A 54410-nucleotide genomic window follows, 5' to 3' on the forward strand; every position below is an offset into this window, starting at 1 on the left:
ATCGTCCAGATCGAAGCCGATGTGAATGCGCAGATCCGGGCGAACGAACCCGTTTCGACGCGGCTCATGACCCCCGAGGATGCGATCGCGGCGGGAGCGATGGCGCTGTTCGGCGAGAAATATGGCGACGAGGTGCGCGTGCTCAGCATGGGCAAGGGCGGCGAGCATAGCTATTCGGTCGAACTGTGCGGCGGTACGCACGTCCGGGCGCTGGGTGACATCGCCTTGTTCAAGATCATCAGCGAAAGCGCGGTTTCGTCGGGTGTCCGTCGGATCGAGGCGCTGACCGGCGAGGCGGCGCGCCAGTGGCTGCTGGGCCGCGACGAGGCGCTGAAGTCGGCGGCGGCGGCGCTCAAGACCTCGCCCGACGAGGTGCCGGCGCGCGTTGCCGCGATGGCCGAGGCGCTGAAGAAGGCCGAACGCGAGCTGGCCGACGCGAAGAAGGCGCTGGCGCTTGGCGGCGGCGGCGGTGCGGGCGGCGGAGCGGCGGCGGGTCCGGCGATCGAACAGGTTGGCGATGTCGCCTTTCTGGCGCAGGTCGTCGAGGGGCTCGATCCCAAGGAACTGCGCGGCACGGTCGACGGCCTCAAGAAACAGGTCGGCAGCGGCGTCGCGATGCTCGTCGCGGTCAATGATGGCCGCGCGTCGGTCGCGGTTGGCGTGACCGACGACAAGACGGGCAGCCATAGCGCGGTCGATCTGGTCAAGGCCGCGGTCGCGGCGCTCGGCGGGCAGGGTGGCGGCGGCCGTCCCGACATGGCGCAGGGCGGCGGCCCGAACGGCGGCGCGGCGGACGACGCCGTCACGGCGGTCAAGGCCGCGCTCGCCTGAAACGGTAGGACGTGAAACCGACAAAGAAGACGCGGCGCACCGATCATGCCGAGAGGCTGATCGCGGCGCCGCTGGTCGATGTGTTCGCGGCCTTTACCAGCGCCGAAAAACTGGCGCGCTGGCTACCGCCCGAGGGCGCGACGGGCGAATTCGAGCACAGCGATCTGCGCGAAGGCGGCGGGTTCCGCCTGCGCCTGACCTTCGACGACCCCGATGTCGAGACCAAGAGCGACGATGACAGCGATCTGGTCGCGGTGCACATCCCGGTGCTCGATGACGGGCGGCTGATCGTGTGGGAGGTCGAATTCGTGTCGGATGATCCCCGCTTTTCGGGCACGATGGCGATGCACTGGTATCTGTCGCGCAAGGGCGGCGGGACGCTGGTCACGGTCGATGCGCATCATGTGCCGCCGGGGATTTCGGCGAAGGATCATGAAGCGGGGCTGACGTCGTCGCTGGCGAAGCTGGCGGCGGTGGTGGAAGAAAGAGCGGCCAGTTGATAGCGACCTGTATCTCCGCGAAGGCGGGGCTCCATCATCCGGCAGTGCAATTACGAGCCGGCGGGAGATGGGTCCCCGCCTTCGCGGAGATACGCAATTAAGAGTAGGGCCTGGAAAGGTTCAGCCCTCCACCCCTTTCGCTTTCCCCCACGCGCGGGCGGCGGTGTAGCCGAGGTAGCCGGTACCGAAGAGCGCGTAGAGCGGTTCGGGGATGCCGGCGAGATAGGCGTTCATGCCCTCTGCGATGCCCTTTGCCATGTCGGGGCGCGTCGCGGCGATCAGGCCCATCGGGATCGCCCATAGAAGCAGCGTATACATGACGTAGAGGAAGCTGGGCCGCGCGCGGCTGGTCCAGGGGTCGGTGCTGTTCGCCTCGGCGACGATCGCGGTCATCCGCGTCTTGATCGCCTCCATTTCCTGGCTGCCCTCGAGCTTCAGCAGTTCGAGCTTGGCGCGGTCGCGTGCTTCGGGGTCGGGGATGATCTTGTCGATCAGCTTGGCGACGGGGCCGATCAGGCCTTCGATGATGCTCATATTGGCGTTCCTTTCGTCCTTAACTTGTCAAACTTGTCACCAGGTCGTGTTTGGAATCAGGAGTTTGCGTCGCCGATTCGATTGGCGAGCCAGCCATAGAGAAAGGCCTCCTGGCTGGGCCGCCGTTCGGCGAGCGCAATGTAGCGTTCGCCCTGCAGCGCCTCCATCGCGCGCAGCAGCACGGTTTCGCCGCCCTTGCCGCGCGCTTTCAGAAAGCCGTCGAGCGCCGACAGCGTGCGCGGGCCGATGGCGCGGTCGACGGCGATATCGGGATAGTCGCGCGCCGTGCGGTTGAGCGCGTTGAGTGCGCGCTGGAGAAAGCCAGTGGCGATCGCGGTGCCCATGTTGACGCCGGTATCGAACAGTTCGGCCGCAATGCGCGGCGCGCGCGCGGCGACACGATCGAAGGCGGGGCGCAACCAATAGATGCGGCGATAGATGTTGGCCGCCTCGGCACGGGGCAGATCGCGCATCGGCCCCGCATAGCCCTGCGCCCGCGCCACCGCCTCGGTGACCCCCCAGCGCGTCGGACCGCCGCGATCGGCGGGGTGGTTTACATATCCGCCTTCGCGGTCGATGACGGCATCGATCAACGCGTCGATGGCAAGGCGGGGCAGGTCGGCAAGGGACATGATTCGCTCCTGTGGTTCATTGAGATATCAAAACGAACCATATTGGAATATTGTAGGAAAGGATTTTCATGCGCGCGCTGCAAGTGAGCCGATTGGCCCCCGATCACGCGGGTTGCGCGATCGCAGACCTGCCGGTGCCCGAACCCGGGCCGAGCGAGGTGCGGGTACGGGTGCGCGCGGCGGCGGTGAATTTTCCCGACCTGCTGATGACGCGCGGCGCCTATCAGCTCAAACCCGACCTGCCTTTCGTGCCGGGACTGGAGTTTTCGGGCGAGGTCGACGCGGTGGGTGCGGACGTCGAAGGCTGGGCGCCCGGCGATGCGGTGATCGGCGGCAATCGTTTCGGCGCAATGGCCGAATATTGCATCGTCCCGGCGGCGACGCTGCGGCGCAAGCCCGCCGCGCTCGACTGGGCGGCGGCGGCGGCCTGTCCGGTCGCCTATCTGACCGCTTATGTCGCGCTCGTCCGCTGCGCGCGGGTCGCGCCCGGCGACTGGGTGCTGGTCCACGGCGCGGCGGGCGGCGTGGGCCTGGCGACGGTCGATCTGGCGCGCGGGCTGGGCGCGCGGGTGATTGCGGTGGCGAGCAGCGCCGCAAAGCGCGACGCCATCGCCGCGCTTTACGCGCCCGAGGCGGTGATCGAGGCGGCGCCTGGTTTTCGCGAGACGGTAAAGGCGTTGACGGGAGGGAAGGGCGCCGATGTCATCTTCGATCCGGTCGGCGGCGATGTGTTCGACGAATCGACGCGCTGCATCGCTTTTGGCGGCCGCTTGCTGGTTGTCGGCTTTGCGTCGGGGCGGATTCCCGAGATTTCGGTCAATATCCCGCTGATCAAGGGCTTTTCGGTCGTCGGGGTGCGCGCGGGCGAATATGGCCGCCGCTTTCCCGAGCGCGGGGCCGAGAATATCGCCGCGATCGACGCATTGGCGGAGAGTGGGGCGATCCGCCCCCATGTCTACGCCGTGCTCGATCTTGCCGATTGGCGCGCGGGGTTTGCCATGCTCGAACGGCGCGAGGTGGTCGGGAAGGTCGTGCTGACGCCCTGACGAGCGGGCGCGGCGGCGCTTTGGCCCGCGACTGCGGCACTACGACGCAACTGATATAGTTTTGCGACAATCGATGGGTCATTGAGCCGCGGGGTGCCCGGCGCTTTGCCGCCCATAGTGAAGGACACAATGTGAGGAAATTTCTGACGATTGCTGCGCCGCTGATGCTCGCGATTCCGGCCGCGCACGCGCAGCCGCCGGCGCATAATGGCGAACGCATGTTCGCGATGATGGACGCCAATGGCGACGGCAAGCTCGACAAGGACGAGATCGCCAAGATGATGCAGATGCGCGCCGAGCGCATGGGCGATCCGTCGATGGCGACGCCCGAGCGGGTCGATGCGCTGATGAAGCGGCTCGACACCAATGGCGACGGCTTCGTCGACAAGGCCGAGATGGAAGCGATGCGCAAGGCGCGCGCCGCCGCCCCGCCGCCCGAAGCGCCCGCCGACGGCGCCGATCAGAGCGAATCCAATTGAACGGACAGAATTGAACGGGCCGGCGGCGGCTTCGGCCGCCGCCAGTCAATTACCGCCGGTCAACGCGCGCGCGATCAGGAGCAGCGTTTCCAGCCCGATCCGCGTACCGCCTTGCCCGGGGTCGCGCCGGTCGGGTCGCCGCCGCGCAGCACCGCGGTACCGTTGACGAACACATCACGCACGCCGGTCGCATATTGGTGCGGCTTTTCGAAGGTCGCGCGATCGGCGACGGTCGCCGGATCGAAGATCACGACATCGCCGAAATAGCCGGGGCGCAGCGCGCCGCGATCCTGAAGGTTGAGGTTACCCGCGGGGAGCGAGGTCAGCCGCCGCACCGCCTCTTCGAGCGGGATCAGCTTTTCGTCGCGAACATAGCGGCCGAGCAGGCGGGCGAAATTGCCGTAGGTGCGCGGGTGGGCGCCCGATTTCAGGAACACGCCTTCGGCCGCCTGCGACGCGGCATCCGAGCCGAAGCTCATCCAGGGAAGCTGGACCTGGCGCCGGACATTGTCTTCGGACATCAGGAAATAGACGGTTCCGACGCGCGAGCCATCCTCGACGACGAGGTCCATTGCGGTTTCCTCGGGCGATTTTCCGCGCATCGCCGCCACTTCGGCCAGCGTCTTGCCGGTGAGCGGCTTGAGCGCGTCATTCTTGAAGGCGGTCAGGATCATCTTGTCGGCACCCGCGCCGATGTAGAGATTCTCCCAGTCGCTGCCGGGCTTTTTCATTTCGGCCGCGACGCGGGCGCGGATCGCCGGATCCTTCAGCCGTTCGATCCACGCTTCCAGTCCGCCCGCCTGAACCCAGGTCGGCATGGCGGCGTCGAGCCCGGTGGCGCCCGCGGTATAGGTGTACATGTCGGCGGTGATCCGCGTTCCCGCGGCGCGCGCCGCCTCGATCTTGGCGACGACGGGCGCGAATTTGTCCGAGTTCGCGCGGCCGGCCATCTTGAGGTGATAGATTTCGGCCGGCGCACCCGACCGGCGCGCGATGGCGATCAGTTCGTCGACCGCTTCCTCCAGCCGGTCGCCCTCCGAGCGCATATGGCTGATATACATGCCGCCGCAGCGCGCCGCCTCGCTGGTCAGCGCGACGAGTTCGTCGGTCTCGGCATAGGAGCCGGGGGCGTAGATCAGCGAACTGCCTACCCCGAGTGCGCCTTCGTCCATCGCCTGACGGACGAGCGCGCGCATCCGCGCGAGCTGTTCGGGGGTCGGATCGACATCGCCTTCGCCCAGTTCGTGCACGCGCACCGTCGCCGCGCCGACGAAGCTCGCGACATTGGGCGCAATGCCGCGCTTTTCGAGATAGGCGAAATAATCGCCCAGCGTCGTCCAGCTGATGTCATATTTGATATCGCCCTGACGCTCGGTCTCCTGCGCCTTCATCGTCGCGTTGAACGGACCCATCGACCAGCCTTCGCCCATCACTTCGAGCGTCACGCCCTGGCGGATGTCGCTGAGGCTGCGTGGGTCGGCGATCAGCGATTCGGTCGCCCAGCTCAGCATGTTGATGAAGCCCGGCGCGACGGCCATGCCCTTTGCGTCGATTTCGGTCCGGCCGCTGCCCGCGACGGTGCCGACCGCGACGATACGGTCGCCCTTCAGCGCGATATCGCCAACGACGGGGGCGGCGCCCGAACCGTCGTAGAGAGTGCCGCCGCGGATGACGACGTCATAGGCAGGGGCCGCGCCGCGCGCGCCGGCCGAGGCCGAAAGGAGCAGCGAGCTGGCGAGCAGCGCCGCGACGATAGGCGAGCGCCTATGCATGGAGGCTCATCAGCGAATCCATCAGCCCTTCGTCGGCGCTCGAGCAGACGCCGAGGACCAGCGCCTCGTCACAGCCGTCGGCAACGACATAGGCATGGCCCATCGACGAATCGATATAGATGCCCTGACCCGCGTCGAGGACCACGGGATCGTAAAATTCGCTGTGCACTTCGATCCTCCCTTCGATCACATAGATGAACTCTTCGCCCTGGTGGTGGACGAGCTCGCCGAATTCGCTCGCACTGCGCGCGCGGATGCGGGTGATGATCGGAATCATGCGCTTTTGCCGCAGGTCGGTGCAGAGGTAGTGATAGTCGTAATTGTCGGTGGTGACGCGAACCGCGGTGTCGATCGTGCCGACGCTGCGTCGGCCGGTAACGCGCGGCGCGCTGTCCCCCGCATCTTCGGCGAACAGGTCGGACATGCGGATCTTGAGCCGCTGGCTGAGCTGTTGCAGCTTGTCGTAGCTGAGCGTCAGCCGGTCATGTTCGACCTTCGACAGCGTCGATACCGGGATGCCCGAGCGCGCGCTCATTTCCTTGAGCGTCCAGCCGTTTCGGGTGCGAATTCCCCGCATGACCTCGCCGAGCGTCGGGGGATTCGATCGGGATGTCATCGGGTCGGTCCATTCCTCATTTGACAATTTTCCAATCAGGATCATTATGTCCGCATTGGGTCACTTATTGCTGACCCTTGGTAAGGCGTCTCGCGGCTCGCTGCAAGCATGTCGCGCGGCGCGCCGGATAAGGGGGATAAAGCGATGCGTTTCCTTCGCAAGCTGATGATAGGATTGGGAGTGCTGGCGGCCGTCCCGCTGGCCGCGCAGGGGCCGGTGCAGCAGATCGCCGCCAAGCCGGCGGAGCAGGCGCCGGCCGTGCCGCCGCCTGCGGGCGCAGCCAAGCTCGACGCCGCCGATGTCGAGGCGTGGCTCGACGGTTTCATGCCCTATGCGCTCGCGCGCGGCGAGGTTGCCGGTGCGGTTGTCGTCGTGGTGCGCGGCGGCGGCACGGTGCTGCAGAAGGGCTATGGCTTTGCAGATGTCGCGTCGCGCAAGCCGGTTGATCCCGCGACGACGCTGTTCCGCCCCGGTTCGGTGTCCAAGCTGTTTACCTGGACCGCGGTGATGCAGCTTGTCGAAGCCGGCAAGCTCGACCTCGACAAGGATGTGAACACCTATCTCGATTTCAAGATTCCGCCCTTCGAGGGCAAGCCGGTGACGCTGCGCAATATCATGACGCACACCGCGGGCTTTGAAGAATCGATCCGCTATCTGATCAGCAGTGATCCCAAGGCGGTGATGCCGCTGAAGGATTATGCGCGCGAAGCGCTGCCCGCGCGGGTGTTTGCGCCGGGAAGCACGCCCGCCTATTCCAACTATGCGACCGCGCTGGCCGGATACATCGTTCAGCGCACCAGCGGCGAATCGTTCGACGATTATATCGACCGCCACATCTTTGCGCCGCTGGGCATGAAATATGCGAGCTTCCGCCAGCCGCTGCCGGCCGCGCTCGCGCCCTTCATGTCGAGCGGCTACCGCGTGATGACCGACAAGGCCAAGCCCTTCGAAATCGTCGTGCCGGCCCCCGCCGGCAGCCTGTCGGCGTCGGGCGGCGACATGGGCAAGTTCATGATGGCGCATCTGAACTACGGCGGCGTGCTGCTGAAGCCCGAGACGGCGAAGCTGATGCACGATTACAAGGCGCCCGGCGTCGGCCCGCTCAACAGCATGGCGCTCGGCTTCTACGAACAATGGGTCAACGGGCATCGGGCGATCGCGCACGGCGGCGACACCGAATGGTTCCACAGCTATCTGTGGCTGTTCCCCGATTCGGACATCGGCCTGTTCGTGTCGATGAACAGCCCCGGCAAGGAAGGCGCAGCGGGCGCGATCCGCAGCGCGCTGTTCCACCAGTTCGCCGACCGCTATCTGCCCGGCACGCCCAAGCCCGGACAGGTCGACGAAAAGACCGCGCGCGACCATGCCGCGATGCTGGCCGGCCATTATGTGTCGAGCCGCGGCTCCTTCACCAATTTCATGAGCCTGTTCGGCCTGCTCGGCCAGGCGCAGATCGTGGTCGGGACCGACGGCAAGATCGCGATGCCCGCGCTCGACGGGTTGAGCGCCGGACCGCGCGACTGGGTCGAGGTTGAACCCTTTGTGTGGCGCGACACGGGCACCGGCGAACGGCTCGCTGCCGAGGTCAAGGACGGACGCGTCGTGCGTCTGAGCCTTGATGCCGCATCGCCGTTCATGGTCTTCTGGCCCGCCCCGGCGGGCGAGAATGTCGCTTGGCTGAACCCGGCGCTGATCGCGGCGCTGCTGCTCGTGCTGCTCGCGGCGCTGGCATGGCCGGTGCGCGCGCTGGTCCGACGCAATTATGGCGCGGCCTTTGCGCTCGAAGGTCCGGCGCGGCGCGCCTGGCGGCTGTCACGGCTGTTCGCGTGGCTCGTCATCGCGGCGGTCGCCGGATGGGCGATGTTCATCGCCACCTTCTCGGGCGACATCGGCAGCGTCGGCGGTCCGCTCGACTGGCTGATCATCCTGCTGCGCGTGCTGACGCCGATCGCCAGCCTTGGGCTTCTGGCAACGAGCGCCTGGCACCTGTGGCTGTGCATCAAGGACAAGCGCCGCTGGACGATGAAGTTGGGGGCGGTGCTGTTGCTGCTGTCGGCGCTGGTGCTCGTCTGGGTGACGCTGCACTTCCACCTCTATGGCTTCGGCATGGTCTACTGATGACGGCCGATGTCATGACCGGACTGACGCTCGACCTTCGGGTCGAGCGTTTTCCCTATCACCAGCCGTTCCGCATCGCGGGCCATGAGTTCACCGAGACCGCGCTGCTCGTCGCCACCCTGTCCGACGGCCGCCATGAGGGCCGCGGCGAGGGGGCGGGGGTTTATTACCTCGGCGACGATATCGACCATATGCTCGCCGAAGCGACGCGGGTGCGGCCCGCGATCGAAGGGGGCGCGACGCGCGCGGATTTGCAGCATCTGCTGCCCCCCGGCGGCGCGCGCAACGCGATCGACTGCGCCTTCTGGGATATCGAGGCCCGGCGCGCGGGCAAGCCCGTCTGGGAACTGGCCGGGCTCGACCCGCCGCGCGCGCTGCGCTCGACGCTGACGCTCGGCGCCGACAGCCCCGAAGCGATGGCGGCCGCTGCGCTGGCGATCGACCCGCACGCGCCGGTGAAGGTGAAGCTGACGGGCGAGGTCGACCTTGATGCGGCGCGCATCGCCGCGATCCGCGCGGCGCGGCCGCATGCGTGGATCGGCGTCGATGCCAATCAGGGTTATGACCGCGCCACGCTGGGCGATCTGTTGCCGCTGCTCGTCGCGCACCGCATTGCGCAGCTCGAACAGCCGCTGCGGCGCGGGCGCGAGGCCGACCTCGACGGTGTCAAGCGGCCCTTGCCCTTCGTCGCCGACGAAAGCGCGCTGTCGCTTGCCGACACCGCATCGCTCGTCGGGCGCTTCGACGTCGTCAATATCAAGCTCGACAAGTGCGGCGGGCTGACCGAGGGGCTGGCGATCGCGCGGCAGGCGCGGCGGTTGGGGCTCGACGTGATGGTGGGCAATATGATGGGCACCAGCCTGTCGATGGCGCCATCCTACCTCGTGGGGCAGCTCTGCGATATCGTCGACCTCGACGGGCCGACCTTCCTCGCGCGCGACCGCGAACCCGGCGTCACCTACCGCGACGGCATGATCCATTGTCCGCCGAGCCTGTGGGGTGGCGGCTAATACGAATTTTCTTGTCCTAAACGGGTTGACAATTTTCTGATTAGGACAATAGTCTTGAAAATGAAATTTTCTTGAGGTGGAGGGTGGAATGACCGCGTCATTCCCGGCGACGCGCCGCGCCTTTGTGGCGGGCGCGGTCGGGACAGCCTTGTCTGCGACGATCGCAGCGCCGATGATCGGGCGCGGTGCCTATGCCTTCGCGGCGGCGCCGGCGCGCAGCTATTCGAAGCGCGCGGTCGATCTGGTTGCCGCCTCGCTGGTGATCGACATGCTCGCGCCGCTCAAGATCACGATGGCCCCCGATTATATCGCGCACCGCCTCAGCGATGCCGAGGCGGCGGAGTTTCGGGCGAGCGGCATCACCGGCTTTCACAACAGCTTCGGCCTTGGCGGTCCCGATGCGCGGGCGCAGGCGATGGAATATATGGCGGGGTGGCAGGGCTTCGTCGGGCGCAACGGCCATGTCTTTTCGCTCGTGGACACCGTCGATGACCTCGACAGCGCAAAGGCGATGCGCAAATGCGCGGTCATCATGGGCATCCAGAATGCCGACCAGTTCGACAGCGTCGAGGATGTCGCGGTATTTCGCCGGCTGGGCCTGCGCTGCGCGCAACTGACCTACAACAGCCAGAACCGCATCGGGTCGGGCAGCACCGACCGGGTCGACGGCGGGGTCAGCGACTATGGCGCCGCGATCATCGACGCGATGGAACAGGCGAAGATGCTGATCGACGTATCGCATTGCGGCGACCGCACCACGCTCGACGCGATCGCGATCGCCAAGGGGCCGATCGCGATCACCCACAGCAATGCGCGCGCGCTGGTCGATCATCCGCGGGTCAAGACCGACGAGGCGATCAAGGCGCTCGCCGCCAAGGGCGGGGTCATGGGGATCACGGGGGTACGAATGTTCGTCCGCGCGAGCGACCCCACCAACGTCGGCCATATGGCCGATCATATCGACCATGTCGCCAAGCTGGTCGGGATCGAGCATGTCGGCATCGGGTCCGACGCCGACCTCAACGGCTATGACGACATGGCGCCGGAGGAATATGCGGCGCTGAAGGCAAGCTACAAGGACAGCTATGCCTTTCGCGACAAGATCGACATCGACGGTTTCGACCACCCGCTCAAGGTCTTCGACCTGACCGAGGAACTGATCCGTCGCGGCTATTCGGACGATAACATCCGCGCGGTGCTGGGGGGCAATTTCCGCCGCCTGCTCGCGCAAGTGTGGGGGTAAGGCGATGAAACAGGGTCTTTGGATTACGGGAAGCATCATGGCGCTCGCGGTGGCGATGCCGGTGCAGGCGCAGGAAGCGGGTGGCGCGGAATATAGCGGCGAGATCGTCGTCACCGCCCAGAAGCGCGTGCAGAATGTGCAGGACGTTCCGATTTCGATCAGCGTCGTCGGCGGTGAGGATATCCAGCAGCAGGGTTCGGCCTCGCTCGTCGATTATGCCGGCTATGTTCCCGGCATGAATGTGAGCAACGGCGGCACGCCGGGGCAGACGACGATCACGCTGCGCGGCGTCGCACCGCTCAGTTCGGCGCAGACGGTCGGCATCTACCTCGACGATGCGCCGGTCGGATCGAGCGCGATCTACAATCGCTCGGGCGCCTTCACCATCGACCTGATGCCCTATGACCTCGACCGCGTCGAAGTGCTGAAGGGGCCGCAGGGTACCCTGTATGGCGCGAGTTCGATCGGCGGCCTTGTCAAATATGTCACGGTGCAGCCCGACACGCATGAATTCCGCGTTCGCGCCGGACTCGAGGGCTTTTCGATCAAGGATGCAGGCGGTCTCGGCTGGGGCGCGCAAACCTATGTCAATGTCCCGATCGCGCAGGACACGCTGGCGATCAGCGGCAGTTTCGCTTGGCGCAAGAGCCCGGGCTGGGTCGACAGCGTCAACAATGCCGGGCTGACCGATCAGAATGATTTCGAACAGCGCGGCGGCCGCGCGGCGCTGCTGTGGCAACCGACGCCGCAATTGAGCGTCAAGCTGGCGGGCATTTGGCAGTCGCTCAATTCGGACGGCAATGGCCTCTATGCCGCAGACCTTGCGGGCAACCGGCTCGGCAACGGCCATTCGTTCAACAATTATGTCCCCGAATCCTATGATATCTCGCTCGATTATTATTCGGCGACGATCGATTATGATTTCGGCGCGGCAACGCTGACCTCTGCGACCACCTACAGCAAGACGAAGAGCCGTCAGGTGCAGGATGCGAGCTATGCCTTCGGCGTGCTCTTTCCGCTGTTGACCGATGGCGCGGTCGATCCCGGCATCACGCCCTTTTACCTCGACCTCGGGCTCAAGAAATGGACACAGGAAGTCCGGCTGACCTCGCCAAGCGGCGGGCGGTTCGAATGGATGATCGGCGGCTTTTTCACCGACGAGAAGACGAGCAACGCGCAGCTTGTGCGGTCCTATGACATGAGCGGCGATCCGATCGCCGGGCTCGATCCGCTGGCGATCGTCGGGCTGCCCGCGACCTACAAGGAATATGCGATCTTCGGCAATGCGACGCTGAAACTCGCGGAACAGTTCGACGTGACCGGCGGGCTGCGCTGGGCGCGCAACAAGCAGACGTTCCGCCAGATCAGTTCGGGCGCGATCGTGCCCCAGGCCGACGATCCGGGAAGCTCGGCAGAAAGCGTCTGGACCTTTTCGGTCAGCCCGCAATTTCATATCAACAAGGATGCGATGCTCTATGGCCGCGTCGCCACCGGCTATCGTCCGGGCGGCCCGAACGTCATCGTTCCCAATGTGCCGCCGACGGTTTCCGCCGACCGCATGACCAACTATGAGGTCGGGCTGAAGGCCGATCTGGCCGATCGGATGGTAACGGTCGACGTTGCCGCTTTCTGGATGGACTGGACGGACATTCAGGTCGTCCGCTCGTTCGGCGGGGTCAATGGCGGCGCCAACGGCGGCAAGGCAACGAGCAAGGGTTTCGAAGGTAGCATCGCCTTTCGCCCCGCGCCCGGCCTGACGATCAGCGCGACCGGCAGCTACACCGACGCCTCGCTGAGCGAGGATGTCCCCGAAATCAGCGGGGCGAAGGGCGACCGTTTGCCCGCGGTGCCGAAGTTCAGCGGCGCGCTGCGCGCCGACTACGACTTTGCGCTGGGCGGCAACGCCAAGGGCAGCTTCGGCGCCGGCATCCGCCACGCGAGCAGCCGCCTGTCGCTGGTCGAAAGCGATCCGCTGACCGCGCGCGCCGAGCCCTATACCTCGGTCGATCTGAATGCGTCGGTGACGTGGGACGGCCATTGGACGCTGCGCGCCTATGCGCGTAACCTGTTCGACAACAAGGGCGAGATGGCGCGCTCGACGATGGCGGACGGGTTGAACCAGCCGAGCTTCCTGTCGATCTCGCCGTTGCAGCCGCGCACAATCGGCGTCGCGATCGACATGGCCTTTTGAACGAAAGCGGAGTGACAGCGATGAACGCGCCGACGGGCCGGCTGGACAGCCAGCTCACCCTCCCGCAGCCCTATCTGCTCTTCCTGGGCGACACGACCGAGGCGGGCTATGCCAAGACCGCCTTTGGCCTTGCCGACTGGGCCGCCGACCGCTGCGTCGGCGAATGGGGGATCGGCGGCTGCACCGTCACCACCGGCCTGTCGCGCCTGTCGCCGGCCGAGGCGCGGGCGGCGGGCGCGCGTTCGCTGGTCATCGGCGTCGCCAATCAGGGCGGCATCATCGGCGACAGCTGGGTCGCGGTGCTCGTCGAGGCGATGGAGGCGGGGCTCGACATCGTGAGCGGGCTTCACGTCCGGCTGACGAGCATCCCCGCGCTCGCCGATGCGGCGCGGCGCACCGGCCAGCGGCTGATCGACGTTCGCACCCCGCCGCCTTCGATTCCGATCGGCAACGGCCGCAAGCGCAGCGGCAAGCGGCTGCTGACCGTCGGCACCGATTGCGCCTTGGGCAAGAAATATACCGCGCTGGCGCTGCACCGGGCCTTTGCCGAGCGCGGGATCGACGCCGATTTCCGTGCCACCGGGCAGACGGGGATCATGATCGCGGGCGGCGGGATGCCGATGGATGCCGTGGTGTCGGACTTCGAGGCGGGCGCCGCCGAAATGCTGAGCCCCGACGCACCCGCCGATCACTGGGATCTGATCGAGGGGCAGGGGTCGATCTTCAACCCCGCATATGCCGCGGTATCGCTCGGCCTGCTCCACGGCAGCCAGCCCGACGTATTCGTCGTCTGCCACGATCCGACGCGCACGGTGATCCTGGGCATGGAAAGCTTTGCCCTGCCGAGCATCGAGGAGGTGATCGACCTGACGATCCGGCTCGGCAGCCGGACCAATCCTGCGATCCGCTGCGGCGGCGTCAGCCTCAACACCTCGAGCTATGATGCCGATGCGGCCGCGGCGCTGATGGCGGCGGAGGCGGCGCGGCTGGGCCTGCCGGTCGCCGATCCGATCCGCGGCGGCGCGGCGCTCGCGGCGCTCGTCGAAAACTGTCTCGCGTGATGGTGGGCGAGGCGGGCAGCGGAGGGAGCTGGTTTCAGCGCTTTCTGCTGCCCGGTTTCGCACTGAAGGCGGTCATCATCGGCGGCGGCTATGCGACGGGCCGCGAACTGGCCGAATATTTCGTGCCGGCCGGACCGTGGGGCGGGCTTGCCGGGATGCTGCTCGCGACGCTGATCTGGAGCGTCGTCGCGGCGCTGACCTTCGCGCTCGCGCGGCAATTGCACGCCTATGACTATCGCAGCTTCTTCCAGCAATTGCTCGGCCCCGGCTGGGTGCTGTTCGAGGCGGCCTATCTGATCTTCGTTGTGCTGATCCTCGCGGTGTTCGGCGCCGCCGCCGGCGCGATCGGGGCGGCGACCTTCGGCTGGCCCGAACTGATGGGGGCGGTGGTGCTGGCCGCCGCGATCCTGTTCGCGACCGCGTTCGGCGAAGCGGGGGTCGAGCGCCTGTTCAAATATGCCTCGATGCTGATCTATGCGGTCTATGCGCTGTTCCTCTTCTTTGCGCTGACCCGCTTCGGCGACCGTATCGGCGCGGGTTTCGCCGCGGCCGGACCGCCGGCGGACGGGTGGATGGCGGGCGGCATCACCTATGCGAGCTATAACATCGTCGGGGCGGTCGTCGTGCTGCCGGTGCTGCGCCACCTGACGAGCCGCCGCGACGCGCTGATCGCGGGCGCGATCGCCGGGCCGCTGACCATGTTGCCCGCGATCCTGTTCTTTGTGGCGATGATGGCCTTTTATCCCGGCATCGGCGACGAGACGCTGCCCTCCGACTTTCTTTTGCGGCAGATGGCGGTGCCGGGCTTTCATCTGCTGTTCCAGCTGATGATCTTCACCGCGCTGCTCGAAAGCGGGGTGGGGGCGATCCATGCGATCAACGAACGGATCGCGGGCGCGTTCGAGGCGCGCGGTCGCGCGGCGCCTGGCACCGCGGGACGCGCGCTGATCGGCGCGGCGATCCTGGCGGGTTGCATGTTCGTCGCGGCGCGCGTCGGCCTCGTCGATCTGATCGCGAGCGGATACCGCATCCTCGCCTGGCTGTTCCTGGCTGTTTACGTCGTCCCGCTGCTGGGGATCGGCACCTATCGCCTCGTCAAGCGGGGCCCCTCGTCCATGCAGGAGGTTCGTCCATGAAATCCGCGCGTCTGCTGGCGGCATCGCTGATGCTCGCCCTTTCGGTGCCCACCTGGGCCGAGCCGCCCGCCGACATCGGCGACAGCGTCGAGGCGCTGCGCCAGAAGATCGGCGCGGTCGGCGTGTCGATCGCGATCGTCGAGGACGGCCGGACGACGCTGGCGCGCGGCTGGGGCGTGCGAAAGCTGGGCGAGAGCGCGCCGGTCGACGCCGAAACCATCTTTCAGACGGGATCGACCGGCAAGGCGATGACTGCCGCCGCGCTGGCGGTGCTCGTCGATCAGGGCAAGATCGCGTGGGACGATCCGGTTATCAAGCATATGCCGTGGTTCCGCATGTACGATCCGTGGGTCACGCGCGAGATCACGATCCGCGACCTGCTCGTCCACCGGAGCGGACTGGGGCTGGGGCAGGGCGACCTGATGTTCGTGCCGCGCACCTATCTGACGCGCAAGCAGACGGTCGAGCGCGTCGCCTTTCTCAAGCCCAAGACGAGTTTCCGCTCGGCCTATGCCTATGACAATATCCTCTATGCCGTTGCCGGGCAATTGATCGAGGAGGTCACCGGCCAGCGCTGGGAGGATTTCATCCGCGAGCATGTGCTGCGCGCCGGCGGCATGAAGAATGCGACGAGCGACAGCGAGGATCGCTTCCGCATCGCCAACCGGTCGTGGCCGCACGCGCGGCTGTCGGGGGCGCTGCGCGGGCTGGGGCCGCAGCAGGCGCTCGACGAACGCGACGAGCTGGGTCGCAACGGGGCGCCGGCGGGCGGACTGGCGCTGAGCGCCGACGATATGGCGGCGTGGCTGAAGATCCAGCTTGCGCATGGCGCGCTGCCTGGCGGCGGACGGCTGTTCAGCGAGGAACAGGCGAAGCAGATGTGGACCCCGGTGACGCCGATGCCGATCACCGAACTGCCTGACAGCCTGAAACCCGCGCAGCCGATGCAGCAGGCCTATGCGCTCGGCTGGCAGGTGCAGGATTATCGCGGCCACCGCATCATCCAGCACAGCGGCGGCGTGTTCGGTTCGATCACGCGCGTCGTGATGATTCCCGACAAGAATGTCGGCTTTGCGATCATGATGAACAGCGAGGACAGCGGGATGATCCTGGGGCTGACCTACGAACTGCTCGACCATTATCTGGATCAGCCCGATTATGGCTGGACGACGAAATGGCAGGACTGGTTCGAAGCGCGGCTGGCCGGCGGCGTCGAATTTCTGAAGCAGGCAAAGGCATCGCCGGCGAAGGTCGGTCCGTCGCTGAAGCCTGCGGGCTATGCGGGGCGCTATCGCGATCCGTGGTACGGCGATGTCGTGATCGCCGACGGCGCGAAGGGGCTGACGATCGACTTCACCTCGACCCCGCGCATGGCGGGGCGGCTCAAGCATTGGCAGTATGACAGCTTCGTCACCGAATTCGACGATCCCGCGATCGAACCCGCCTATGTGACCTTCGCGCTCGACGCGGACGGCAAGGTGACCGGCGTGACGATGAAGCCCGTCAGCATGATCGCCGATTTCAGCTGGGACTATCAGGATCTCGACCTCAAGCCCGTGGAGGACAAGAAGTGAAGCGCATTGCCATCTTGCTCGCCGCCACCGCGCTGTCCGCCTGTTCGGCGGCGGGCGACAAGCCGCAGGCGGCGCCGCCGCCGCTGCACAGCCGGATGCTGGTGCTCGACACCCATCTCGACACACCGCTTCATTTCGAGCGGCAGGGATGGAACTTTGCCGACCGGCACGATCTGGCGACCGACCTGTCGCAGCTCGATATTCCAAGGATGCGCGACGGCAATCTGGATGGCGGCTTCTTCGCCATCTATACCGAACAGGGGCCGCTGACCCCGGCGGGCTATGCCGCCGCGCTTGCCCATGCGCGCAAACGGTCCGACCTGATCGACAAGATGATCGCTGACAACAGCGGCCTCATCGGCGCGGCGCGCACCGCCGACGATGCGCGGCGGCTGAACAAGGAAGGCAAGCTCGTCGCCTTCAAGTCGATGGAGAACAGCTATCCGCTCGGCGAGGATCTGTCGCTGTTGCAGGAATTCTATGACAAGGGCGTGCGGCTGGCGGGGCCGGTCCATTCGGCGAACAATGAATTTGCCGACAGCGCGACCGACAAGCCGCGCTGGAACGGGCTGAGCCCGCTCGGCAAGCAATGGGTGGCCGAAATGAACCGGCTGGGCATCGTGATCGACGCGAGCCATTCGTCGGACGCGACCTTCGACCAGATCCTGCAACTGTCGAAATATCCGATCCTGCTGTCGCATTCGAGCCTGCGGTCGGCGCATGACCATCCGCGCAACCTCGACGAAGGACGCCTGCGCAAGCTGGCCGAAAAGGGCGGCGCGATGTGCATTTCGACGATCTTCATGTCCGAGATGAACATGTCGCCGGCGCGCGCCAAGCTGTTCGGCGAATATGAACATATCGGGGAGATGACGCCCGAAGCGCAGGCGGAACTGACGCGCCAGTGGCGCGAACTCGACAAGACCGAGGCGATGTGGGCCGCGGATTTCGAGGATTATATGAAGATGGTGCTGCGCGCGATCGAGGTCGGCGGCGTCGATCATATCTGCTTCGGCGCCGACTGGGACGGCGGCGGCGGCCTGAAGGGCATTGAGGATATTTCGGCGCTGCCGAAAGTCACCGAACGGCTGAAAGCTGCGGGCTATTCGGACGCCGACATCGAAAAAATGTGGAGCGGCAACATCCTGCGCGTCGTCGCAGCGCAGGGGAAATAGCCTATTCGGCAGGCACGCCGTCGGACATCGCGACATCGGTAACGGCGAAGAGCGCGCCGAGTTTCGATGCGATGACGGCCGCCGCGCCATCGTCGAGGCCGGGCACGTCGATCCGCAGCCGCATCGCGCCGTCGCCGGTCTGCACGGCAACCGTCGCGGGGACGAGGCCGCGCTGTCCGAAGAAGCCGGTGATGCGAGGAAGCGACTGCGGATCGGCGAGCGCGGCGATGCGAAAGCGGTGCATTCAGGCGGCCGCGCGCTGTGCCCCGGCGGCGATGACTTCCTCGGCCATTTCGTCGGCGACGACGGCGGGCGAGCGTCCTTCCTGCGCGGCGCGGTCGAGTAGCGCGGTCACGCGCGGCGCAATCCGGGCTACGCGCGCCGCGACCTCGCTTTCGTCTTCGCCCAGATATTCGGCCGACACGCTGATGATCCCGCCCGCATTGGCGACATAGTCGGGGACATAGGCGATCCCGCGCGCCATCAACAGATCGGCGACCGCGGGTTCGGCGAGTTGGTTGTTCGCGGCGCCGCACACCAGCCGCGCCTTCAGCCCGCCGACGCTTTCGGCATTGAGGGCGCCGCCGAGGGCGCAGGGGGCAAGGATGTCGGCTTCGACGCGAAGGATGTCGTCGACATGGACGACCTCTGCCCCGTGGATTGCCGCGAGCCGGTCGCGCCGCGCCGGGTTCGGATCGGCAATGACGAGCCGCGCCCCGGCGTCGGCGAGGCGGCGGCAGAGGTCGGCGCCGACATTGCCCGTACCCTGCACCGCGACGGTCAGGCCGGCGAGGTCGCTGCCCAGCCTGTGGGCTGCCGCTGCCTGCATCGCCTCGAAGACGCCGCGCGCGGTCCACGGCGAGGGATCGCCGCCCGCGCGGCCGCCCGCAGGGGGCAGGCCGGCGACGTGGCGCGTGACGCCTGCGATATCCTGCATGTCGGCGACGGTGGTGCCGACATCCTCGGCGGTTACGTAGAGTCCGCCGAGCGCCTCGACCGCGCGGCCGAAGGCGCGGAAGAGCGCGGTGCGGTCGAACGAGCCGGCGGGGCGGCGCAGCACAGCCTTGGCGCCGCCGAAGGGCAGGCCCGCGAGCGCGTTCTTGTAGCTCATCCCCTCGGCCAGCCGCAGCGCATCGGCGAGCGCGCTATCGACATCGTCATAGTGCCACAGGCGGCAACCGCCCGCGCCCGGCCCGAGCGCGGTCGAGTGAATTGCGATCACGCCGTCGAGGCCGGCGGCAGCATCGAACAGGCGGACACATTCGACCGGCGGGGTCATGCGGGTGGGGCGGCTGACCATCATGGGGCTCCTTGAAATGATTGGCGGAAATGACTGGCGTAAATTCGCTGCGCCTTATCGCATCATGGCGCCGGACAAACTTGTTCGCATTTTCGCCCACATTGGCGATTTTGGGGATTTTTAAACCGGAAATTTATGGATATGGGAAATGAATGATCGACCTTGATCCGTTCGAGATAAAAATCCTTCGCGAATTGCAGCGCGACGCGAGCCAGACGACCGCCGAGATCGCCGATCGCGTCGGACTGTCGGTATCGCCCTGCTGGCGGCGTATCGACCGGCTGGAGCGCGAGGGATTTATCCGGAAACGCGTCGCGATCGTCGACCGGCGCAAGGTCGGACTGAACGCGCATGTCTTTGCGCAAGTGAAGCTCAACGCGCACGGTCGCGCCAATCTTGATGAATTCAGCGCGACGATCCGCGGCTTTCCCGAAGTGCTCGATGCCTATGTGCTGATGGGGACGACCGATTTCATGTTGCGTATCGTCGCGCGCGACATCGACGCCTATGAACGCTTCTTCTTCGATCAGCTGAGCAAGCTGCCCGGCGTCCAGGAAATCAATTCGACGGTCGCGCTGTCCGAGATCAAGTCGACGACCGAACTGCCGCTATAGGCTCAGCGCCAGAAGGGGGCGGCATCGCGGAGCGCGCGAAAGGCGGTGCGCGCTTCACCGAGCAGGCGCTCACGATCGCCGGTGGCGAAAAGTGCGACCGCTTCGGGAACTGCATCGAGCGACAGGCTGCGCAGCAATTGGGGCGCGGTGGCGATGTCGTTGAGCGCGCCGAGCCGGTCCTGCAGCGCCTCGGTAAGCTTGGCATGGTCGCGCAGCGCCGCAGACTGTCCGTCGTCGGCAAACAGCGGCGCGAAGAAATCGGCGGTGTAGCGCAGCTTCTTGACCGTCTTGCGCAGGCGGTGCCGGGCCGCATCGTCGAGGCGCGCGAAGTGGCGCCCGCGCTTGCGGACCTTCCGGTGTAGCCGGTCCAGTGCCTCGGCCGCGAAGCCGCGCACCGGACGCGCGCACGGCGCCGCGGCTTCCCCGCCCGTGCGCCAGTCGCCGATGGTGAGCCATTCGACGAGATCGAGCATCAGATGGCGTGTGCGCGGGGCGAGCAGCGCGGCGGTGGCGCGCGCATAGGCGGCTTCGCGCGCGGGACGCAGCCGGTCGGCGAGCGCCCCCGGCCCGGCGCGCGTGGCAAGGACGTCGAGATCGCGCGCGGCGCCCAATTCGCCGGCAAGCCAGCGCAGCTCGTCGTCCCAGCGCGCGGCAGCGGAGCGCGGAAACAGCGGCGCGTGAACCGCGAGGGCCGAGCGCAGCCGTCGCAGCGCGACGCGCGCCTGATGCAGCGCGCCGGGATCGCCGCGCTCGATCACCGTCGCGGCGTTGAGGCGGAACTGGCGCAGGCAGGCGCGGGCGATGGCGCAAAACGCCTCCGCCGCCGTGATCCCGGCCGCCAGCGCCACCGGCCGGGCCTTTTCGGCCGGAGCCGGAGGCGCGAGCAGCCGGTAGCCGCGGTCGGCCTTGCTGAGTATAGCGATGTGCACCGGGGTCGCTGCATCGATCCGGCGGGCGAGGGCGAATAGTGCGGGGATCGCGCTGCCCTTTGCCTCGAGCTCGATCTCGTCGATCGGGGTTTCGGCGTCGGGGGTGGCGACGCGGGCGTGATCGAGTGCGACCTCGATCCCGCCGAGATCCCAGAGCATCCGTTCGTTTTCGATCGTAAAGACGGGACCGAGCTTCGCCGTGTGCGCGCCCAGCGTCGCCGCGATGGGGGTGCGATCGTCGAGCACTGGGATGTCGCCCTCCACCGCAAATTCCCATTCGGCGCGCGCGAAGAGGCCCGCGGCCGCGGCGCGCGCCTTCACCGTCTGGACGCGCTTCGTGCCGCTCGTGCGGATGCGCAGCGAAAAGCCTGCGGCGGCGAGCGCGCGGTCGGGAGTGTCGAAATAGACGGCGTGCTGGGCGATGATCGTCGGCGGCGCGCCGAACAGCGCCGGCCAATCGACCGTGCTGCGCGCGTCCGGCGCGAGTTCGAGCTTGAGCTCGACCTCTTCGCTCGACTTGCCGCCCATCCCTTGCCCCTCTTGCGATCGCCGCCGACCGGCGCCGCTGCTTAGCGCCTTAGCGTCCGGATTGCCATCGCTCGCTGGTGCAGCCCGGACTTGCAGGGGGATGAACGGCGGGGCCGTTTTGCGACATTTTGCGACACTATTTCGACGATGCGGCAATGCTGTGGGACAAATGGAGCCTAGAAGGGCGTCATCGGGACCGAAGGCTCTCCCCCCTTTCATGCGGTCCCTTGGACAGGAGTTTGTGACGTGAAAAAGAAGATGACCCTTTTGACGCTGGGCGCTGCGCTGATCGCGGTGCCGGTGCTGGCCGCCCCCGGCGGCGACCGCAACATGGGCGACGCCAACAAGGACGGCGTGCTGACCCGCGCCGAGGCCGAAGCGCACGCCAAGGCGATGTTCGTCAAGCTCGACGTCAACAAGGACGGCAAGCTCGACCAGGCCGATCGCGCCGCACGCCACGCCGAAAAGCGCGCCCAGATGTTCGACCGGCTCGACGCCAACAAGGATGGCAGCATCAGCAAGGCCGAATGGGACCAGGCCGATGCTGCGCGCGAAGCGAAGCGCGCCGAATGGAAAGCCAAGCGCGGCGAACGCGCCGGTGCGCCGGGCAACGGCGCTGAGCGACACGCGATGCGCGGCCATCACGGCGGCAAGCGCGGCGGACATGGCGGTCCGGGCGGCTGGATGAAGGCCGATGCCAATGGCGACAAGGCGATCAGCCAGGCCGAATTCGTCGCCGGCGCGCTGGCGCGCTTCGACCGGATGGATGCCAACAAGGACGGCAAGGTGACGGCCGAAGAACGGCAGGCCATGCGCCAGGCGATGCGCGACAAGCGCGGTGCACCGCCGGCGCCGCCCGCCGCCAACTGATCGGCAGCGACGCGGGCGGCGTGGACGGGCCTACCCCCCCCCTTCCTAGCCCCCCACGCTGGCATTGCCTTTGCCGCCGCGTCCTGCCAGCTATCGCCCATCGGCCCCCAGTGGGCCGGTGGGCGAACTAGTTTTTTTAGCGGATAGCCATGACCGATAGCGACACCCCCCGCATCCTGCTGATCGACGACGAACCGTCGATCCGCGAGCCGCTTTCCGAATATCTGGAGGCGCAGGGATTTGCCGTGACCGATGCCGCCAATGCCGCCGAAGCGCGGTCGGTGTTGCGCGCGCAATCGGTCGACCTGGTAGTAAGCGACATCATGATGCCCGGCGAGGACGGCCTGTCGCTGACCCGCCATCTGCGCGAGACGAGCAGCATCCCCGTGATCCTGCTCACCGCGCGCGCCGAAGATACCGAGCGCATCATCGGGCTGGAGATCGGCGCCGACGACTATGTCGTCAAGCCCTTCAACCCGCGCGAACTGGTCGCGCGCATCCGCACCGTGCTGCGGCGGACGCAGCCGAACGGCCGCGCGGTCGATCCGGGCGGGACGAGCTATGCCTTCGGGCCGTGGGTGCTGCGCGAGGTCGAACGCGTGCTGGTCGACGAGGCGGGCACCGAAGTCGCGCTGTCGTCCGGCGAATATCACCTGCTTCACGCGCTGGTGCGCCATCCGCGACAGGTAATGAGCCGCGACCGGCTGCTCGATCTGGTGCGCGGGCGCGAGGCCGACATCTTCGACCGCGCGATCGACAATCTGGTCAGCCGCCTGCGCAAGAAGATCGAGGAAGACCCCGCGCACCCGCAGATCGTCAAGACGGTGTGGGGCGGCGGCTATACGCTGGCTTGCGAGGTCAAGCGGCTGGGACCGGCCGCATGAGCATTCGTCTGTGGCCGCGCAGCCTGATCGGGCAGTTGGTGCTGGCCGTCGCGGCGATGCTGTTCGTCGCGCAGGGGATCAATTTCGTGATGCTCGCCCGCGGGCAGAAGCAGCAGACGCTTGCGCATGGCGGCGGCATGGCGGTCGCACGGATCATCGACGCAATCGATCGCGACCGGCGCGGCCGGATCGACAATGGCGCCGCGAGCGGCCGGCACGACCGCGTCCAGAAACTGCTGATTACCGACCGGCCGCCGCCGCTGATTCCGGGGTCGGTGCCGCTTGCCGACCTGTCGGCCTATGTCGCCGACCTGCTGAGCGAAGGCGGGGTCAAGGCGAGCGAGGTGTCCGCCTGGGCGATGCCGCTGCGGCCGCGCGCGCAGAAGACCAGCTATCCCGGCCGCGTCGTCGTGGTGAGCGCGCGCGTCGACGGGCGCTATTTCACCGTGCGCAGCCGCATTCCGGCGACCGGCGGGCGCCTGCAGGGCTTTTTGCTGTGGCAGACGCTGTCGCTCTATCTGCTGTTGCTCGTGCCGATCATCCTGATCGCGTGGCGCGTCGCGGCGCCGCTGCGCGAGTTGACCCGTGCGGTGCGGGCCAATCCGGCGGCGCGCGATCTGCAGCCGATCGACGAGGCGGGTCCGTCCGACGTGCGCGACCTGATCGCGGCGTTCAACGCCTATCGCGCGCGCATCGGCACGATGCTCGCCGACAAGGACCGGATGCTGGGTGCGGTCGGCCACGATTTGCGCACCCCGCTCGCGAGCCTGCGCGTCCGTGTCGAGCAGGTCGACGACGACCGCTTGCGCGAAAAAATGATCGCCTCGATCGAGGAAATGACCGCGATGCTGGCCGACATATTGGCGCTCGCGCGGTCGGGGGCGGGAACCGAAGCGCCCGAGGCGATCGCGCTGCCGCTGCTGCTGCGCGAACTGACGGCTGACTATGGCGAGCAGGGCAAGGATGTTGCGGCGGGCGCGCTCGCCGAGGCGGCGGTGCGGGCGCGGCCGATGCTGCTGCGCCGCGCGCTACGCAACCTGATCGACAATGCGCTGGCCTATGGCGTTCGCGCGCGGCTGTCGGTGGTGCGCGAGGGCGACCATGCGCGCATCATCGTGTCCGACGACGGCCCGGGGCTGACCGACGAGCAGATCCGCACGCTGGTCGAACCCTTTGCGCGCGGCGAGCAGTCGCGGAACCGCGCGACGGGCGGCGCCGGCCTCGGCCTGTCGATCGCGCGCGAGATTGCGGCGGGTGAGGGCGGCGAACTGGTACTGGCGAACCGCCCGGGCGGAGGGCTCGACGCGGCGATTGTGTTGCCGGTTTTGGCGTGAGACGGGTTTGGGGTGGTTAGCGGACGGCAGACAACGATTGAAACGCGGTTCAGTATCGTTCCTCGAAAGTCCAGCCCGAGAGAGTCAGTGCGAAATCGCCGAACTCGCGAACGGGGCCTTCTTGAGGTGACCAGCGATTAACAAAATGGTAGCCGTTGCGATCGGCGCCTTCCACGATCCATTGGCTACCGTCGAGTCCGCTATTGCAATCGGTAGCTCGCTGTTTGAGGACTTTTGTCGCGGACAAAATGGCGTCGAGTTTTGCTATTTCGATAGCCGAAAGCGGACGCGTCACTTCACGTTCGACTATGCCGGGCTCATAGCCACCCTCGCCGGACAGTTGGTTGGCAACCAATTTAGCCTCTTTGCCGGAGCGTTCTATGCGAACGATCACCGGATGATGAAAAGTGGGCAACCAAGTAAAGCGCAGTGTCGACGTTCCTGCCGTGGTGGCAGCCCGAGATCGCTCGTACAGCGAAGGCTCGCCAGCCGCATCCCAATATTGGGGGTACCAGTCGTTTTCGACTTTACTGATCGTCGCGAAGCACTCGGGATAGCCTTTAAAATTGCAGACCTGTGCCGGCTTGCCGAAGGAACCGGGAAAATAGCTCTTGCCTGCCTTCGAAGGTTCGATCGCCACATTATCGCCCGGCAGTGCGATGCAGCGGCGATCAATTGCTGGAGTCGCGTCATGGCCGGAACCGCAGCTTGTCAGGACGAATGCAAGAACGATCGAAGCTGCTCTCATGCTTCGATTTCTATGGATGAAAAATCCTTATTCAAGTGCCTATTGCGGGAGAGAGAGAAAGAGAGAGGCGAACGTCCGCAACCGGTCGTTTCCGGTCATTCGGTCCAGAGCGTCAAAAGCGGCTGTTGGTGTTGTGAATCCCTGGACCCCGGCTTTCGCCGGGGTCCACAATATCACCGCGGGACTTTCATACGATTGGGATAGCAATGCTGTCGGCCGCGCGGCTGCGCTGCTGCGCGTGCCGGGGCGATCCCGATCTGCCGGTCAATTCGCCCGGTGTTTGCGGAAAATGTCGGCGAGCATGCGGAATTCGTCGGCGCGCGGGCTGCCCTTGCGCCAGACGAGGGCGATGGTGCGCCAGTCGTGGTCGGAATCGAGCGGGCGGGTGTCGATGTCGGTGTGGTCGAGGATACCCGCCTCGATCGCCATCTGCGGCAACATGGTGATGCCCAGACCGTTGTCGACCATCTGGACGAGCGTGTGGAGCGAGGTGCCCATCATGCGTGCGCCCGCGCGCAGTTCGGGGCGGTTGCAGGCGGCGAGGGCGTGGTCTTTCAGGCAGTGGCCGTCCTCGAGCATCAGCATCTGCGCGGGGTCGATCTGGTCGGCGCTGACCATCGCGGGAAGATCCTCCGACTGGTCGCCGGGGAAGGCGACGAACAGCGCGTCGTCGAACAGCGCCTCGCTCTCCACATCGCCGCAGGCGTAGGGCAGGGCGAGCAGCACGCAATCGACCTGGCCGTGGTGCAGCGATTCGCACGCCTGCGCGCTGGGCTCTTCGCGCAGGAACAGCTTGAGCGACGGGCGTTCCTTGCGCAGCCGCGGCAACAGGTCGGGCAGCAGGAAGGGCGCGATCGTCGGGATCACGCTCATCCGCAATTCGCCGACGAGCGGTGCCGAGGCGGCGGCGGCCATGTCGGCAAGCTCCTCCGCCTCGCGCAGCACGCGGTGCGCCTTTTCGACGATCGCGTCGCCGAGCCCGGTAAAGCGGACGACGCGGCGGGTGCGTTCGACGAGGGTCTGGCCGAGCAGGGTTTCCAGCTCGCGGATGCCCGCCGACAGCGTCGACTGGGTGACGTTGCAGGCATCGGCGGCGCGGCCGAAATGACCGTGCTCGTGCAGCGCGACGAGATATTGCATCTGCTTGAGCGAGGGCAGGTAATACTGCATTGATCGAATATAGCAATCGGATCGGCGATTTCGAGTGGCTTTGTCGATTATATGCGTCGCGGTCGCATGATAGGCAGGCAAGCGGACCGGATCGATGGCCGACGAAGGTGGGCATGAAGGGGACGTGATGGCGACTTCGCGATTTCTGCTCGGCGGCGTGGCGAGCGCGCTGCTGCTGACGGGCGGTGTGTTCCTGTGGAAAGGCTATAGCCAGATTGCCGCAGAGGATGTGGTGCCGGCCCCGCCGCCGCGGCTTGCCGCGCTGCCGGTCGCGGGCCCCGATGCGCCGAAGCGCGGTGCCGCGCCGCCCGCCTTGCCTGCCGCCAAGGCCGAATCGCGCGAGGAGCGCCGGTTCAACCGCTATGACCGCGATCGTAACGAGCGGATCAGCCGCGTCGAGATGATGGCGACGCGCAGCGCCGCCTTTCGCAAGCTCGACAAGAATGGCGACAATCTGCTCAGCTTCGAGGAATGGGCGGCGGCGACGAGCGACCGCTTTGCCGGGGCCGACGCCGACAAGTCGGGCGACCTGACCCGCGCCGAATTCGCAACGACCGCGCCGAAGCCGACGGCGAAACCGAAATGCCGCTGTTGACGGGACGCCAGCTTCGGGGAGCTAAGGCGCGTGGACACGTTCCAACCTGATCGAACGTCCGCTTTCGCGAATGTTCGGCATCGAACGAATGAGCGGGATGGGGGTGGTGAGCGGCCCTTATGTCGACATTTTTGAGATTGCTTGCAGCGCCGCCGCGATCGCGAAAAATCCTGCAAATATGCGCCATCCGATAACTTCTTTCGGACTCAGGGGATTTGCTCGACCGAAGCTGGCAATTTTGAGCATGCGTCGGGGCATGGCGGCTATCAGTAAGAAGAACCCCACGGCAGTTAAGTCGAATTCTAGCGACATGGGTTGTGGTAACATTATTTTATCGCCTGCTAGCGTCGCTCGATTTAGCTGAGGCTCAGAACTTCTGCAATCGGTCGTGTCCGGAAAGGCAGCTTTCCGAACGAAATAACGGTTAGCTGCAGTTCCCGCGGCGTTGGAATTTGCCCACGCGGCTTAGTCTCCGGGGCGCTAGCTTCGGGGATCGAAGCCCAGCCAGTCGGCGGGTGGCATCAGGAAGAGGTCTGTGTCTTCGGTGCGGCACCCGGCGGCGGTCAGCATCGCGTGGACCTGGCCGCGGTGGTGCGTCTGGTGGTTGAAGATATGCGGCAGCACTATGCCGAGCGAGGCGGAGACGTTCCGGCCCGCGGCGCCGCTGTACCAGTCGAGATTGCCGGCAACGGCGCCTGGCGCCATCGCGTCGGCCCAGGCGACGATGAGCGTGTCCATCGCGGTGCGCTGCGCCTTCAGATCGTCCCAGTCGGCGACGAAGCCGCCGCTTTCCTTGCCCGGACAATCGGGCGGCGGGCAGCGGTCGAAGCGCGACAGCCAGATGCGGTCGGCCCACAAAAGGTGCGAGAGCGTCGCGTGGATCGACCCGAAAAAGGCGCCGCGATCCAACCGTCGCTCGGCATCGGTCAGCGTATCGGCGGCGGCATAGGCGGCGCGGTTCTGCCACCCGTTGTAGCGCGCCATCATCTGCACGAAGCGATTGTCGATCATCGGCCTGTCTCCCGCGCGCCTGCCGCCACGCCAATGACATGCTTGTCAGCAAGCCGCTTGGCATCCGTCAAGTCTTGCCGCATGCTCCGGCAAAACAAGGGAGAGTGTGCAATGCGATTCCATGTCCTGTCGCTGGCCGCCGCGATGGTCGCGGTCGCCGCCAGTCCGGCCGCTGCCAAGACGATCAATGTCTCGGCCGAGGGCGCCGACGCCAACGAGAAATTGCAGGAGGCGCTGATCCTCGCCGAACCCGGCGACGTGGTGCAACTGGGCGCGGGCACCTGGACGCTGACCGACGGGCTGTCGCTCGACGTCGACAATGTCACGCTGCGCGGCGCGGGGACGGGCGAGGGCGGATCGATCCTCGACTTTTCGGGACAGCAGGGGGCGGGCGAGGGGCTGCTCGTCACTTCCGACGATGTGCTGCTCGCCAATTTCGCGGTGCTCAACACGCGCGGCGACGGCATCAAGTCGAAAGGCGCCGACCGCATCGTCTATAACGAGCTGCGCGTCGAATGGACCGCGGGGCCGAAGGAAACCAACGGCGCCTATGGCATCTATCCGGTCGAAAGCCAGGATGTGCTGATCGACAGCGTCTATGTGCGCGGCGCATCGGACGCCGGCATTTATGTCGGCCAGTCGCGCAACATCGTCGTGCGCGATTCGATCGCGACCGAAAATGTCGCCGGGATCGAGATCGAAAACTGTTTCGACGCCGATGTGCACGACAATATCGCGACCAAGAATACCGGCGGGATACTGGTGTTCGACCTGCCCAATCTGCCGCAGCAGGGCGGGCATAATGTCCGCGTCTTCGACAATGTCGTCAGCGACAACAGCACGCCCAATTTCGCGCCGAAGGGCAATATCGTCGCCAGCGTACCGACGGGGACGGGGGTGCTGGTGATGGCGAACCGCAATGTCGAGGTTTTCGACAATGTGTTCGAGGACAATGGCACCGCCAATGTGATGATCGTCGGCTATCGCTACGACCAGAAAGACCCCAAATATCAGCCGCTGCCGCGCCAGATCGTCGTGCGCGACAATGCGCATGGCAAGGCGGGCTTTGCGCCGGCCTTTGCCGGCGGTGCCGAGATTGCGGCGGCGATGGGCGGGGCGATCCCGCCGGTGCTGTGGGACGGCGCCGGCGACGCGATCGTCGTCGACGATGTCGGCGTGCTGTCGCTCGGCCTGCCCGACGTGACGACGCCGCAGAGCGAAGCGAAGCCGGTGCCGGTCAAGCTGGGCGGCACGCCGCCGCCCGCGCTGCCCGCCATCGTGCTGCCCGAGGGCATGGAGGCCAAGGTCCAGTGAAGCGTATCGCCGCCGCGCTGATCGCGGCGCTGCTCTGCGCCAGCGCGGGGGGCGGGGCGGCGCCGGCCGCGGTCGATCAGGCCTTGCTCGAGGGCAGCGCGATGCCCGCGAAGCTTTCCGCCTTCGGGCTGTTCGCGGGCAATGATCCGGCGCGGCCGGTCGCGAGCTTTGCCTATACACTGCGCACGCCCTTGTTCAGCGACTATGCCGAAAAGCACCGGTTCGTGTCGATCCCGGCGGGCAAGCGGGCGACGGTGCTGGCGGACGGCACGGTCGATTTTCCGGTCGGCACGGTGATCGTCAAAAGCTTCGGCTGGCCCGACTTCAATGAGGGCCGTCCGGTCGAAACGCGGCTGCTGATCCACCGCGCGAGCGGCTGGGTGGCGCTGCCCTACATCTGGGATGCCGACGGCAAGGACGCCTCGCTCGCCATTGCGGGGCGGCGCGTGCCGGTGGCGTTCAAGAGCCCCGACGGGACGGCGCATGCGATCCAATATGGCGTGCCCAACCGCAACCAGTGCAAGGAATGCCACAGCCGCGCGGGCACGATCGTCCCCATCGGCCCCAAGGCGCGCAACATGGTGCTGGCGGATACGGTCGGCGCCGACACGCGCGCGCTCTATTTCACCAACCCCGCCGCGCTGAAACCGGTGATGCCGCGCTGGGACGATCCGGCGAGCGGCACGCTGCAGGACCGCGCGCGCGCCTATCTCGAGGCCAATTGCGCGCATTGCCACAATCCCGAGGGCAGCGCGTCGAACAGCGGGCTGTTCCTGCGCTGGACCGACCCGGTCGGGGTCAATTACGGCATCGGCAAGCGTCCCACCGCCGCCGGGCGGGGCAGCGGCGGCATGGATTTCGCGATCCAGCCGGGCGATCCCGACCACAGCTTCCTGATCTACCGCCTCGAAAGCCTCGATCCCGGCATCGCGATGCCCGAACTTGGCCGCTCGACGGTTCACAAGGAAGGCGCGGCGCTGTTGCGGGAATGGATTGCGGCGATGCCCAAAGACGCGCATTAGGCTGGCCCGATGACCGCTCTCGTCCTCCATGATTATTTCCGCTCGTCGGCCAGCTTTCGCGTTCGCATCGCGCTGAACCTCAAAGGCCTCGATTACGAGCGCGTCGAGGTCAGCCTGATCGCTGGCGAGCAGAAGAGCGACGCCTATCTTGCGCAAAATGCCCAGGGCTTCGTGCCGATGCTCGTCGCCGACGGCGAGCCGATCATCCAGAGCCTTGCGATCATCGACTGGCTCGACCGCGCGCACCCCGAACCGCGCCTGATCCCCGACGATCCGATGGCACGCGCAGTGGCGCTGGCGCAGGCCTATGTCGTCGCATGCGATATCCACCCGCTCAACAATCTGCGCGTGCTCAAATATCTGACCCGCGACCTGGGGCTCAACGAACAGACCAAGGATCGCTGGATCGCCGAATGGATATTGCAGGGCTTCGACGCGCTGGAGGCGATGGCCGGCGACGGCACCTATCTCGGCGGCGACGAACCGGGGATCGCCGACTGCTGTCTGGTGCCGCAGATGTACAACGCGCGCCGGTTCGAGGTGCCGCTGGACCATTATCCGCGCCTCATGGAAATCGATGCTGCATGCATGGAGCATGAGGCGTTCCGGCGCGCGCATCCCGATGCGGTGAAGCCCGCGTGATCCGGCTGGCGGTGGGGGTGGCCGCGCTGGCGATGCCGGCGGCGGCGGCGGCGCAGGACACCGCGTCCGAAAATCCCGATACCTGCCTTTGCAACGTCGGCCGCCCTGACCTCCGCGAAATCGTCGTTACCGGCGCCGGCTCGCTGCAGCTGCCCAAGGGCGATGCGATACAGGGCGTCGCGCTGGTCGGCGGCCTCGACCCCGGCGTCGGCGCGCGGATAGAAAATCGCCTCCGCGACGAAGCGGGCCTCGTCCAGTTCCGCCGGAGCGACGGGCGCAGCGCCCATCCGACGAGCCAGGGCGTCACCCTGCGCGGCCTTGGCGGCAACGCCTCGGCACGCGCGCTGGTGACATTGGACGGAGTGCCGCAGGCCGATCCGTTCGGCGGCTGGGTCGCGTGGAGCGCCTATGACGCGATCCATCTCGGCGGCATCCTCGTGACGCGCGGCGGTGGCAGCGGTGCCGATGGCCCAGGCGCGCTGGCCGGCACCATCGGCCTCTATTCCAAGATGACCGACGGCGTCACCGCCAGCGCGGCCTATGGCAGCCGCGACAGCTTCGACGCGTCGGCGAGCGCGGGGGCCGAACTCGGCAACGGACAGGTCGCGATCGATGGCCGCTACAGTCGCGGCGACGGCTTCGTGCCTGTCGTTGCCGATCAGCGCGGCGCTGTCGATCGGGCGGCCCCCTATGAGCAAGGCGGGCTGGGCGTTCGCCTGCGCTTCGATGTCGGCCCCGACAGCCGGATCGAGGCGAGCGTGCGCGGCTTTTCGGACCGGCGCGACCGCGGCACCGATTTCACGACCAGCACGGTCGACGGGATTGATGCCAGCTTGCGGTATCTGCACGAACCCGCGGACGGGCTGCAATGGCTCGCGCTCGGCTATGTCCAGCTCCGCGATTTCGACACCGGTTTTGCCAGCGTCGCTGCGAACCGCAACAGCGTGGCGCCGGCGCTTTTTCAGCAGGTGCCGGCGACCGGGCTCGGCGCGCGCGTCGAATTGCGGCCCGCGTTCGGCGGGGCCAACCCGCTGCGTATCGGCGCCGACTGGCGCCGCACGGTCGGGCGGACCGAGGAGGATTATTTCTTCACCGGACTCAACCCCGGCCGTCACCGCAGCGCGGGGGGCAGCAGCGACACCGTCGGCGCCTTCGCCGAATGGACGTCGGGTAGCGAAGATGACGGCTTGCTGTGGACGCTCAGCGGCCGGGTCGATCATTGGTGGATCGGCACCGGATACCGGCACGAATATAATTTCGGTGGATCGACGATCACCGACGCCCGCTTTGCGGCGCGGCAGGGCTGGGAAGGCAGCGGGCGTGCGGGCGTGCGCTGGACGGCGGGCGATGTGGCGCTGCGCGCGGCGGCCTATCGCGGCTGGCGCCTGCCGACGCTCAACGAACTCTACCGGCCTTTCCGCGTCGGCGCCGATGCGACGGCGGCGAACGAGGCGCTGGCCCCCGAACGATTGTGGGGCGGCGAGATCGGCGCCGACTGGCGGCGCGGCGACACGAAGCTGGGCGTCACGCTGTTCGCGAACCGGCTCGACAATGCGATCGCCAATGTCACGCTCGGCACCGGTCCCGGCAGTTTTCCCGGCGTCGGTTTCGTCGCGGCGGGGGCGAGCTATAGCCAGCGGCAGAATCTCGACGCGATCGACAGCAAGGGCATCGAAGTCAGCGCCGAACAGCGCGCCGGCCCGCTGACGCTGCGCGCCACCTATGCCTTTACCGATGCGCGCGTCGCTGCGTCGGGTGCCGCGGCTGCGCTTGACGGCAAGCGGCCGGCGCAGATCGCGAAACATGGCGCCAGCCTGTCGCTGCGGACGGGCGAGGCGGGGCCGTTCGGCGGCTTCGCGACCCTGCGCTATATCGGCAGGCAGAATGAGGATGATCTGGGGCTGCAACCGCTCGGCGACGCGCTGACCGTCGATGCCGGGCTGTCGTTGCGGTTGACGCAGGGCTTGCGGATCGAAGCGCGCGGCGAGAATATCTTTGACGCGCTCGTTCCGGCGGCGCTGTCGTCGGCGGGCATATTGGAACGCGCGACGCCGCGGACCTTGTGGGTGGGGGTACGCGCCGCTTATTGATTTCGCAGGCGGCGCAGAGGCGATAAGGATAGGGGCATGGCGGCGAAGACACTCAATCTCGGCGAATTTCTGCCCTATCGGCTGTCGATTGCGTCGAACGCGGTATCGAGCCGGATTGCCGCCGAATATCAGAGCCGCTTCGGCCTGAAGATCCCCGAATGGCGGCTGATGGCGGTGCTCGGCGAAGGGCGACCGCTGACCCAGCGCGAACTGGTCGCCGCGACGCGGATGGACAAGGTGACGGTCAATCGCGCCGCCAAGGCACTGGCCGACCGCCAGCTTATCGCGCGCCAGGCGCACGAGGCCGACGGACGCTCGCACCATCTGGAACTGACCGCGGCGGGGCGCTCGCTCTATGACGCGATCGTGCCGGCCGCGCTCGCGAGCGAGGCGAAGCTGGAGGCGGCGCTGGACGCGGGCGAGCGCGCCGCGCTGATGGCGATCCTCGCCAAACTGACGAGCGCCGCGGAAGATTATGGCGGATAGGCTTTATCGTGCCCCCGCAGCCGGCGCGCTGCGTATCGAGCCGCTTGGCGACCTGACCGCGATCTTCGATCGGCGTTCGATGCAGACGCATCTGGTCGTCGCGCCGATGCCCGAAATAATTGCCGCGATGGGCGATACGCCCTGCGACGCAGCGATTCTGGCGGAGCGGCTCGCCGCCATGTTCGACCTGGCGGACGCGGGCGACGACGATGTCGCGGCGGTCTTGCGCGAGCGGCTCGCCGAGCTTGCGGCGCTGGGCCTGGCGGCGGCGGCGTGAGGCACAGCACGCGCATTGCGGTGGGGCCGGTCCAGTTTCGCATCGGCAGCGACTGGCGCGCGCCGATCGACGCGCTCGATCGCCTCTATGCGGGCTATCCCAAGGACATGGCCCGCCCTGCCGATGCGACGGTGCGGCTGTTCGCCGCGCGCCCGTGGCGCCGCTGGCTGCGCCCGTCGGTGCATATCGGCGGCGATTTCATCGTTCCCGACGCGCTGCCGCTGCCGCTGTCGATGGGCTTGCTGGCCGCCGAAATGGGGATGAATTTGCAGGTCGCGCTCGGCTGGCGGCGGCACATGCTGCTCCACGCGAGCGCGGTGGCACGCGACGGGCGCGCGGTAATCCTGTCGGGCGAATCGGGATCGGGGAAATCGACGCTCGCGGCGCTGCTTGGCGAAGGCGCGTGGCGGCTGATGGGCGACGAATTCACGCTGATCGAGCCCGCGAGCGGCGATGCGCTGGGCTTTCCGCGAGCGGTCAGCCTGAAGAATGCGGCGATCGCCGAAATCGCGGCGCGCGTCGACCCCGCGCGGCTCGGCCCGCTGCTCGCCGGAACCCCGAAGGGCGATATCCGCCATCTGATCCCGCGCGCCGATGCGATCGCCGGGATGCACGAACCGGCCCGCCCCGCGCTGATCCTGTTTCCGCGCTTCGGCGGCGCGGCGGCGATCGAACCGATGGCGCCGGGCGAGGTGTTCGTCCGCCTGACCGAAGCATCGACCAACTATGTCGCGCTCGGCGAAGCAGGCTTTGCTGCGCTGACGCGGCTGGTTCGCGCGACGCCCGCCTTCGGCATCAGCTATCCCGACAGCGCGGCCGGCATGGCGCTGGTCGAGCAGCTATGGGCGGAGGCAGTGCGATGAGCGGTGTTCGCACGCTGGTCGATCTGCTCGCGGGGCGGCGCGATGCGGACGGCCTTGCGCCGCGCGACTGGGACGGGGTGATCGGCGCCGCGCGCGCCGAGGCGCTGCTCGCGACGCTCGCGCACCGGCTTCAGCATGCGGCGCTGCCGCCGTCCGTCGCGGCGCTGTTCGCCGACCAGCGCGCCGCCGCCGCGGTCGCGCGGGCGCAGGCGTTGTGGGAGGCCGAGATGGCGCGCCGCGCGCTCGCGCCCGAAGGGATCGCGTTCGTGCTGCTGAAAGGCACCGCTTATGCGGCGGCGGGCCTGTCGTGCGCCGAGGGGCGCCAGATCGGCGACCTCGACATATTGGTCGGCTGGCACGACATCGGCCGTGCCGAAAAGGAGCTGATCGGGGCGGGCTGGGAATGGGTGAAGCCCGATCCCTATGACGACGCCTATTATCGCGAACATATGCACGAGCTGCCGCCGCTGATCCACAAGGCGCGCGACCGGATGATCGACGTCCACCACACGATATTGCCGCGCACGCACCGCGTCACGCCCGACGCGCTGGCGATGATCGGCGATGCGGTCGTGGCCGATGGCGGTTTTGCCGTGCTGTGTCCGACCGACATGGCGTGCCACTGCGCCGCGCACCTGCTCGCCGACGGCGACTTGCAGGGCGGCCTGCGCAATCTGTGGGATTTCCATTGTCTGACGCGCGATTTCGCGGCCGCCGATGCGGGCTTCTGGGGCGAGCTCGATGCGCGCGCCGCGCTTCATGGCCTGCGCGCGCCGGTGCAGCGCGCCGCCCGGTTGGCGCGCGATCTTTACGGTGCGGCGCTGCCGCCCGGCTGGAAACGGCGCGAGTCGGGCGATGGCTGGTTCGTCCGCCGATTGCTCGCGCGCGACGATTGGGGGCGACCCACGCATTTCGCGTTGCAACAGGCGTTCTACATCCGCTCGCACTGGCTGCGCATGCCGCCGGTGATGCTCGCGAAGCACCTCTGGACGAAGTGGCGGAAGGGCTAGGGCGATCCTTCCGACTATATCGTCATCCCGGCGAAGGCCGGGATCTCGCCGTCGCTTCATGTGGGGAGGGTGAGATCCCGGCCTTCGCCGGGATGACGAACAAGGAGGGCCTATAGTCGGGTCAGCAGCGGCAGAAGCTCGTCATAATGGCCGATCAAATGGTCGGCGCCCAAGGCTTCGGCGGGGCGATCGAGGAAGCCGAAACGCACCGCGACGCTGGGAACTCCGGCGGCGCGCGCCGCCATGACGTCATAGATTGAATCGCCGACGAAGACGGCCCGTCCGCCGCCGCTCCGCTCGATCATCGCCAGCACCGGTTCGGGCGCGGGCTTGCGCACGCCGAGCGTGTCGCCGCCGACGATCGCCGCCATGCGATCCGCCAGTCCCAGTTCGCCGAGCAGCTTGCGCGCCATATGTTCGGCCTTGTTGGTCGCTACCGCGCAGCGCACCCCGCGCGCTTCCAGCGCGTCGAGCGCCGCGATCAGGCCGGGGTAGGGGCGGCTCTCGACCGCGATATGCGCTTCGTAATAGGCAAGCAGCTCGCCGAGCAAACGATCGAAATCTTCGTCCGGAACGCCGCCGGTCGCGATCAGCCCCTGTTCGAGCATGTGACGCGCACCGAGGCCGATCATCGGCCGCACCATGGTTTCGGCAAGCGGCGCGCGCCCGATCCGCGACAGCGCATGGTTGACCGCAGCGGTGAGATCGCCCGCGGTATCGATCAGCGTGCCGTCGAGATCGAAGCCGACGATGCGGAAGGGAAAATCGTTCATGCCGGTCCGCATGGGCGCTCGCTCTGGAATCCGCAATGATTTGCTGGCATGGCACGCGGCATGAGCAACGCAATCGCCGCCGTCATCCTTGCCGCGGGCAAGGGCACCCGCATGAAGTCCGATCTCCACAAGGTGCTGCACCCCATCGCAGGGCGGCCGATGCTGATGCATTTGCTGGGCGGGCTGGCGGGGCTGGCGCCCGCCGCGACGGTGGTTGTCGTTGGCGACAAGCGCGAGCAGGTCGAAGCGGCGCTCGCCGGCACCGGCGCGGTCGTCGCGGTGCAGGAGCCGCAGCTCGGCACCGCGCATGCCGCCTTGCAGGCGAAGGATGCGCTGGCGGGTTTCGACGGGATCGTCCTCGTCTGTTTCGGCGACTGTCCGATGTTGACCGCAGCGACCGTGCTGCGTCTGTGCGGTGCACTCGATGAAGGTGCCGCCGTTGCAGTGCTGGGTTTCCGTCCGACCGATGCCGCCGCCTATGGCCGGATCATCGCCGATGCCGACGGCACGGTTCGCAAGATGGTCGAATATAAGGACGCCAGCGATGCCGAACGCGCGGTCGATCTTTGCAATTCGGGGGTCATCGTCGCACACGCCGCCGATATGTGGCGCCTGCTCGAAGCCGTGGGCAATGACAATGCACAGGGCGAATATTATCTGCCCGATGTCGCAACCGGGGCAATCGGCGAAGGCAAACGCGTTCGGGTGATCGAAACCAGCGCTGCCGAAGTGGCGGGGATCAACAGCCGCGCCGAACTTGCTGCCGCCGAGGCGCAGTGGCAGGCGTTCAAGCGCGAGGAGGCGATGGCGGGCGGCGCGTCGCTGCGGGCGCCCGAAACGGTATGGTTCAGTTGGGACACCGAAATCGGCCGCGACGTGACGGTCGAGCCCAATGTCGTCTTCGGCCCCGGCGTCCGCGTCGCCGACGGCGCGACGATCCGCGCCTTCAGCCATATCGAGGGCGCGAGCATCGGTGCGCGGTGCGAGGTTGGCCCCTATGCCCGGCTGCGGCCCGGCGCGGTGCTTGAAGACAAGGCCAAGGTCGGCAATTTCGTCGAGGTGAAGAAGGCGGTGCTCGGCAAGGGCGCCAAGGCGAACCACCTCAGCTACATCGGCGATGCGACGGTCGGGGCGGGCGCGAACATCGGCGCCGGCACGATCACCTGCAATTATGACGGCTATTTCAAATATCAGACGGTGATCGGCGAACGCGCCTTCATCGGGTCGAACAGCGCGCTGGTCGCGCCGGTGAAGATCGGCGCCGACGCGATTGTCGGGGCGGGCAGCACGGTGACGCGCGACGTGATGGACGGCGAGCTTCGCATCGTCCGCGCCGAACAGTCGGTGAAGCCCGGCTGGGCCGACCGGTTCCACGATGCGATGCGCAAGAAGAAGGCGGCGGAGAAAAAGGCATGAGCGACCGGTACGAGGACAAACCCTTCCTGCGCTATGTCGACGCCTGGGTGCTCGACGCGATCGGGCATCTCGACGAGGCGACGCGCGCCTATTGCGCGGCGATGGAGCCGACGCTGCGCCACAGCCTGGGCCTTGCCGGAAGCTGGCAGGAGATGGTCGCGCAGCAGATGAAATTCGCGCCCGACTTTTCGGCGCAGATCCGCAAGATATGGGACGATGGCCGCGTCAAATTCGCCGCCGCGCACGGCCGTCCCGCCGATCCGGTGCAATTCGCGATGACCTTCGTCGACTGCAATTTCGGGCGCGCGTAAGGATTGACATGATATCATGATATGATATCAGTATATCAATGACGCGGATACTTGCCGACCTGCCCGATGAGGACATCGAGCGCCTTGACCGCATCGCGCGCGAGCAGGGCAAAAGCCGCGCGGCCGTCCTGCGCGAGGCGGTGGCGGCCTATAATGCGCAGCCCTCGCTAGAGGGCGGCGACTGGATTGATCAGGGCTTCGGCCTTTGGGCCAGGTATGGTCTGGCAGAGGATCCGTCCGATTATGCCCGGCGCCGGCGCGCGGAATGGACGCGCCCGTGGGACGATGATTATGAGGAGGTTCGGGCCGAATCTCCCGACCTGTTCGATGCCGAGGATGATCGGCAGCGCCAGCTCTATCTCGATATGCTTGCAGGCAAATATCCTGCGCCCAAGGCACCGCCCCGGCCGTGAGCGGTTATGCTTTCGACGCCAATATCGTGATCGATGCGCTCGCGGGCTACCCGCCGGCCCGCGCGGAGATTCAACGTGCGGTAAGCCATGGTTCGCGACCGTGGATCAGCCGCATGGCGTGGATCGAAGTGCTGTCGAAAGGACATGACGCCATCGTCCGCGAGGCGACCGCGTTCCTCTCGCACTTCGGGCTTGATGAAATCGACGAAGAGATCGCCCAGCGCGCCGCGGCGCTGCGCCGCGATCGGCCGCGGTTGAAATCGCCCGATGCCATCATACTTGCGACGGCCCAGATCAGGGGGCGCGTTCTCGTGACCCGAAACATCAAGGATTTTCCGGCGGCGATGCCGGGCATCCGCGTTCCTTACACGCTCTAGAAGAAAGCATAGCCCCCATGTGCGGAATCATCGGAATTATCGGCCAGGCCCAGGTGGCGGATCGCCTCGTCGACGGGCTGAGGCGCATGGAATATCGCGGCTATGACTCGGCGGGCGTTTGCACGGTCGAGGACGGCCAGCTGATCCGCCGCCGCGCCGAGGGGAAGCTCAATAATCTCGTCAAGGAACTCGCCGGCCATCCGGCGCCCGGCACCGTCGGGATTGCGCACACGCGCTGGGCGACGCACGGCGCCCCGACGACGAGCAACGCGCATCCGCACGCGACGCAGGAAGTGGCGCTCGTCCACAACGGGATCATCGAGAATTTCAAGCCGCTGCGCGAGGCGTTGCAGGCGCGCGGCCGCGTGTTCGAAAGCGAAACCGACACCGAAGTCGTCGCGCACCTCGTTTCGGAACAGGTCGAGGCGGGCAAATCGCCGCAGGAGGCGGTGCAGGCGGTGCTGCCGCAGCTTCGCGGCGCCTTTGCGCTCGCCATCGCCTTTCGCCAGCATCCCGATTTGCTGATCGGTGCGCGCCTCGGCTCGCCGCTCGTCGTCGGCTATGGCGAGGGCGAGACCTATCTTGGCTCCGATGCGCTCGCGCTTGCGCCGCTGACGCAGAAGATTTCCTACCTCGAAGAGGGCGACTGGGTCGTCATCACGAAGGACGGCGCGCAGATCCACGACGCCGACAACAATCCGGTGACGCGCGAGATCACGACCTCGGGCGTCACCGCCGCGGCGGTCGAGAAGGGCAATTACCGCCACTTCATGCAGAAGGAAATTTTCGAGCAGCCGACCGTCGTCGCGCAGACGCTCTCCTCCTACATCCGTCCGCTCGAACAGACGGTGGCGCTGCCGCAGATGGATTTCGACCTGTCGGCGATCGACCGCATCACCATCGTCGCGTGCGGCACCAGCTATTATGCCGGCATGGTCGCCAAATATTGGTTCGAGACCTTTGCGCGCGTTCCGGTCGACATCGATGTCGCGAGCGAGTTCCGCTACCGCGATCCGGTGTTGCAACCGGGCGGGCTCGCGCTCTTCATCTCGCAGTCGGGCGAGACCGCCGACACGCTCGCCGCGCTGCGCCATTGCAAGGCGAACGACCAGACGATCGCGGTCGTCGTAAACGTGCCGACGAGCAGCATGGCGCGCGAGGCCGACCTGTTGCTCCCGACGCATGCGGGGCCGGAAATCGGTGTCGCGTCGACCAAGGCCTTCACCTGTCAGCTCGCGGTGCTCGCGGCGCTCGCCGCGCACCTCGCGCTCAAGAAGGGCAAGTTGACCGAGGGTGACGAGCGCGAGATCGTCAAGCATCTGATCGAAGCGCCCGCCGCATTGAACGCCGCGCTCGCGCATGACGAGGAAATCGCGGCGATGGCGCATCTGATCGCCCCGGCGCGCGACGTCCTCTATCTGGGGCGCGGCCCCGACTATCCGCTGGCGCTCGAAGGCGCGCTGAAACTCAAGGAAATCAGTTACATCCACGCCGAAGGCTATGCCTCGGGCGAGATGAAGCACGGCCCGATCGCGCTGATCGACGAGGCGGTCCCGGTGATCGTCCTCGCGCCCAGCGGGCCGCTCTTCGAAAAGACCGTCAGCAACATGCAGGAAGTGATGGCGCGCGGCGGCAAGGTCGTGCTGATTTCGGACGCGGAAGGGCTTGCCGAAGCCGGCGACGGCTGCATGGCGACGATCGAAATGCCCAAGGTCCACCCGCTGATCGCGCCGCTCGTTTATGCGGTGCCGGTGCAGTTGCTAGCGTACCATGTGGCGGTGGCGAAGGGGACCGACGTTGACCAGCCGCGGAACCTCGCGAAGTCGGTGACGGTGGAGTGACCTGGAACACCACCTGCCACTGCGGTGCCGTTTCGGTACGGCTTGCCAAGGCGCCCGAGGAGGTGGCCGAGTGCAATTGCTCGCTCTGCTTATCGCATGGTATCCTCTGGGCCTATTATTCGCCGAAGGACGTCACGATCGAGGGCGAAACGCGGACCTATAATCGCGCCGACCGGGCGAACCCCAATTCGGATCTGCATTTCTGTGCGACCTGCGGCTGTTCGACGCATTGGTCGGCGACCGCGGGGCTGATCGAGCGGATGGGCGGCGCGGTCGATCTGATGGGGGTCAACATGCGGCTGTTCGCGCCCGACCGGCTCAGCGGGTTGAAGCTCGTCTTTCCCGACGGGCGCGGCTGGTCGGGCGAGGGGGCGTGGGGCTATGCGCGCGATGCCGCGGTGATGCCCTGAGGCCGGCGGTTCACTCCGCCGCGTTCGCTTGCGCCAGGATCGATGCCGCAATGTCGTCGATCTTGCCGGCGACCAGAAGCGGCGCACCGCCGACCATGCCGACCTGCGTCTGGCCATTTTCATAGTTGCGAAGCCAGGCGACATTTTCGGCAACGAGGAGATAGTCGCCGCCGCGCGATTTCAGGGTAATGAATTTCATGACTGTGTCTCCTGACCCCGGCCGCTCTATCGGTGAAGTATGAAGATAATGAGTTCCGCGTAATGCCCCCCGCCATCATTTTCGATTTCGACGGCGTCATCGCCGACAGCGAGGTGCGCGCGAACACGACGCTTGCCGAAAGCCTGACCGCGATCGGCCTGCCGACGAGCTATGACGAATGTCTGCGCGACTATTACGGCCATAATTGGCAGGAGACGCAGCGGCGGATCGAGGCGCGGCTGGGCGGGCCGCTGCCGCCCGATTTTCGCGAACAGCACCGGGCGCGGGCGCGCGAGCGCTTTGCCGAGGGGTTTGCGCCGGTGCCGGGGGCACCCGAGTTTCTGGCGACGCTGGGCGACCGGCCGCGCGCCATCGCCTCGTCGAGCAGCTCTGCCTATATCGCCATGTCGCTCGACCGCTTCGGGCTTGCGCATCATTTCGGCCCGCACGTCTACAGCGCCGACGGCTGGGATCGCGGCAAACCGCATCCCGACATCTATCTGGCGGCGGCGAAGGGCATCGGCGCCGATCCCGCCGCCTGTCTGGCGATCGAGGATTCGCCGACGGGCGCGCAGGCGGCGCTTGCCGCGGGGATGACCGTCGTCGGCTTTTGCGGCGCCGGGCATATTGTCGATCGCGGCGCGCATGGCGCGATGCTGCGCGCCGTCGGCGTGCACCATATTGCGGAGGACTTCGCGGATATCGCGACCATCTGATCCTATTTTGTCATCCCCGCGCAGGCGGGGATCCAGCTGCGCGACTATGCGGGAACAAGCTGGATCCCCGCCTGCGCGGGGATGACGAGGGGAAGGAGGTAGGATCGGGCGGGGCTTTCCTATCATGCTTCATCGTGCTTAGCTGTGTCCGTGCCGATCGGCTCCGGCGAAGCGATGTCCGTGCGACGTTGCGCCGTCGACGCTTCGCCGGTCTTGATGCGGGAAAGAGGAGAAAGCCCATGTGCGATGAATTTACCGAAGCCGACCTCGACCGCGCCGGTCTGCCCGTGCGGCGCCGCGATTTCGGCGCGCTGATGGGCGTCGGGGCGGTGGCGGCGATGCTGCCCGCCGCGGCCTGTGCCGCCGGGACGATCAAGGGACGCGACGTCACGATCACGACCGACGACGGCACCGTCGACGCCTATTTCGTCGCGCCGGGCGAGGGCAAGCATCCCGGCGTGCTGATGTGGCCCGACATTCGCGGGCTGCGCCCCGCCTTTCGCCAGATGGCCGACCGGCTTGCCGGGGCGGGCTATGCCGTGCTGTGCGTCAATCCCTTCTATCGCTGGGCGAAGGCGCCGGTGGTCTATTCGGGGCATGATTTCGACGACCCCGGCGTGCGCGAGACGCTGTTCGGTTATCTCAAGCAACTGAACCGCACGCTGGTGCAGACCGACGCCAAGGCGCATCTCGCGTTCCTCGATGCACAGGCGGAGGTCGATACGGCGAAAGGGATCGGCACCGCGGGCTATTGCATGGGCGGGCCGATGGTCATCTATACCGCGGCGCTGAACCCGGCGCGCGTCAAGGCGGCGGCGAGCTTTCACGGTGCGTCGGTCGCGACCGACAAGCCCGACAGCCCGCATCTGTTGATCCCCGCGAGCGACGCCGGATTTCTTTTCGCGATCGCCGATAATGACGATGCGAAAGACCCCGAGGAAAAGACCCGGCTGAAGGCGGTACTGGCCCCGCGCAAGCAGTGGCACGAGGTCGAGGTGTACAAGGGCGCGATGCACGGCTGGTGCCCGCCCGACGGCCGCGCCTATGACGAGGCGGCGGCCGAAAAGGCGTGGGGGCGGATGCTCGAGCTGTTCAAGGCGGCGCTGTAGGTTTTACCGCGTCATTGCGAAACCGGCGGCAGCCGGGGGAAGCAATCTCCAGCGATCGACCTTCAACGACGATAGCTGGAGATTGCCGCGCGGCTCCGCCGCTCGCAATGACGCGGTCGGAAACTCACCCCATCGGGTAGAGGATATCCTTGCCGACGCGGTCGAGTGTCTTCATCAGCGCGGCGTCGAGCACCAGCTCCTTCGCGGCGAGGATCGGTTCGAGCTGGTCGTAGCTGCTGACGCCGACGATGGTCGAGGCGACGAAATCATGCTGTTTCGACCAGGTGGTCGCCATCGTCACCGGGTCGATCCCGGCCTCGGCGGCGATCGCGAGATAGCGTTCGGTGGCGGCGAGCGACTTGTCGTTGACGAAGCGGCGGCCCATCGCGGCCTGCCGCCCCTCCATCGCCAGATAGCGTGAGAAGCGCGCGCCTTCGGGCGTCGCGCCGCCCTGATATTTGCCCGACAGGACGCCGCCGGCGAGCGGCGAGTAAGGGATCAGGCTGACCCCTTCCTGGCGGCAGACCTGCGCCAGCTCGTCCTCGAAGCGGCGGTTGTTGAGGCTGAAATTGTTCTGGATCGTGTGATAGCGGGCGACTCCCAGCTTTTCCGAGGCCGCGAGCGATTTCATCAGGCCCCAGCTCGTCTCGTTCGAACAGCCGAGGATGCGCACCTTGCCTTCGCGGACCAGTTCGTCGAGCGCGTCCATCATCTCCTCATAGGGCGCGTCATGGTCGGGCCAGTGCGTCTGGTAGAGGTCGACATAGTCGGTCTGCAGCCGCGTCAGGCTTGCTTCGATCGCGGTGCGGATATTGTGGCGGTCGAGCGCGGTCATGCCCCCGCGGCACGGCGATTTGAACCAGACATGGCTCGGCCCCGAAACCTTGGTCGCGAGGATGATCGCGTCGCGGTTCTTGGTCTTGAGCCAGCGGCCGACGATCTCTTCGGTGCGGCCGACCCATTTGATGTCGGGCGGCACCGGATAGCCTTCGGCGGTGTCGTAGAAATTGATCCCCTCGTCGAAGCAGCGGTCGAGGATGCGCAGCGCCTCGGCCTCATCGGTCTGACTGCCGAAAGTCATCGTGCCCATGCAGATGTCGGTGACGTGGATGGCGCTCTGGCCCAGGCGGCGCGTTTTCATGGGGCGGATCTCCGGTCTCGAGAGAGGGTGGGAGGCCCGTGCATAGGTTGCGGATCGCAACCTTGCAATCAGATCAGCAACGCGAGCGATCCGACGAGCAGCGCGGCCATCGTCCAGTTGAAGGCGCGCAGCCGTGCGGGCGATGACAGCCAGCCGCGCAGCGAAACGCCCATCACCGCCCACAGGCTGGTCGAGGGCAGGTTGATGACGCCGAAGATCGCGGCGACGAGCAGGACCGCGGCGATATTGCGATCGGGCGCATAGAGCGCGATCGCGGTCAGCGCCATCGACCAGGCCTTGGGATTGACCCACTGGAACAGCACCGCCTGCCCGAAGCTCATCGGCCTACCGCGCGGGCTGTCGCCGCCGCTCGGCGCGCCGGCGTTGGCGATCTTCCACGCCAGCCACAAGAGATAGGCGACGCTGATGATCTTGAGGATGAGGTTCAGCACCGGAAACAGGTCGAACAGGCCCATCAGCCCGACGCCGACGAGGACGATCATCAGCGTGAAGCCGAAGCCCACGCCGAGCGCATGCGGCACGGTGCGGCGCAGGCCGAAATTGGCGCCCGACGCCATCAGCATCATATTGTTCGGCCCCGGCGTGATCGACGAGACGAGGGCAAAGGCGGCAAGCGCGGCGAAGGTGGTCTGTTGCATGCCGCGCAATATAATGGCGATGCTCTCGCGACGGGTTGCAAATTTGGGCGCCGATGCGATAAGTTTTGCAACTTATGGCTGGATTGGATAAGATAGACCGCAAGATATTGCGCGAACTTGCGAGCGAGGGGCGAATCTCCAATATCGAGCTCGCTGACCGCGTCGGCCTGTCGCCCTCGGCGTGTCTGCGCCGCGTGCAGGAACTTGAGCGCAGCGGGGTCATCAAGGGCTATCGCGCGGTGGTCGATCCGGCGAAGCTGGGGCTGACCTTTCTGGCCTATGTGACCGTCGGCCTGTCGTCGCACACGAAGAAGTCGCAGGGCGATTTCGAAGCGGCGATGGCGCTCGCACCCGAAGTGCGCGAATGCCATAATATTACCGGGACGATCGAATATCTGCTGCGCGTAGAGACGCAGGATCTGGCGGCGTACAAGCATTTCCATACCGAAGTGCTCGGCGTGCTGCCGCAGGTCCATTCGATCACCACCTATGTACTGATGGATTCGCCGAAGGACGAACGGGCTTGATCGAGGGTAACGCCTTGAACCGCATCGTCCGCCACCGCATATCGGTTTCATGCTGAAACTGTCCTTCCTCGATCTCGTCCCCGTCACCGACACGGGCACGATCGCCCAGTCGCTCGCCAATGCCGCCGATCTCGCCCGCCATGCCGAAGCGCTCGGCTATGTGCGCTACTGGGTGGCCGAGCATCACGGGATGGCGGGGATCGCGAGCGCGGCGACGTCGGTGGTGCTCGCGCATATCGGGCAGGCGACGTCGACCATCCGGATCGGCGCCGGCGGGATCATGCTGCCCAATCATGCGCCGATGGTGATCGCCGAACAGTTCGGGACGCTGGAAGCGCTGTTTCCCGGCCGCATCGACCTTGGCCTCGGCCGTGCACCGGGGTCTGACGGGCGCGTCGCGCAGGCGCTGCGCCGCAATCTGGCGAGCGACGAGCGCCAGTTTCCGCAGGACGTCGTCGAATTGCAGGCCTTTCTTGCCGGGGACGACCGGCTGGGTATCCGCGCGGTGCCGGGCGAGGGGACGAAGGTGCCGCTGTGGATCCTGGGGTCGAGCCTGTTCGGCGCGCAACTCGCGGCGATGCTCGGGCTGCCCTACGCCTTTGCCAGCCATTTCGCGCCCGATGCGCTCGACGAGGCGCTCGACATCTATCGCCGCCAGTTCCGCCCGTCGGAGCAGCTGGCCGAGCCTTACGCTGCCGCTGCGTTCAATGTCTTCGCCGCCGACACGCGCGAGGAGGCCGAATTGCTCGCCTCGTCGCAGCAGCAGGCGTTCGTCGCGCTGCGCACCGGCAATCCGGGCAAGATGAAGCCGCCGCTTGCGGGCTACAAGGACAGCCTGCCGCCCAATGCGCGCGCGATCCTCGACCATGTGCTGCAATGTTCGGCGGTCGGAACGGTCGATGACATCGCCGCGGGCCTGCAGGGCTTTGCCGCGCGCACCGGCGTCGACGAGGTGATCGTCGCGTCGTCGATGTACGACCATGCCGCGCGCAAGCGTTCGCTCGCCATCGCGATCGAGGCGGCGAAGCGCCTCTGATCAGGCGGGCGGGTCGCTCGGTTCGGGACGGAAGCTCAGGCTGGCGAGGCGCCACGCCGTGTCGTCGCCCATCAAGTCGGCGGCGGTCGGCACGTCGGCGGGCGAGGGGCAATCGACCTCGGCATCGATATAGCGCCCCGTTTCGCGCAGCCGCACGCTGACGTCGCCATAGCGGGCCTTCAGCGTCGCGATCAGATCCTCGGCGTCGTCGGACAGATCGTTCGAGGCCAGCTTGCGCGGCGTCCCGTCGAGCAGTTCGGCGACCGCCTGATCGAGCGCGCCGAGCGCGTCCTTGACGATCGACAGCGCGATGAACAGCGCCGCCGTCGCGTCGGCCCACCACCAGCCGAGACCGATACCGACGATGCCCGCGATGCCCGCCAGCCCGGTCTGCCAATCGGCCTTCTGCATCAGCGCGTCGGTGTGCAGCACCTTGTCCTTGATGCGTTCGGCAACGGGCTGCTTGATCCGGCCGAGGATGATCGGCGGGACGATCGAATAGACCAGCGCCGCGATCATCAGCCAGCCGAGCCAGACCGTGTGACCGAAGAGGGTGACGCCGCCGACGGTGGGATGTTCGCGGCGGACGAGCGTGGTGATGCTTTCATAGGACAGGAAAGCGCCGACCGAGAGCAGCGCGGTCGCCGCGATGAGGAAGGCCAGGCTGTTGCCCCGCCGATAGCCGAAGGGAAAGCGCCGGTTCGGATCGCGGCGTTCCCACCGCGCCGCGAGGAGGAAGACGATCGCGGGCACCAGGCTCAGAAAATCTTCGATCACCGCCGATTTCATCGCCTGGCTGGCGCCCATCGTCAGCCACATCAGCACGATCACGCTGCTCATCCAGAACAGCGTCCACCATTCGAGCCGCTCGCCGCGCCGGACGTCGGCGGCGATGGCGGGAGCAATACCGCCGTGGACGGTCATCGCCGCGCCTCGGCGACCATGCGGTCGGTTGCGAGGACGAGGGCGTTTTCGCCGTTGCGGCGCGCGATGCGCAGCACGGGCATGTCGGCATCGTCGGGCTCGCCATGTGTCAGCGGCTTCGACAGCGCGATTTCGGTCTTCCACGGCGAGGCCTTGGCGAAATGGCCGACCACCGCATCGACATCGCCTTCTTCGAGCATGTGGAGGGCGTGCTCGCCATGCGCCTCGATGCGCGCGACGGTTGCGCCATGCGCCGCAGCGTAGCGACCGAGCAGGTCGAGCGCGGGCGCGGCGTCGGGTGTCGCGGGAAGGACGATGACGCGCATCGGCCCGGTGCGGGAAATGCGTTCGCTGGTGCCGCTGGCATCACGCGGCATGCCGTCGCATGCGGCGAGCAGCAGGGGCAGCAACAGAAGCGCGGGCATCTTTCGCATCATTGGGCGAACGCGGATCAACGGGCTTGGTTGCATCGAACAGAACAGGGTCAGGCGCCGTGTTGACGCGCCTCTGGCGGCGGCGGTATAGGGGCGGCCCGTGCAAGGGCGGCCCGCTTTGGGGTCGCCTTTTTACTTTAGGCTTTTTGGAAAGGTGCCCGATATGTCGATCACGCCGCTGATGCCCGTTTACCCCCGGTGCGGTGTGCGTCCGGTGCGAGGCGAGGGCGCCTATCTGATCGGCGAGCGCGGCGAGCGTTATCTCGATTTCGCGAGCGGCATCGCGGTCAATCTGCTCGGTCACGGCCATCCGCATCTGACGAAGGCGATCCAGGATCAGGCGGCGACGCTGATGCATGTGTCAAACCTTTACGGCAGCCCGCAGGGTGAAGCCTTTGCGCAGCGGCTGGTCGACAATACCTTTGCCGATACGGTGTTCTTCACCAATTCGGGCGCGGAGGCGGTCGAATGCGCGATCAAGACCGCGCGCGCCTATCATTCGAGCGCGGGCAATGCGCACAAGCATACGCTCATCACCTTCAACAACGCGTTTCATGGGCGCACGCTCGGCACCATTTCGGCGACCAATCAGGAAAAGCTGCGCAAGGGCTTCGACCCGTTGCTTCCGGGCTTTGCCTATGCGCCCTTCGACGACCTCAACGCCGCGCTCGATCTGGTCGATGACAGCACGGCGGGCTTCCTGCTCGAACCCGTGCAGGGCGAAGGCGGCATCCGCCCGGCGTCGCAACCCTTCCTGCAGGGGCTGCGCGACATCTGCAACGAACGCGACCTGATGCTGGTGTTCGACGAAGTGCAGTGCGGCGTCGCGCGCACCGGATCGCTCTATGCCTATGAACAGTTCGGCGTCGCGCCCGACATCATGGCGACCGCGAAGGGTATCGGCGGCGGCTTCCCGCTCGGCGCCTGCCTTGCCACCGAAAAGGCGGCGCGCGGCATGGTCATCGGCACGCATGGGTCGACCTATGGCGGCAACCCGCTGGCGATGGCGGCGGGGCAGGCGGTGTTCGACGTGATCCTGGAGGATGGCTTCATGGATCAGGTCAAGGCGACCGGCGAGCGGCTGCGCGGCGCGCTCGAACAGCTTATCCCCAATCACGATCATCTGTTCGAAAGCATCCGCGGCATGGGCCTGATGCTCGGCATCAAGATGAAGTCCGACAGCCGTGCCTTCGTCGCGCATCTGCGCGACAACCACGGCCTGCTGACGGTCGCGGCGGGCGACAATGTCGTGCGCATCCTGCCGCCGCTGAACATCGAGCAGGGCCATATCGACGAATGTATCGAGAAACTGTCGGCGGGGGCGGCGAGCTATACGCCGCCGGAAGCATGAGCGCACCTGCGCGGCGGCATTTCCTGAACCTGTCCGACGCGGGCGGGGATGCCATTGCGGCGATGCTGGCCGATGCGATCGACCGCAAGACGGCGCGCGCGGCGTGGCCCAAGGGCCGGGTTGACGCCGACGCGCCGCTTGCGGGTCATGTGCTGGCGATGATCTTCGAGAAGAATTCGACCCGCACGCGCGCTTCGTTCGACATGGCAATCCGCCAGCTCGGCGGCAGCGCGATGGTGATGGAAGCGGGGTCGATGCAGATCGGCCGCGGCGAAACCATCGCCGACACGGCGCGCGTCCTGTCGCGCTATGTCGATGCGATCATGATCCGCACCGATGATCATGCAAAGATCGAGGAGCTGGCCGAATATGCCAGCGTCCCCGTTATCAACGGGCTGACCGACCTGTCGCACCCTTGCCAGATCGTCGCCGACCTGCTGACGATCGTCGAGGGCGGCAAGGCCTTGCCCGGCCTTGAACTCGCATGGCTTGGCGATGGCAACAATGTGCTCGCCTCGCTGATCGAGGCGGCGGGGCTGTTCGGCTTCAATGTTCGCGCCGGGGTGCCGCAGGGCTATGACCCCGACATGCGCTTCGTCGAGGCGGCGCGCGCGCAGGGCGCGCGCATCGACATCCTGCGCGACGCGGCCGAGGCGGTGGCGGGCGCCGACATCGTCGTCACCGATACCTGGGTGTCGATGGGGCAGGACCATGCCCACAACAAGCTGGCCGCAATGGCGCCCTATCAGGTCGACGAGCGATTGATGGGCAAGGCGAAGGGCGATGCGCTGTTCCTCCACTGCCTGCCCGCGCATCGCGGCGAAGAGGTGGTCGATGCGGTGATCGACGGCGCGCAGTCGCGCGTGTGGGACGAGGCGGAAAACCGCGTCCATGCACAGAAATCGGTTCTTTTGTGGGCGTTGGGGAAATTGTGAGCGAGACGCGCGAAACCTGGTTCGACGAACCCCTGATCTTCACCATCGCCGAGCGGCATGTCCGCGGCCGCTTCGTGCGGCTGGGGCCGGTGCTCAACCGCATCATGGCGGCGCACAGCTATCCGCCGGTGATGGAAAAGCTGCTCGCCGAGGCGCTGGTGCTGACCGTGCTGCTCGGTTCGACGCTCAAGGACGATGAAAGCCAGATGACGCTGCAGGCGCAGACCGGCGGCGGCCCCGTCGATCTGCTCGTCTGCGATTATCGCGCTGGTGAGCTGCGTGGCTATCTGAAGTTCGATGCCGAACGGCTGGCCGAAGTCGGACCCGATCCGACGCTGTTCGGTCTGTTCGGCGAGGGTTTTCTGGCGATCACCTTCGATCAGGCGGTGAGCGGCGAGCGCTGGCAGGGGATCGTCCCGCTCGAAGGATCGTCGATCGCCGATGCCGCCGAACATTATTTCGAGCAGTCCGAACAGATACCGAGCCTCGTCCGGCTTTGCGCGCGGCACGACGCGGAGCTGGGCTGCGTCGCCGGGGGTTTGCTGCTGCAGCATCTGCCCGACGGCGAGGTCGGGCGCGACCGGATCGAAGCGCGCGCCGATCATCCCGAATGGGAACATGCGCGCACGATTGCGGCGACGCTGAAGGACGAGGAACTGACCGACGCCGCGGCCTCGCTCGAAACGTTGGCGTGGCGGCTGTTCCACGAAGAGGAAGTTCGCGTCGAACCCGGCGTGGCGGTGTCGCGCGGCTGTCGCTGCAACATCGACCATTATGCGCGGGTTCTGGCACAGTTTCCCGAAGCCGAACGGCAGGAAATGGCCGACGACGACGGGATCATCCAGGTCGATTGTGCCTTTTGTTCGCGGCTGTTCCCCGTCCCGCTCGACGAGATCGCGACGCGCCACTGACGCACGGGCCGTCGATGAAGCGAGGCAGGCGTGCGCTGAATGGTTGAAATACGCGGGTTTGATGATTAGGTGATGTGCAGGGGTCGTTGCCGTTCCACACGGAACGGCCGGTGGACAAGGTGCAAATGACGATCTTCTCTCCCATGTTTCGCATATCGGCGATGGCGCTTGCCCTGACCGGAGCGGCGAGCGCGGTGCCTGCGCAGGCGCCGACGCTGGCCATGCTCGACCGGCTGGAAAAGGGCAGTTGGCAGCTGCGCGAGCGCGGCAAGGATGCGGTGCTCCAGACCGTATGTCTGGGCGACGCGCGCCGCCTGATCCAGGTCTATCATCCGCGCGCGACCTGCTCGCGCTATGTGATCGAGGATACGCCGACATCGGTGACGGTGCATTATACCTGCCCCGGCGCCGGCCATGGCCGCACCACGATCCGCAGCGAAACGAACCGGCTCGTCCAGATCGACACGCAGGGCATCGCCGACGGCAAGCCCTTCTCGCAGGCGATCGAGGCGCGCCGCGCCGGCGGCTGCTGAAGCAAACCCTTTGTTAACCATCCTTCACTAGAAGGGCGATTGCGACACGCCGATGTGTGTCCTTCTCCCTAACGGCATTCATGCCGCACTGGGCCGCCCGTCGAACGACGCGCGGCCCATTTTCTTTGGTGCGCCGCACAAATCGCGGTCTTGCGCGAAGCGCGACGCGGGCGTATCGCGCGGCGATGCAGGATCTTTCCGGAAAAACGGTGATCGTCCTTCTGTCGGGCGGTCTGGACTCGATGGTTTGCGCAGGACTGGCGCGCGAGGCGGGGGCGCGGATCGTCGCGCTGACCGTCGATTACAACCAGCGGCACCGCGTCGAGCTGGACTCGGCGGCGCGGATTGCGACGGCGGTGGGCGCGGCCGAGCATATCGTGCTGCCGCTCGATCTGCGGCGTTTCGGCGGGTCGGCGCTGACCGCCGACATCGATGTGCCCAAGGACGGCGTGGGCGAGGATATTCCCGTCACCTATGTTCCCGCGCGCAACCTGATCTTCCTGTCGCTGACGCTTGGCCTCGCGGAAGCGCGGCAGTCGCAGGACATCTTCATCGGCGTCAACGCGCTCGATTATTCGGGCTATCCCGATTGCCGCCCCGAATTCATCGCGGGCTTCCAGCATCTCGCGCAGCTCGCGACGCGCGACGGCGACAAGGGGGTCGATTTCACGATCCACGCGCCGCTGCAGCATATGACCAAGGCCGACATCGCGGCCGAGGCGGCGCGGCTCGGCATGGATGCGGGGATGAGCTGGTCCTGCTACGACCCGACGCCCGAGGGGCTGCATTGCGGGCTGTGCGACAGTTGCCGCCTGCGCCGCAAGGGCTTCGCCGACGCCGGGCTCGCCGACCCGACGCGCTACGCCGTCGAGGCCTGACCCATGGCCTATGCGGTCAAGGAAATATTCCTGACGCTGCAGGGCGAGGGCGCGCAGGCCGGACGTCGCGCTGTCTTCTGCCGCTTTGCGGGCTGCAACCTGTGGACGGGGCGCGAGCAGGACCGCGCCAAGGCGATCTGCAAATTCTGCGATACCGATTTCGTCAGCACCGACGGGACGCTGGGCGGCAAATATGCCGATGCCGCGGCGCTGGCGGAGCGGATTGGCGAAACATGGGGGGCGGCGCAAGATGACCGCTATGTCGTGCTGACCGGCGGCGAGCCGATGTTGCAGGTCGACGATGCGCTGATCGAGGCGCTGCATGGCGAGGGCTTCACCGTCGCGATCGAAAGCAACGGCACGCTGCCGGTGCCGCGGCTGATCGACTGGATCTGCATCAGCCCCAAGGCGGGCAGCGAGCTGGTCCAGACAAGCGGCGACGAACTCAAGCTGGTGTGGCCGCAGCCGGGGAGCGATGTCGAACGGCTGGCGGAACTCGATTTCGCGCACCGGCTGATCCAGCCGCTCGACGATGCCAATGCCGCGGACAATGTCCGGCACTGTATCGATCTGGTGATGCGCGATCCGCGCTGGCGTCTGTCGCTGCAGACGCACAAGACGCTGGGGCTGCGCTGAGCGAAGAGGCTGCGGCGGCCGCCCTACTGGCTGTCGACCTGGGCCTTCTTTGCCGCCGGAGCGGGGACGGCGTCAGGATTGTCGCTCTGATCCGCGGGCGCGCTATCGCTGCTGCTGCTGTCGGCGCTTTCGTCGTCGGCCTTGCTGTCGGTCTTTTTCGAATCGCTGCCGGGCACGCTGCTGTCGACCGCGGTGCCATCGCTTGCTGCATCGTCGAGGACGATCATCGAGTCGCTGATCGTGCCGGGTTCGACCTCGACCGCGTCGAGCTTGGTCGTGGTCTTGCTGCCTTCGCTGCCTCCGCAGGCGGCGAGCGACAGGGCGAAGAGCGAGGTGAGGATGATCCGCGTCATGTGCCGGTCCTAATCGCTGGCCGCGATCTTGTCGAGAAAGGCCGGAAGGGCATCGGCGAGCGCGGCGTCGACCGCGGCGAAATCGGCGGGGCGGCCAAGCTCGGACAAGCTCGTCACCGGAAAGTCGGCGATACCGCACGGCACGATGCCGCCGAAATGCGTCATGTCAGGCGCGACGTTGAGCGAAAAGCCGTGGAGCGTCACCCAGCGCCGGACGCGGACACCGATCGCGCCGATCTTAGCCTCACGGCCGTCGCGATCGTCGGTCCAGATGCCGATCCGCCCTTCGGCGCGGCGTGCCGCGACGCCGAGCCGCGCGAGCGCGTCGATCACCCAACCTTCGAGTGCATGGACATAGGCGCGTACGTCGCGCCCGCGCTGCGCAAGGTCGAGCTGGACATAGCCGACGCGCTGGCCGGGACCATGATAGGTGTAGCGCCCGCCGCGGCCCGCGTCATAGACCGGAAAACGCGGGTCGAGCAGCTCGGCGGGGTCGGCGCTCGTCCCGGCGGTATAGAGCGGCGGATGTTCGAGCAGCCAGATGCGCTCGCCCGCCGTGCCCGCGTGGATCGCCGCGGCGCGCGCCTCCATATCGGCAAGCGCGGCGGGATAATCGACAAGGCTAGGCGAAACGGTCCATTCGGGAGGCGGGAGCGCGGACATCGCGCGGCTTCTGCCCCGCGCGGGCGCGAAGCGCAAGGGGGCGGCATCCGCGCCGAACGGGGCTGGACTTTGGGCGCGAAGCCGGTCAGGTTCGGCGCCAATCCGAAGCGATAAATGACGGGGTATCAATGGCAAAATTCGATATGGGCGCGGCGTGGGACGATGCCATTCAGCTTCTGAAGGCGCACCGCCCGCTCACCGGCACCATCGCGGCGGTGTTTCTGTTCCTGCCCGCGCTTGCGGTGGCCTGGTTCGGCCC

General features: G+C 66.7%; 61 protein-coding genes (2 of these 61 running past the window's edge). 43 read left to right on the forward strand and 18 right to left on the reverse strand.

What is annotated here, in order from left to right:
* Both alaS and EBMC1_RS15250 read left to right on the forward strand, forming a co-directional pair.
* On the forward strand, positions 1-831 hold the final stretch of the coding sequence (alaS, locus tag EBMC1_RS15245) for an alanine--tRNA ligase (RefSeq protein WP_003050325.1). Its footprint begins 1827 nt before the window's first position; 831 of the gene's 2658 nt are visible here — the last part of the coding sequence; the start codon falls outside the window, past its left edge; the stop codon is at positions 829-831.
* An 11-nt stretch (positions 832-842) separates the two neighbouring features.
* A complete protein-coding gene (locus EBMC1_RS15250; RefSeq protein WP_003050328.1) occupies positions 843-1331 on the forward strand; it encodes an SRPBCC family protein in 489 nt (162 codons plus the stop codon).
* Positions 1332-1451: 120 nt separating this feature from the next.
* Here the strand turns inward: EBMC1_RS15250 and EBMC1_RS15255 are convergent, their stop codons facing one another.
* Both EBMC1_RS15255 and EBMC1_RS15260 read right to left on the reverse strand, forming a co-directional pair.
* Positions 1452-1865: a holin family protein gene (locus EBMC1_RS15255; RefSeq protein WP_003050331.1), complete on the reverse strand. Its 414-nt coding sequence runs from the start codon at positions 1863-1865 to the stop codon at positions 1452-1454.
* 56 nt (positions 1866-1921) lie between these two features.
* Positions 1922-2497 carry a glycoside hydrolase family 108 protein gene (locus EBMC1_RS15260; protein WP_003050332.1) on the reverse strand — a complete coding sequence of 192 codons (576 nt, stop codon included), beginning with the start codon at positions 2495-2497 and terminating at the stop codon, positions 1922-1924.
* Positions 2498-2565: 68 nt separating this feature from the next.
* Here EBMC1_RS15260 and EBMC1_RS15265 point away from each other — a divergent pair, with 68 nt between their 5' ends.
* Both EBMC1_RS15265 and EBMC1_RS15270 read left to right on the forward strand, forming a co-directional pair.
* Entirely contained in the window at positions 2566-3543 is a 978-nt protein-coding gene (locus tag EBMC1_RS15265) for an NADPH:quinone oxidoreductase family protein (RefSeq protein ID WP_003050335.1), read from the forward strand.
* A 131-nt stretch (positions 3544-3674) separates the two neighbouring features.
* Positions 3675-4022 carry an EF-hand domain-containing protein gene (locus EBMC1_RS15270; protein WP_003050337.1) on the forward strand — a complete coding sequence of 116 codons (348 nt, stop codon included), beginning with the start codon at positions 3675-3677 and terminating at the stop codon, positions 4020-4022.
* A gap of 74 nt (positions 4023-4096) precedes the next feature.
* Here the strand turns inward: EBMC1_RS15270 and EBMC1_RS15275 are convergent, their stop codons facing one another.
* Both EBMC1_RS15275 and EBMC1_RS15280 read right to left on the reverse strand, forming a co-directional pair.
* The gene (locus tag EBMC1_RS15275) at positions 4097-5794 is read right to left on the reverse strand and encodes an N-acyl-D-amino-acid deacylase family protein (protein ID WP_003050339.1); all 1698 of its coding nucleotides are present in this window, start codon (positions 5792-5794) and stop codon (positions 4097-4099) included.
* Entirely contained in the window at positions 5787-6410 is a 624-nt protein-coding gene (locus tag EBMC1_RS15280; RefSeq protein WP_040590614.1) for a helix-turn-helix domain-containing protein, read from the reverse strand. The genes EBMC1_RS15275 and EBMC1_RS15280 overlap by 8 nt, the downstream gene beginning before the upstream one ends.
* A 144-nt stretch (positions 6411-6554) precedes the next feature.
* Here EBMC1_RS15280 and EBMC1_RS15285 point away from each other — a divergent pair, with 144 nt between their 5' ends.
* The 8 genes from EBMC1_RS15285 (at position 6555) to EBMC1_RS15320 (ending at position 17918) form a co-directional block, all read left to right on the forward strand.
* Positions 6555-8528, forward strand: a complete 1974-nt coding sequence (locus EBMC1_RS15285; RefSeq protein ID WP_040590584.1) for a serine hydrolase domain-containing protein — start codon at positions 6555-6557, stop codon at positions 8526-8528.
* Positions 8528-9538 (forward strand): dipeptide epimerase, encoded by a 1011-nt coding sequence (locus EBMC1_RS15290; protein ID WP_003050348.1) that lies wholly within the window; start codon positions 8528-8530, stop codon positions 9536-9538. Before EBMC1_RS15285 ends, EBMC1_RS15290 begins: the two co-directional genes overlap by 1 nt.
* Before the next feature lie 88 nt (positions 9539-9626).
* On the forward strand, positions 9627-10781 hold the full coding sequence (locus EBMC1_RS15295; RefSeq protein ID WP_003050350.1) for a dipeptidase: 1155 nt from the start codon (positions 9627-9629) through the stop codon (positions 10779-10781).
* A 4-nt stretch (positions 10782-10785) separates the two neighbouring features.
* Positions 10786-12972, forward strand: a complete 2187-nt coding sequence (locus tag EBMC1_RS15300) for a TonB-dependent receptor (RefSeq protein ID WP_003050353.1) — start codon at positions 10786-10788, stop codon at positions 12970-12972.
* Positions 12973-12992: 20 nt separating this feature from the next.
* Entirely contained in the window at positions 12993-14033 is a 1041-nt protein-coding gene (locus EBMC1_RS15305; protein WP_003050358.1) for a DUF1611 domain-containing protein, read from the forward strand.
* Positions 14033-15169 carry a YkvI family membrane protein gene (locus EBMC1_RS15310; protein ID WP_003050360.1) on the forward strand — a complete coding sequence of 379 codons (1137 nt, stop codon included), beginning with the start codon at positions 14033-14035 and terminating at the stop codon, positions 15167-15169. Before EBMC1_RS15305 ends, EBMC1_RS15310 begins: the two co-directional genes overlap by 1 nt.
* Positions 15166-16743, forward strand: a complete 1578-nt coding sequence (locus EBMC1_RS15315) for a serine hydrolase (protein ID WP_003050362.1) — start codon at positions 15166-15168, stop codon at positions 16741-16743. Before EBMC1_RS15310 ends, EBMC1_RS15315 begins: the two co-directional genes overlap by 4 nt.
* On the forward strand, positions 16740-17918 hold the full coding sequence (locus EBMC1_RS15320; RefSeq protein WP_003050365.1) for a membrane dipeptidase: 1179 nt from the start codon (positions 16740-16742) through the stop codon (positions 17916-17918). Before EBMC1_RS15315 ends, EBMC1_RS15320 begins: the two co-directional genes overlap by 4 nt.
* Position 17919: 1 nt before the next feature.
* Here the strand turns inward: EBMC1_RS15320 and EBMC1_RS15325 are convergent, their stop codons facing one another.
* Together EBMC1_RS15325 and EBMC1_RS15330 are read right to left on the reverse strand one after the other, a co-directional pair.
* On the reverse strand, positions 17920-18162 hold the full coding sequence (locus tag EBMC1_RS15325; RefSeq protein WP_003050368.1) for a hypothetical protein: 243 nt from the start codon (positions 18160-18162) through the stop codon (positions 17920-17922).
* Positions 18163-19218: a Leu/Phe/Val dehydrogenase gene (locus EBMC1_RS15330; protein WP_003050369.1), complete on the reverse strand. Its 1056-nt coding sequence runs from the start codon at positions 19216-19218 to the stop codon at positions 18163-18165.
* Positions 19219-19370: 152 nt separating this feature from the next.
* On the opposite strand from EBMC1_RS15330, the gene EBMC1_RS15335 reads away from it, so the two are divergent.
* Positions 19371-19832 carry an Lrp/AsnC family transcriptional regulator gene (locus tag EBMC1_RS15335; RefSeq protein ID WP_003050371.1) on the forward strand — a complete coding sequence of 154 codons (462 nt, stop codon included), beginning with the start codon at positions 19371-19373 and terminating at the stop codon, positions 19830-19832.
* 2 nt (positions 19833-19834) lie between these two features.
* Here the strand turns inward: EBMC1_RS15335 and EBMC1_RS15340 are convergent, their stop codons facing one another.
* Positions 19835-21289, reverse strand: coding sequence for a CYTH and CHAD domain-containing protein (locus EBMC1_RS15340; RefSeq protein WP_003050372.1), 1455 nt, complete (start codon positions 21287-21289; stop codon positions 19835-19837).
* A gap of 246 nt (positions 21290-21535) precedes the next feature.
* On the opposite strand from EBMC1_RS15340, the gene EBMC1_RS15345 reads away from it, so the two are divergent.
* The 3 genes from EBMC1_RS15345 (at position 21536) to EBMC1_RS15355 (ending at position 24377) form a co-directional block, all read left to right on the forward strand.
* Positions 21536-22159, forward strand: coding sequence for a hypothetical protein (locus EBMC1_RS15345; RefSeq protein ID WP_003050374.1), 624 nt, complete (start codon positions 21536-21538; stop codon positions 22157-22159).
* A 149-nt stretch (positions 22160-22308) separates the two neighbouring features.
* Positions 22309-23043, forward strand: coding sequence for a response regulator (locus tag EBMC1_RS15350; protein WP_003050377.1), 735 nt, complete (start codon positions 22309-22311; stop codon positions 23041-23043).
* On the forward strand, positions 23040-24377 hold the full coding sequence (locus EBMC1_RS15355; RefSeq protein ID WP_003050380.1) for a sensor histidine kinase: 1338 nt from the start codon (positions 23040-23042) through the stop codon (positions 24375-24377). The genes EBMC1_RS15350 and EBMC1_RS15355 overlap by 4 nt, the downstream gene beginning before the upstream one ends.
* A 49-nt stretch (positions 24378-24426) precedes the next feature.
* Here the strand turns inward: EBMC1_RS15355 and EBMC1_RS18535 are convergent, their stop codons facing one another.
* Together EBMC1_RS18535 and EBMC1_RS15360 are read right to left on the reverse strand one after the other, a co-directional pair.
* A complete protein-coding gene (locus tag EBMC1_RS18535) occupies positions 24427-25125 on the reverse strand; it encodes a hypothetical protein (protein ID WP_156001381.1) in 699 nt (232 codons plus the stop codon).
* Positions 25126-25389: 264 nt separating this feature from the next.
* Positions 25390-26295 (reverse strand): hydrogen peroxide-inducible genes activator, encoded by a 906-nt coding sequence (locus tag EBMC1_RS15360; RefSeq protein ID WP_003050383.1) that lies wholly within the window; start codon positions 26293-26295, stop codon positions 25390-25392.
* 127 nt (positions 26296-26422) lie between these two features.
* Here EBMC1_RS15360 and EBMC1_RS15365 point away from each other — a divergent pair, with 127 nt between their 5' ends.
* Positions 26423-26890, forward strand: coding sequence for an EF-hand domain-containing protein (locus tag EBMC1_RS15365; RefSeq protein ID WP_003050386.1), 468 nt, complete (start codon positions 26423-26425; stop codon positions 26888-26890).
* Between the two features lie 70 nt (positions 26891-26960).
* A complete protein-coding gene (locus tag EBMC1_RS18540) occupies positions 26961-27254 on the forward strand; it encodes a hypothetical protein (RefSeq protein ID WP_156001383.1) in 294 nt (97 codons plus the stop codon).
* A gap of 116 nt (positions 27255-27370) precedes the next feature.
* Here EBMC1_RS18540 and EBMC1_RS15370 read toward each other — a convergent pair whose 3' ends face one another.
* Complete coding sequence (locus EBMC1_RS15370) at positions 27371-27901, reverse strand: DinB family protein (RefSeq protein WP_003050388.1); 531 nt, start codon at positions 27899-27901, stop codon at positions 27371-27373.
* Positions 27902-28012: 111 nt separating this feature from the next.
* Between EBMC1_RS15370 and EBMC1_RS15375 the strand changes: the two genes are divergently transcribed.
* From EBMC1_RS15375 to EBMC1_RS15410, 8 genes are read left to right on the forward strand one after another with little or no spacing between them, the layout of a single operon-like run.
* The gene (locus EBMC1_RS15375; RefSeq protein WP_003050390.1) at positions 28013-29215 is read left to right on the forward strand and encodes a parallel beta-helix domain-containing protein; all 1203 of its coding nucleotides are present in this window, start codon (positions 28013-28015) and stop codon (positions 29213-29215) included.
* Positions 29212-30237 carry an SO2930 family diheme c-type cytochrome gene (locus EBMC1_RS15380; RefSeq protein ID WP_003050392.1) on the forward strand — a complete coding sequence of 342 codons (1026 nt, stop codon included), beginning with the start codon at positions 29212-29214 and terminating at the stop codon, positions 30235-30237. The genes EBMC1_RS15375 and EBMC1_RS15380 overlap by 4 nt, the downstream gene beginning before the upstream one ends.
* 9 nt (positions 30238-30246) lie before the next feature.
* Positions 30247-30879 carry a maleylacetoacetate isomerase gene (gene maiA, locus EBMC1_RS15385; RefSeq protein WP_003050395.1) on the forward strand — a complete coding sequence of 211 codons (633 nt, stop codon included), beginning with the start codon at positions 30247-30249 and terminating at the stop codon, positions 30877-30879.
* Complete coding sequence (locus EBMC1_RS15390) at positions 30876-32969, forward strand: TonB-dependent receptor (RefSeq protein ID WP_003050397.1); 2094 nt, start codon at positions 30876-30878, stop codon at positions 32967-32969. The genes maiA and EBMC1_RS15390 overlap by 4 nt, the downstream gene beginning before the upstream one ends.
* Before the next feature lie 36 nt (positions 32970-33005).
* Positions 33006-33455: a MarR family winged helix-turn-helix transcriptional regulator gene (locus EBMC1_RS15395; protein ID WP_003050400.1), complete on the forward strand. Its 450-nt coding sequence runs from the start codon at positions 33006-33008 to the stop codon at positions 33453-33455.
* Positions 33445-33732 carry an HPr-rel-A system PqqD family peptide chaperone gene (locus EBMC1_RS15400; RefSeq protein ID WP_003050402.1) on the forward strand — a complete coding sequence of 96 codons (288 nt, stop codon included), beginning with the start codon at positions 33445-33447 and terminating at the stop codon, positions 33730-33732. The genes EBMC1_RS15395 and EBMC1_RS15400 overlap by 11 nt, the downstream gene beginning before the upstream one ends.
* On the forward strand, positions 33729-34595 hold the full coding sequence (locus tag EBMC1_RS15405) for an HprK-related kinase A (RefSeq protein ID WP_040590587.1): 867 nt from the start codon (positions 33729-33731) through the stop codon (positions 34593-34595). Before EBMC1_RS15400 ends, EBMC1_RS15405 begins: the two co-directional genes overlap by 4 nt.
* Positions 34592-35605, forward strand: a complete 1014-nt coding sequence (locus EBMC1_RS15410; protein ID WP_003050406.1) for a nucleotidyltransferase domain-containing protein — start codon at positions 34592-34594, stop codon at positions 35603-35605. Before EBMC1_RS15405 ends, EBMC1_RS15410 begins: the two co-directional genes overlap by 4 nt.
* 110 nt (positions 35606-35715) lie before the next feature.
* Here EBMC1_RS15410 and EBMC1_RS15415 read toward each other — a convergent pair whose 3' ends face one another.
* A complete protein-coding gene (locus EBMC1_RS15415) occupies positions 35716-36378 on the reverse strand; it encodes an HAD-IA family hydrolase (RefSeq protein ID WP_040590619.1) in 663 nt (220 codons plus the stop codon).
* Positions 36379-36426: 48 nt separating this feature from the next.
* On the opposite strand from EBMC1_RS15415, the gene glmU reads away from it, so the two are divergent.
* From glmU to EBMC1_RS15445, 6 genes are read left to right on the forward strand one after another with little or no spacing between them, the layout of a single operon-like run.
* The gene (gene glmU, locus EBMC1_RS15420) at positions 36427-37794 is read left to right on the forward strand and encodes a bifunctional UDP-N-acetylglucosamine diphosphorylase/glucosamine-1-phosphate N-acetyltransferase GlmU (protein ID WP_003050408.1); all 1368 of its coding nucleotides are present in this window, start codon (positions 36427-36429) and stop codon (positions 37792-37794) included.
* Entirely contained in the window at positions 37791-38105 is a 315-nt protein-coding gene (locus EBMC1_RS15425; RefSeq protein ID WP_003050409.1) for a hypothetical protein, read from the forward strand. The genes glmU and EBMC1_RS15425 overlap by 4 nt, the downstream gene beginning before the upstream one ends.
* 38 nt (positions 38106-38143) lie before the next feature.
* Positions 38144-38518 carry a ribbon-helix-helix protein, CopG family gene (locus EBMC1_RS15430; protein WP_003050411.1) on the forward strand — a complete coding sequence of 125 codons (375 nt, stop codon included), beginning with the start codon at positions 38144-38146 and terminating at the stop codon, positions 38516-38518.
* On the forward strand, positions 38515-38895 hold the full coding sequence (locus EBMC1_RS15435) for a type II toxin-antitoxin system VapC family toxin (RefSeq protein ID WP_003050413.1): 381 nt from the start codon (positions 38515-38517) through the stop codon (positions 38893-38895). The genes EBMC1_RS15430 and EBMC1_RS15435 overlap by 4 nt, the downstream gene beginning before the upstream one ends.
* A gap of 17 nt (positions 38896-38912) precedes the next feature.
* Positions 38913-40736, forward strand: a complete 1824-nt coding sequence (gene glmS / locus EBMC1_RS15440) for a glutamine--fructose-6-phosphate transaminase (isomerizing) (RefSeq protein WP_003050415.1) — start codon at positions 38913-38915, stop codon at positions 40734-40736.
* Entirely contained in the window at positions 40733-41146 is a 414-nt protein-coding gene (locus EBMC1_RS15445) for a GFA family protein (protein ID WP_040590589.1), read from the forward strand. The genes glmS and EBMC1_RS15445 overlap by 4 nt, the downstream gene beginning before the upstream one ends.
* Before the next feature lie 10 nt (positions 41147-41156).
* On the opposite strand, the gene EBMC1_RS15450 is transcribed toward EBMC1_RS15445, so the two are convergent.
* Positions 41157-41345 carry a hypothetical protein gene (locus EBMC1_RS15450; RefSeq protein WP_003050419.1) on the reverse strand — a complete coding sequence of 63 codons (189 nt, stop codon included), beginning with the start codon at positions 41343-41345 and terminating at the stop codon, positions 41157-41159.
* 62 nt (positions 41346-41407) lie between these two features.
* On the opposite strand from EBMC1_RS15450, the gene EBMC1_RS15455 reads away from it, so the two are divergent.
* Both EBMC1_RS15455 and EBMC1_RS15460 read left to right on the forward strand, forming a co-directional pair.
* Positions 41408-42061 (forward strand): HAD family hydrolase, encoded by a 654-nt coding sequence (locus EBMC1_RS15455; protein ID WP_003050420.1) that lies wholly within the window; start codon positions 41408-41410, stop codon positions 42059-42061.
* 239 nt (positions 42062-42300) lie between these two features.
* Positions 42301-43170 (forward strand): dienelactone hydrolase family protein, encoded by an 870-nt coding sequence (locus tag EBMC1_RS15460; protein WP_003050423.1) that lies wholly within the window; start codon positions 42301-42303, stop codon positions 43168-43170.
* 124 nt (positions 43171-43294) lie between these two features.
* Here the strand turns inward: EBMC1_RS15460 and EBMC1_RS15465 are convergent, their stop codons facing one another.
* The gene (locus tag EBMC1_RS15465; RefSeq protein ID WP_003050425.1) at positions 43295-44311 is read right to left on the reverse strand and encodes an aldo/keto reductase; all 1017 of its coding nucleotides are present in this window, start codon (positions 44309-44311) and stop codon (positions 43295-43297) included.
* A gap of 68 nt (positions 44312-44379) precedes the next feature.
* Positions 44380-44970, reverse strand: coding sequence for a LysE family translocator (locus EBMC1_RS15470; protein ID WP_003050428.1), 591 nt, complete (start codon positions 44968-44970; stop codon positions 44380-44382).
* A 74-nt stretch (positions 44971-45044) separates the two neighbouring features.
* Between EBMC1_RS15470 and EBMC1_RS15475 the strand changes: the two genes are divergently transcribed.
* Both EBMC1_RS15475 and EBMC1_RS15480 read left to right on the forward strand, forming a co-directional pair.
* Positions 45045-45497 carry an Lrp/AsnC family transcriptional regulator gene (locus tag EBMC1_RS15475; protein WP_040590592.1) on the forward strand — a complete coding sequence of 151 codons (453 nt, stop codon included), beginning with the start codon at positions 45045-45047 and terminating at the stop codon, positions 45495-45497.
* A gap of 49 nt (positions 45498-45546) precedes the next feature.
* The gene (locus EBMC1_RS15480; RefSeq protein WP_003050434.1) at positions 45547-46533 is read left to right on the forward strand and encodes an LLM class flavin-dependent oxidoreductase; all 987 of its coding nucleotides are present in this window, start codon (positions 45547-45549) and stop codon (positions 46531-46533) included.
* On the opposite strand, the gene EBMC1_RS15485 is transcribed toward EBMC1_RS15480, so the two are convergent.
* Complete coding sequence (locus EBMC1_RS15485) at positions 46534-47457, reverse strand: cation diffusion facilitator family transporter (RefSeq protein WP_003050437.1); 924 nt, start codon at positions 47455-47457, stop codon at positions 46534-46536.
* Complete coding sequence (locus EBMC1_RS15490) at positions 47454-47882, reverse strand: hypothetical protein (protein ID WP_003050440.1); 429 nt, start codon at positions 47880-47882, stop codon at positions 47454-47456. Before EBMC1_RS15490 ends, EBMC1_RS15485 begins: the two co-directional genes overlap by 4 nt.
* Before the next feature lie 172 nt (positions 47883-48054).
* Here EBMC1_RS15490 and EBMC1_RS15495 point away from each other — a divergent pair, with 172 nt between their 5' ends.
* From EBMC1_RS15495 to queE, 6 genes are all read left to right on the forward strand, one after another.
* On the forward strand, positions 48055-49242 hold the full coding sequence (locus tag EBMC1_RS15495) for an aspartate aminotransferase family protein (protein ID WP_003050443.1): 1188 nt from the start codon (positions 48055-48057) through the stop codon (positions 49240-49242).
* Positions 49239-50177: an ornithine carbamoyltransferase gene (argF, locus tag EBMC1_RS15500; RefSeq protein ID WP_003050448.1), complete on the forward strand. Its 939-nt coding sequence runs from the start codon at positions 49239-49241 to the stop codon at positions 50175-50177. Before EBMC1_RS15495 ends, argF begins: the two co-directional genes overlap by 4 nt.
* Positions 50174-51088 (forward strand): Hsp33 family molecular chaperone HslO, encoded by a 915-nt coding sequence (gene hslO, locus EBMC1_RS15505; protein WP_003050451.1) that lies wholly within the window; start codon positions 50174-50176, stop codon positions 51086-51088. Before argF ends, hslO begins: the two co-directional genes overlap by 4 nt.
* 161 nt (positions 51089-51249) lie before the next feature.
* Positions 51250-51621, forward strand: coding sequence for a hypothetical protein (locus tag EBMC1_RS15510; protein WP_231292945.1), 372 nt, complete (start codon positions 51250-51252; stop codon positions 51619-51621).
* A gap of 185 nt (positions 51622-51806) precedes the next feature.
* Entirely contained in the window at positions 51807-52499 is a 693-nt protein-coding gene (gene queC / locus EBMC1_RS15515) for a 7-cyano-7-deazaguanine synthase QueC (RefSeq protein ID WP_040590598.1), read from the forward strand.
* A gap of 3 nt (positions 52500-52502) precedes the next feature.
* Entirely contained in the window at positions 52503-53135 is a 633-nt protein-coding gene (queE, locus tag EBMC1_RS15520) for a 7-carboxy-7-deazaguanine synthase (RefSeq protein ID WP_003050460.1), read from the forward strand.
* Positions 53136-53158: 23 nt separating this feature from the next.
* On the opposite strand, the gene EBMC1_RS15525 is transcribed toward queE, so the two are convergent.
* Both EBMC1_RS15525 and lipB read right to left on the reverse strand, forming a co-directional pair.
* Positions 53159-53488 (reverse strand): hypothetical protein, encoded by a 330-nt coding sequence (locus tag EBMC1_RS15525; protein ID WP_003050463.1) that lies wholly within the window; start codon positions 53486-53488, stop codon positions 53159-53161.
* A gap of 9 nt (positions 53489-53497) precedes the next feature.
* Complete coding sequence (gene lipB, locus EBMC1_RS15530) at positions 53498-54151, reverse strand: lipoyl(octanoyl) transferase LipB (RefSeq protein ID WP_003050466.1); 654 nt, start codon at positions 54149-54151, stop codon at positions 53498-53500.
* A 128-nt stretch (positions 54152-54279) separates the two neighbouring features.
* Here lipB and EBMC1_RS15535 point away from each other — a divergent pair, with 128 nt between their 5' ends.
* A protein-coding gene (locus tag EBMC1_RS15535; protein ID WP_003050468.1) for a hypothetical protein crosses the window boundary here: on the forward strand, positions 54280-54410 show its 5' end (the start). The gene runs 613 nt beyond the window's last position; 131 of the gene's 744 nt are visible here — the first part of the coding sequence; the start codon lies at positions 54280-54282; the stop codon falls past the right edge of the window.

The sequence above is a fragment of the Sphingopyxis sp. MC1 genome (assembly GCF_000371385.1).
GTDB classification, from domain to species: domain Bacteria; phylum Pseudomonadota; class Alphaproteobacteria; order Sphingomonadales; family Sphingomonadaceae; genus Sphingopyxis; species Sphingopyxis terrae.

Bases quoted from the DNA above. Each gene is read 5' to 3' on its own strand.
- EBMC1_RS15255 (WP_003050331.1), bottom strand. From the start codon at position 1,865: ATGAGCATCATCGAAGGCCTGATCGGCCCCGTCGCCAAGCTGATCGAC.
- EBMC1_RS15260 (WP_003050332.1), bottom strand. From the start codon at position 2,497: ATGTCCCTTGCCGACCTGCCCCGCCTTGCCATCGACGCGTTGATCGAT.
- EBMC1_RS15265 (WP_003050335.1), top strand. From the start codon at position 2,566: ATGCGCGCGCTGCAAGTGAGCCGATTGGCCCCCGATCACGCGGGTTGC.
- EBMC1_RS15275 (WP_003050339.1), bottom strand. From the start codon at position 5,794: ATGCATAGGCGCTCGCCTATCGTCGCGGCGCTGCTCGCCAGCTCGCTG.
- EBMC1_RS15280 (WP_040590614.1), bottom strand. From the start codon at position 6,410: ATGACATCCCGATCGAATCCCCCGACGCTCGGCGAGGTCATGCGGGGA.
- EBMC1_RS15285 (WP_040590584.1), top strand. From the start codon at position 6,555: ATGCGTTTCCTTCGCAAGCTGATGATAGGATTGGGAGTGCTGGCGGCC.
- EBMC1_RS15290 (WP_003050348.1), top strand. From the start codon at position 8,528: ATGACGGCCGATGTCATGACCGGACTGACGCTCGACCTTCGGGTCGAG.
- EBMC1_RS15295 (WP_003050350.1), top strand. From the start codon at position 9,627: ATGACCGCGTCATTCCCGGCGACGCGCCGCGCCTTTGTGGCGGGCGCG.
- EBMC1_RS15300 (WP_003050353.1), top strand. From the start codon at position 10,786: ATGAAACAGGGTCTTTGGATTACGGGAAGCATCATGGCGCTCGCGGTG.
- EBMC1_RS15305 (WP_003050358.1), top strand. From the start codon at position 12,993: ATGAACGCGCCGACGGGCCGGCTGGACAGCCAGCTCACCCTCCCGCAG.
- EBMC1_RS15310 (WP_003050360.1), top strand. From the start codon at position 14,033: ATGGTGGGCGAGGCGGGCAGCGGAGGGAGCTGGTTTCAGCGCTTTCTG.
- EBMC1_RS15315 (WP_003050362.1), top strand. From the start codon at position 15,166: ATGAAATCCGCGCGTCTGCTGGCGGCATCGCTGATGCTCGCCCTTTCG.
- EBMC1_RS15325 (WP_003050368.1), bottom strand. From the start codon at position 18,162: ATGCACCGCTTTCGCATCGCCGCGCTCGCCGATCCGCAGTCGCTTCCT.
- EBMC1_RS15330 (WP_003050369.1), bottom strand. From the start codon at position 19,218: ATGGTCAGCCGCCCCACCCGCATGACCCCGCCGGTCGAATGTGTCCGC.
- EBMC1_RS15335 (WP_003050371.1), top strand. From the start codon at position 19,371: ATGATCGACCTTGATCCGTTCGAGATAAAAATCCTTCGCGAATTGCAG.
- EBMC1_RS15340 (WP_003050372.1), bottom strand. From the start codon at position 21,289: ATGGGCGGCAAGTCGAGCGAAGAGGTCGAGCTCAAGCTCGAACTCGCG.
- EBMC1_RS15350 (WP_003050377.1), top strand. From the start codon at position 22,309: ATGACCGATAGCGACACCCCCCGCATCCTGCTGATCGACGACGAACCG.
- EBMC1_RS15355 (WP_003050380.1), top strand. From the start codon at position 23,040: ATGAGCATTCGTCTGTGGCCGCGCAGCCTGATCGGGCAGTTGGTGCTG.
- EBMC1_RS18535 (WP_156001381.1), bottom strand. From the start codon at position 25,125: ATGAGAGCAGCTTCGATCGTTCTTGCATTCGTCCTGACAAGCTGCGGT.
- EBMC1_RS15360 (WP_003050383.1), bottom strand. From the start codon at position 26,295: ATGCAGTATTACCTGCCCTCGCTCAAGCAGATGCAATATCTCGTCGCG.
- EBMC1_RS15365 (WP_003050386.1), top strand. From the start codon at position 26,423: ATGGCGACTTCGCGATTTCTGCTCGGCGGCGTGGCGAGCGCGCTGCTG.
- EBMC1_RS18540 (WP_156001383.1), top strand. From the start codon at position 26,961: ATGTTCGGCATCGAACGAATGAGCGGGATGGGGGTGGTGAGCGGCCCT.
- EBMC1_RS15370 (WP_003050388.1), bottom strand. From the start codon at position 27,901: ATGATCGACAATCGCTTCGTGCAGATGATGGCGCGCTACAACGGGTGG.
- EBMC1_RS15375 (WP_003050390.1), top strand. From the start codon at position 28,013: ATGCGATTCCATGTCCTGTCGCTGGCCGCCGCGATGGTCGCGGTCGCC.
- maiA (WP_003050395.1), top strand. From the start codon at position 30,247: ATGACCGCTCTCGTCCTCCATGATTATTTCCGCTCGTCGGCCAGCTTT.
- EBMC1_RS15395 (WP_003050400.1), top strand. From the start codon at position 33,006: ATGGCGGCGAAGACACTCAATCTCGGCGAATTTCTGCCCTATCGGCTG.
- EBMC1_RS15400 (WP_003050402.1), top strand. From the start codon at position 33,445: ATGGCGGATAGGCTTTATCGTGCCCCCGCAGCCGGCGCGCTGCGTATC.
- EBMC1_RS15410 (WP_003050406.1), top strand. From the start codon at position 34,592: ATGAGCGGTGTTCGCACGCTGGTCGATCTGCTCGCGGGGCGGCGCGAT.
- EBMC1_RS15415 (WP_040590619.1), bottom strand. From the start codon at position 36,378: ATGAACGATTTTCCCTTCCGCATCGTCGGCTTCGATCTCGACGGCACG.
- glmU (WP_003050408.1), top strand. From the start codon at position 36,427: ATGGCACGCGGCATGAGCAACGCAATCGCCGCCGTCATCCTTGCCGCG.
- EBMC1_RS15425 (WP_003050409.1), top strand. From the start codon at position 37,791: ATGAGCGACCGGTACGAGGACAAACCCTTCCTGCGCTATGTCGACGCC.
- EBMC1_RS15430 (WP_003050411.1), top strand. From the start codon at position 38,144: ATGACGCGGATACTTGCCGACCTGCCCGATGAGGACATCGAGCGCCTT.
- glmS (WP_003050415.1), top strand. From the start codon at position 38,913: ATGTGCGGAATCATCGGAATTATCGGCCAGGCCCAGGTGGCGGATCGC.
- EBMC1_RS15450 (WP_003050419.1), bottom strand. From the start codon at position 41,345: ATGAAATTCATTACCCTGAAATCGCGCGGCGGCGACTATCTCCTCGTT.
- EBMC1_RS15455 (WP_003050420.1), top strand. From the start codon at position 41,408: ATGCCCCCCGCCATCATTTTCGATTTCGACGGCGTCATCGCCGACAGC.
- EBMC1_RS15460 (WP_003050423.1), top strand. From the start codon at position 42,301: ATGTGCGATGAATTTACCGAAGCCGACCTCGACCGCGCCGGTCTGCCC.
- EBMC1_RS15465 (WP_003050425.1), bottom strand. From the start codon at position 44,311: ATGAAAACGCGCCGCCTGGGCCAGAGCGCCATCCACGTCACCGACATC.
- EBMC1_RS15470 (WP_003050428.1), bottom strand. From the start codon at position 44,970: ATGCAACAGACCACCTTCGCCGCGCTTGCCGCCTTTGCCCTCGTCTCG.
- EBMC1_RS15475 (WP_040590592.1), top strand. From the start codon at position 45,045: ATGGCTGGATTGGATAAGATAGACCGCAAGATATTGCGCGAACTTGCG.
- EBMC1_RS15480 (WP_003050434.1), top strand. From the start codon at position 45,547: ATGCTGAAACTGTCCTTCCTCGATCTCGTCCCCGTCACCGACACGGGC.
- EBMC1_RS15485 (WP_003050437.1), bottom strand. From the start codon at position 47,457: ATGACCGTCCACGGCGGTATTGCTCCCGCCATCGCCGCCGACGTCCGG.
- EBMC1_RS15490 (WP_003050440.1), bottom strand. From the start codon at position 47,882: ATGCCCGCGCTTCTGTTGCTGCCCCTGCTGCTCGCCGCATGCGACGGC.
- EBMC1_RS15495 (WP_003050443.1), top strand. From the start codon at position 48,055: ATGTCGATCACGCCGCTGATGCCCGTTTACCCCCGGTGCGGTGTGCGT.
- argF (WP_003050448.1), top strand. From the start codon at position 49,239: ATGAGCGCACCTGCGCGGCGGCATTTCCTGAACCTGTCCGACGCGGGC.
- EBMC1_RS15510 (WP_231292945.1), top strand. From the start codon at position 51,250: ATGGCGCTTGCCCTGACCGGAGCGGCGAGCGCGGTGCCTGCGCAGGCG.
- queC (WP_040590598.1), top strand. From the start codon at position 51,807: ATGCAGGATCTTTCCGGAAAAACGGTGATCGTCCTTCTGTCGGGCGGT.
- queE (WP_003050460.1), top strand. From the start codon at position 52,503: ATGGCCTATGCGGTCAAGGAAATATTCCTGACGCTGCAGGGCGAGGGC.
- EBMC1_RS15525 (WP_003050463.1), bottom strand. From the start codon at position 53,488: ATGACGCGGATCATCCTCACCTCGCTCTTCGCCCTGTCGCTCGCCGCC.
- lipB (WP_003050466.1), bottom strand. From the start codon at position 54,151: ATGTCCGCGCTCCCGCCTCCCGAATGGACCGTTTCGCCTAGCCTTGTC.